This window comes from Streptomyces sp. NBC_01476, from assembly GCF_036227265.1.
Lineage (GTDB): Bacteria > Actinomycetota > Actinomycetes > Streptomycetales > Streptomycetaceae > Actinacidiphila.
The window spans coordinates 3,674,792-3,732,462 of record NZ_CP109446.1 but is presented as its reverse complement, the minus strand read 5'-3'; the positions used below and the strand labels follow the sequence as shown (position 1 = coordinate 3,732,462).

The 57,671-nt window shown below is 68.7% G+C and carries 33 protein-coding genes (2 of these 33 running past the window's edge); 15 read left to right on the top strand and 18 right to left on the bottom strand.

Annotated features, from left to right (window positions below; all coding sequences use genetic code 11):
- A protein-coding gene (locus tag OG552_RS16265) for a hypothetical protein (protein ID WP_329133555.1) crosses the window boundary here: on the bottom strand, positions 1-121 show its beginning. 200 nt of this gene lie to the left of the window's left edge; only the first 121 of its 321 coding nucleotides appear in the window; its start codon is at positions 119-121; its stop codon lies off the left edge, out of view.
- A gap of 810 nt (positions 122-931) precedes the next feature.
- Here OG552_RS16265 and OG552_RS16260 point away from each other — a divergent pair.
- Entirely contained in the window at positions 932-2,944 is a 2,013-nt protein-coding gene (locus tag OG552_RS16260; protein WP_329133553.1) for an ABC transporter ATP-binding protein, read from the top strand.
- 391 nt (positions 2,945-3,335) lie between these two features.
- Here the strand turns inward: OG552_RS16260 and OG552_RS16255 are convergent, their stop codons facing one another.
- Complete coding sequence (locus tag OG552_RS16255) at positions 3,336-4,709, bottom strand: hypothetical protein (RefSeq protein ID WP_329133551.1); 1,374 nt, start codon at positions 4,707-4,709, stop codon at positions 3,336-3,338.
- Between the two features lie 1,198 nt (positions 4,710-5,907).
- Between OG552_RS16255 and OG552_RS16250 the strand changes: the two genes are divergently transcribed.
- The 4 genes from OG552_RS16250 to OG552_RS16235 all read left to right on the top strand — a co-directional run bounded on the left by OG552_RS16250 (position 5,908) and on the right by OG552_RS16235 (position 9,806).
- On the top strand, positions 5,908-6,957 hold the full coding sequence (locus OG552_RS16250; RefSeq protein WP_329133549.1) for a hypothetical protein: 1,050 nt from the start codon (positions 5,908-5,910) through the stop codon (positions 6,955-6,957).
- Between the two features lie 252 nt (positions 6,958-7,209).
- On the top strand, positions 7,210-7,692 hold the full coding sequence (locus OG552_RS16245; protein ID WP_329133547.1) for a hypothetical protein: 483 nt from the start codon (positions 7,210-7,212) through the stop codon (positions 7,690-7,692).
- A 30-nt stretch (positions 7,693-7,722) separates the two neighbouring features.
- Positions 7,723-8,088, top strand: coding sequence for a hypothetical protein (locus tag OG552_RS16240; RefSeq protein WP_329133545.1), 366 nt, complete (start codon positions 7,723-7,725; stop codon positions 8,086-8,088).
- Between the two features lie 188 nt (positions 8,089-8,276).
- Entirely contained in the window at positions 8,277-9,806 is a 1,530-nt protein-coding gene (locus tag OG552_RS16235) for an ISL3 family transposase (RefSeq protein ID WP_329133543.1), read from the top strand.
- Positions 9,807-9,812: 6 nt separating this feature from the next.
- Here OG552_RS16235 and OG552_RS16230 read toward each other — a convergent pair whose 3' ends face one another.
- Complete coding sequence (locus tag OG552_RS16230) at positions 9,813-10,424, bottom strand: hypothetical protein (RefSeq protein ID WP_329133541.1); 612 nt, start codon at positions 10,422-10,424, stop codon at positions 9,813-9,815.
- A gap of 194 nt (positions 10,425-10,618) precedes the next feature.
- Between OG552_RS16230 and OG552_RS16225 the strand changes: the two genes are divergently transcribed.
- Entirely contained in the window at positions 10,619-13,894 is a 3,276-nt protein-coding gene (locus tag OG552_RS16225) for a type ISP restriction/modification enzyme (RefSeq protein ID WP_329133539.1), read from the top strand.
- 13 nt (positions 13,895-13,907) lie between these two features.
- Here OG552_RS16225 and OG552_RS16220 read toward each other — a convergent pair whose 3' ends face one another.
- Positions 13,908-14,135, bottom strand: coding sequence for a hypothetical protein (locus OG552_RS16220; RefSeq protein WP_329133537.1), 228 nt, complete (start codon positions 14,133-14,135; stop codon positions 13,908-13,910).
- Positions 14,136-14,934: 799 nt separating this feature from the next.
- On the opposite strand from OG552_RS16220, the gene OG552_RS16215 reads away from it, so the two are divergent.
- Entirely contained in the window at positions 14,935-16,587 is a 1,653-nt protein-coding gene (locus OG552_RS16215; protein WP_329133535.1) for an HsdM family class I SAM-dependent methyltransferase, read from the top strand.
- 55 nt (positions 16,588-16,642) lie between these two features.
- Here the strand turns inward: OG552_RS16215 and OG552_RS16210 are convergent, their stop codons facing one another.
- The 3 genes from OG552_RS16210 to OG552_RS16200 are packed head-to-tail and all read right to left on the bottom strand — an operon-like array spanning position 16,643 to position 21,885.
- Entirely contained in the window at positions 16,643-18,778 is a 2,136-nt protein-coding gene (locus tag OG552_RS16210) for a UvrD-helicase domain-containing protein (protein ID WP_329133533.1), read from the bottom strand.
- A gap of 36 nt (positions 18,779-18,814) precedes the next feature.
- Positions 18,815-20,053 (bottom strand): McrC family protein, encoded by a 1,239-nt coding sequence (locus tag OG552_RS16205; protein ID WP_329140856.1) that lies wholly within the window; start codon positions 20,051-20,053, stop codon positions 18,815-18,817.
- 5 nt (positions 20,054-20,058) lie between these two features.
- Entirely contained in the window at positions 20,059-21,885 is a 1,827-nt protein-coding gene (locus tag OG552_RS16200) for an AAA family ATPase (RefSeq protein WP_329133531.1), read from the bottom strand.
- A gap of 210 nt (positions 21,886-22,095) precedes the next feature.
- Here OG552_RS16200 and OG552_RS16195 point away from each other — a divergent pair, with 210 nt between their 5' ends.
- The 4 genes from OG552_RS16195 to OG552_RS16180 all read left to right on the top strand — a co-directional run bounded on the left by OG552_RS16195 (position 22,096) and on the right by OG552_RS16180 (position 29,846).
- Positions 22,096-23,637: a sigma-70 family RNA polymerase sigma factor gene (locus OG552_RS16195; protein ID WP_329133528.1), complete on the top strand. Its 1,542-nt coding sequence runs from the start codon at positions 22,096-22,098 to the stop codon at positions 23,635-23,637.
- Positions 23,638-23,701: 64 nt separating this feature from the next.
- The gene (locus tag OG552_RS16190; protein WP_329133526.1) at positions 23,702-26,857 is read left to right on the top strand and encodes a helicase-related protein; all 3,156 of its coding nucleotides are present in this window, start codon (positions 23,702-23,704) and stop codon (positions 26,855-26,857) included.
- Positions 26,854-28,728 carry a DUF1998 domain-containing protein gene (locus OG552_RS16185; protein ID WP_329133524.1) on the top strand — a complete coding sequence of 625 codons (1,875 nt, stop codon included), beginning with the start codon at positions 26,854-26,856 and terminating at the stop codon, positions 28,726-28,728. Before OG552_RS16190 ends, OG552_RS16185 begins: the two co-directional genes overlap by 4 nt.
- 5 nt (positions 28,729-28,733) lie before the next feature.
- Entirely contained in the window at positions 28,734-29,846 is a 1,113-nt protein-coding gene (locus tag OG552_RS16180) for a hypothetical protein (protein ID WP_329133522.1), read from the top strand.
- 64 nt (positions 29,847-29,910) lie between these two features.
- Here the strand turns inward: OG552_RS16180 and OG552_RS16175 are convergent, their stop codons facing one another.
- From OG552_RS16175 to OG552_RS16160, 4 genes are all read right to left on the bottom strand, one after another.
- Positions 29,911-32,415, bottom strand: coding sequence for an Hsp70 family protein (locus tag OG552_RS16175; protein ID WP_329133520.1), 2,505 nt, complete (start codon positions 32,413-32,415; stop codon positions 29,911-29,913).
- Between the two features lie 161 nt (positions 32,416-32,576).
- Positions 32,577-33,221 carry a nucleotide exchange factor GrpE gene (gene grpE / locus OG552_RS16170; RefSeq protein WP_329133519.1) on the bottom strand — a complete coding sequence of 215 codons (645 nt, stop codon included), beginning with the start codon at positions 33,219-33,221 and terminating at the stop codon, positions 32,577-32,579.
- Complete coding sequence (locus OG552_RS16165; RefSeq protein ID WP_329133517.1) at positions 33,218-33,493, bottom strand: hypothetical protein; 276 nt, start codon at positions 33,491-33,493, stop codon at positions 33,218-33,220. The genes grpE and OG552_RS16165 overlap by 4 nt, the downstream gene beginning before the upstream one ends.
- Positions 33,490-35,313, bottom strand: a complete 1,824-nt coding sequence (locus tag OG552_RS16160) for a hypothetical protein (RefSeq protein ID WP_329133515.1) — start codon at positions 35,311-35,313, stop codon at positions 33,490-33,492. The genes OG552_RS16165 and OG552_RS16160 overlap by 4 nt, the downstream gene beginning before the upstream one ends.
- A 533-nt stretch (positions 35,314-35,846) precedes the next feature.
- On the opposite strand from OG552_RS16160, the gene OG552_RS16155 reads away from it, so the two are divergent.
- Entirely contained in the window at positions 35,847-36,152 is a 306-nt protein-coding gene (locus tag OG552_RS16155; RefSeq protein WP_329133512.1) for an NIPSNAP family protein, read from the top strand.
- On the opposite strand, the gene OG552_RS16150 is transcribed toward OG552_RS16155, so the two are convergent.
- Complete coding sequence (locus OG552_RS16150; protein ID WP_329133510.1) at positions 36,142-39,699, bottom strand: nSTAND1 domain-containing NTPase; 3,558 nt, start codon at positions 39,697-39,699, stop codon at positions 36,142-36,144. The genes OG552_RS16155 and OG552_RS16150 overlap by 11 nt on opposite strands.
- A gap of 165 nt (positions 39,700-39,864) precedes the next feature.
- On the opposite strand from OG552_RS16150, the gene OG552_RS16145 reads away from it, so the two are divergent.
- Entirely contained in the window at positions 39,865-39,990 is a 126-nt protein-coding gene (locus OG552_RS16145) for a hypothetical protein (protein ID WP_329133508.1), read from the top strand.
- A gap of 77 nt (positions 39,991-40,067) precedes the next feature.
- Here OG552_RS16145 and OG552_RS16140 read toward each other — a convergent pair whose 3' ends face one another.
- Positions 40,068-40,496, bottom strand: coding sequence for an ATP-binding protein (locus OG552_RS16140; protein WP_329133506.1), 429 nt, complete (start codon positions 40,494-40,496; stop codon positions 40,068-40,070).
- Between the two features lie 113 nt (positions 40,497-40,609).
- On the opposite strand from OG552_RS16140, the gene OG552_RS16135 reads away from it, so the two are divergent.
- Complete coding sequence (locus OG552_RS16135; RefSeq protein ID WP_329133505.1) at positions 40,610-41,446, top strand: helix-turn-helix domain-containing protein; 837 nt, start codon at positions 40,610-40,612, stop codon at positions 41,444-41,446.
- Entirely contained in the window at positions 41,443-41,640 is a 198-nt protein-coding gene (locus OG552_RS16130) for a DUF397 domain-containing protein (RefSeq protein ID WP_329133504.1), read from the top strand. Before OG552_RS16135 ends, OG552_RS16130 begins: the two co-directional genes overlap by 4 nt.
- Positions 41,641-41,969: 329 nt before the next feature.
- Here the strand turns inward: OG552_RS16130 and OG552_RS16125 are convergent, their stop codons facing one another.
- The 5 genes from OG552_RS16125 to OG552_RS16105 form a co-directional block, all read right to left on the bottom strand.
- A complete protein-coding gene (locus OG552_RS16125; RefSeq protein ID WP_329133503.1) occupies positions 41,970-42,941 on the bottom strand; it encodes an EcsC family protein in 972 nt (323 codons plus the stop codon).
- A gap of 191 nt (positions 42,942-43,132) precedes the next feature.
- Entirely contained in the window at positions 43,133-47,260 is a 4,128-nt protein-coding gene (locus OG552_RS16120; RefSeq protein WP_329133501.1) for an Eco57I restriction-modification methylase domain-containing protein, read from the bottom strand.
- On the bottom strand, positions 47,260-50,217 hold the full coding sequence (locus OG552_RS16115; RefSeq protein WP_329133499.1) for a DEAD/DEAH box helicase: 2,958 nt from the start codon (positions 50,215-50,217) through the stop codon (positions 47,260-47,262). The genes OG552_RS16120 and OG552_RS16115 overlap by 1 nt, the downstream gene beginning before the upstream one ends.
- Before the next feature lie 40 nt (positions 50,218-50,257).
- Positions 50,258-56,608, bottom strand: a complete 6,351-nt coding sequence (locus tag OG552_RS16110; RefSeq protein ID WP_329133497.1) for a protein kinase domain-containing protein — start codon at positions 56,606-56,608, stop codon at positions 50,258-50,260.
- A 796-nt stretch (positions 56,609-57,404) separates the two neighbouring features.
- On the bottom strand, positions 57,405-57,671 hold the 3' portion of the coding sequence (locus tag OG552_RS16105) for a hypothetical protein (protein ID WP_329133494.1). 93 nt of this gene lie beyond the right edge of the window; the window shows 267 of its 360 coding nt (coding positions 94-360); its start codon lies off the right edge, out of view; it ends in the stop codon at positions 57,405-57,407.

Below are 57,671 nucleotides of genomic sequence, written 5' to 3'. Positions count from 1 at the left end.
CCAGCTCCTCAAGCGAGTAGCCGTTGGCCGGGTTGGCGTGGCCGGTGAACTCGTCGTAGATCCCCTGCAGTTCGCGAGAGCAGTCGCGAATGCGCTTGGTGTCCGCCGTCAGATCGCTCAAGATCCCCCCTGCGTCCGGTGAGCACCCGGACATCCAGAGTAACAACGCCCGTCCCGCCAAGCCCTGGCGCCCCTGTGGACCACTCTCCTTGCCCCCAGGCATACGCCCGCCTGTGACGATCACGATTTCCTTGTGGTCCGAGTGCTTGGCTTTCGGGCGACATGGCCACCGCGGTCGTACTCCCCGGCTGCCGCCACGGCATCCAGCACGAACTCCGGCCGCCCGCAGCCGTGATGGGCAGCGCGTACCAGGCCACCGACGCGCCGCTTGTCTGTCGGCCCCGCGCGATGCGGCCCTGACCCCCGTCGGGGGAGCGCTGGCGCCGCCAGGCTCTTCGGGAAGGACCCGGTCGGCCGCTACGCCCCACCGCCGGGCGGATCGAGTGCGATGCCGCGGCCAGGCGGGTCACCGACCTCGAAGGGGACTGAGGGGTTCTTCGACGTAGGACATCGCTCCAAGGCGCCGCAAACGCGCCCTTCTCCCGACGGGGAGAGGTACGGCAGTCTCGGGCTCCACGGCTGGTCACCGGCGCTCTGTGAAGGCGGGGAAGCAGCCCGATTCGTTACTCCTGGTGCTCCTTTGTGCTGGAGGGGTACGCCGGATGGACAGCGCAGAAGCGAAGGAACCGGCAACCGGGGGCTCCGGGTCCACCGTTCGATCGTCGGCGGGCCGGTGCCGACGAGCGGCGAGGAGGGAAGACAAGCGCCACGCCGTAGGCCGCCCTCACCAGGGGACCACATCGAGCACCGGTTCCCCCGGCTCATGACCGCCACGTCTCATGACCGCCACGTCACCGAAGGCAGAGGCCCCATGACCGAACACGCAGCCGCACCCGAGGCGCAAGGCACCACCCCCGCGGGCGCAATGGGCAAAGACAAGCAACCCGTAACCGAGGAACTCCGCTGGGAAATCCCGGGCGACCGCCGACCGGACGCCGGCCACGCCATCACCTTACGTACGATGGCCCGCCGCCTGCCCCAGCTGATCAGCCGGGCGATGGGCATGGCCTGGCAGGTCGACCGCAACTCCGTCATCGCCCTGCTGCTCTGCCAGGTCGTGTCGGGAGTCCTGGAGGCGCTGGGGCTGCTGGCGGTGACCGGCACGATCACCGCGATCATCGCGTCCGGCCACATCACCGAACGCCTCCACCAAGCCGCGCCGTCGCTGTTGCTCCTCGCGTCGGCGGCCGGCGTGCGGGCGGTGCTCGGCATCGCGATCGGCGGACTTTCCACGCGCCTGGCCCCGCGGATCTCCCGCGAGGCGGAGCTGCGGCTGCTCGACGCGGCGACCCACGCGGAGCTGACCGCCTACGACCACCCGGGCTTCAACGACCGCTGGGACGCCGCGGACCGGGGTGTCGAGGTCTCCCAGGACATGCTCAACCAGTCGCAGAACATCCTGGCGGCAGCCGCCTCTCTCATCGCCGCGGCGGCCGTACTCACCGCCGTCCACCCGGTGCTCCTGCCGCTACTGGTGCTCGCGGCGCTGCCGCAGGCGATCGCGGGAGTGCGCGGCGCGCGGCTGACGTATCTGGCGTCGCTGGAGACCATGAAGGACCGGAGGCTGCTCGGCAACCTGCGCTGGTATCTGGTCGACAAGCAGAACGCCGACCAGATCCGCTCCGGAACCATGGCCGGTTTCCTGCTGGGCAAGTACCGGGCCGCGGGAGCCCGGGTCGACGCCACTACGGACCGTGCGACGTGGGCCTCGGCGAAGATGTCGCTGCTGGGGAGCCTGGCCGGCGGCCTGGCCGCGGGGGCGGTCTGGGGGGCGCTGCTCTTCCTGATCAGTACCGGCCGCATCTCGGTCGCCTCGGCCGGAACCGCGACGTTCGCGCTGCGTTCGGTCGCGATGGGGCTGCACGGCATCATCGGCTACGGGGCGATCATCTTCCGCACGGGGATGTATCTCGACGACTGGTCCGACTTCCTCGACGAGGCCGGCGGCCACCGTATCGACCGGGGCGACGTCATCCCCACCGGCCCTGCGGTCGTGCGCGCCGACCGCCTCACCTACCGCTATCCCCACGCCGACCAACCGGCGCTGGAGGGCGTCACCTTGGAGGTACGGCGGGGCGAAGTCCTCGCCCTGGTAGGGGAGAACGGCTCGGGCAAGACCACCCTCAGCAAGCTCCTGTCCGCCCTCTACCTCCCCACCGGCGGCAGCATCACCTGGGACGGTACCGACATCCGTACGCTGGACGCACAGGCTGCCTGGTCCCGCGTCGCCGTCGTACCGCAGGAGTACGCGAAGTGGCCGCTGACCGCCCGCGAGAACATCACCCTGGGCCAGCCCCGTAAACGAGGCACCGACGCCGACGACGGTGCTGCCGCCGACGCCGACGACGCGGTCCGTGCGGCGGCCTACTCCTCCGGCGCCGACGAGGTGATCACCGCGCTGCGCTCCGGTCTGGACACCCTGCTGGCCCGTGAATGGTGGGGCGGCCAGGAACTCTCCGGCGGCCAGTGGCAGCGCGTCGCCCTGGCCCGCGCCTTCCACCGCGACGCCGGCCTGCTCGTCCTGGACGAACCCACGGCGGCCCTCGACCCCCGCGCCGAACACCGCATCTTCACCGGCCTGCGCGAACTCGCCGCCGACCGGGCCGTCGTGCTCGTCACCCACCGCCTGACCAACGTCACCGTCGCCGACAAGATCGCCGTCCTCGACAAGGGCCGCCTCGTCCAGTACGGCACCTTCACCCAACTCCGCGACGAACCCGGCCTCTTCCACGATCTGTGGGTCCTGCAGAACGACCGCGAACCCACCACGATCCCCACGCAGTCCACCCGTCCCCCGCACCACCAGGACGCCGTCCTCTTCTGAACGTAGGCTCCCTTCACGCAGCTCTGGAGAGCGGGAGCACGGTGAACACCACGAGGCACGAGGCCGATGCACACGCCACCGTGCTGCCGCCGGAGCTTGCCCACCTTCGCCGAGCGGAACGTCGGCCGGATCCGCAGTGCCGAGGACTGCTCCCGGCCGCGCGCCAACTTCCAGGTCTGGCGGACCACCGCAGGCAACCGGGAGCGAACTTGGTACCTCAAGCAGGACCCAGGGGCGAAGTTCCACGCCCGCGAGGTCCACGCTTACGTCCACCGGACAACCGCCCTCGGGCAGGGGCGGTTACCGGGACGGCACGCCGCCAACCCCGTCAAGGCCGGAGGGCCGGTTCCCGTAGCGGGAACCGGCCCTCCGGGTGCGGGGACGGGCAGGGTCAGTTGACGGTGAGCGCCGCCGTGTCGTTCGACGTGTTCGTGTCGAACGCCGGCTGCCCGGCTGGCCCCCAGTCCATGGAGACAGAGCCCTGGGCGCCCGGGATCACCTGGTCGACGCGCACGGTGACGGAGAAGTCCGTGACGGAGCCGGCCGTCGAGACGATGCTCTGACCCGAGCAGTGGTACCCACCGCCCTGCTGACGACAGTTGGCGGAGGAGCCGACGGGCGACGTGCCCGGCGGCAGCTGGACGCCGACGGTGCCGACGATGTCGCCGCTGCGATAGAAGATGGTCGCGGGACCATTGTTGGTCATGGCGAAGTCCAGCGTCACGGTGTCGCCCTCGGCTGCGGTTGCGCTTGCGCCGGTCACCGAGAAGTCCGCCGTGTTGGCGGCCTGCAGGCTGGTGATGCGGTAGTCGCCGTGCGTGCCGCGCTCGGACAGCGACACGACGCCGGACGGCGCGTCGTTGGCGGTTCCGGGCGTGATGACCTTCAGCGTCAGCTGGCCGCCGGCCCCCTGCGTCCACTGGTGCCCCGCGGCCAACTGCTGGATGCCCGGGTCACCGGCCGGCGCGATCATCGAGTCCAAGTAGGTGTAGTACGCGGTCGTCTCGACGTTCAGCCGGACCGCCGGCGCCAGCGCGGCCTTCTCCCCCGGCAGCACCTGACCGGGGATGGTGCACAGCGCCACCTCCGCCACCATGGGGCCGCCGTCGGTGCTGTACTCGCAGTTGGCGAAGTGCTTGGCGAACCCGATCCCGGGTGACGCCCACAGCAGCACCTGCGTGCTGTCCGCGGCGCGGTCGCCGATGTTCTTGAAGCGCACCGGCTCGTTGACGGTCGACCCGACCGCCAGGTCGGTCAGGTTCGTCGGCTGGGCGTGGTCGTAGGCCGGCCCGCCGATCTCCACCGTGCCCTGACCGCCGACGATCGCCGCGTTGTCCGCGGTGCCGCTGATCGTGTAGCCGCCGGACGACCCGACCGGCGCGCCGGCCTTCGCCTTGACGGTCATCTGGGTCTCGGCGCCGATCGTGCCGACCCCGGTCAGGTCGTCGTAGTAGAACAACTCCCCGCAGCTGGCCACGTGCTGGACCACCATGCAGTTGCCCGAGAACGTCACGTTGGCGATCTCGGAGAGCTGCGTCACGTCGATCGTCAGCGTGGCGCTGGTGCTCAGGCTCTTCGCCGTGGTCGTGAACGAGAGGTTGGGCATCGCCGTCTTCGACACCCCGGCCAGGGTGGCCGGGGAGACCGCGACCGGCGCGATCTGCTGGAGGGCGATGACCGGCTGGTCGGCCGCCTGCGCCGGGACGACGGCGACCCCGGTGAGCGTGAGGCCCATCGCCGCGCCGACGACTGCGGTCAGCGCCATGGCACGGCGATTCGGACTGTGTTTCATGCGGTTCCCCCCACAGAGAGTTCACAGAGTGTGCGCGGGCCAGACTAGGGACCGGCAGCTGGAGGGGACCATTCCGGTATCCCACCCGGACGGGGCGAAATGCGGCTGATCCGGCACGAACGCCCTGGGGCTTTGCGGATATTTGACGAGCGCACAAGGGTGCCCTGACCGGAGGTCTTCGCCCCGGGCTGCCCGGTCGATGCGGAGGAGGTCGAGGCACTCGGCGCCGACGGCGTCCGGTGCGCTCTGGCGTACCTCCAGCCTGGACCGGATATAGCGAGCCAGCTTCCAGAGCACGCGCCCGAAACTGTGCGGCAGGGACCTCTCCGGATGGAAGACCGGTCGATCCTGCCGAAGCCGGGCCATGACCTCGGGGAGTGATATTTTCGCCGGCAACGAGAGGCCCGGACGTCATCACGGCCCCCGGACCCTGTTCCGCTGACCTCTCCTGCACGTGGCGTCCCCCGGATCGGCAATCCGTGGAGGCGACCGTAACGCCGTTGTGGGGCCCGCAGACGTTCCGCCGAGCCAGGTGCCTCCCCGCCCGTGACCCGGATTCCGGGCTTGGCTCTCCAACGGCTCCCAAGCCGCCCCCGGGAACGGATCAGGGCCCCGATTCCCGTAGGAATCAGGGTTCTGACCTGCTGCTATACCGTCGGGGTGGCGGGATGTGAACCCACGGCCCCTTCGTCCCGAATGCGGTCGGGGCGAGTTCGCTAGCGGGGTGGTTGGCGTTGTTACTGGTCAGGTGGTTGGGCTGGGTGGGGGCGGGGCGGTGTCACGGGGGCTCGGGGAGCGATTCGGCTCCCAGATGGCTCCCAGCCGGGAGTTGGGGGTCTGCCGCGTCCTCGGCCATCAGGACGTTCTCCTCCCGCCAGCCGGTCCCGTCCAGCCACCAGATCAGCCCCTGCGCGAGGGAAGATGAGTCCGGGATCGGCAGGACGCTGCGGGGCCAGTACTCAGAGGTGGTCTTGCGGAGCGGTCCGGGCAGGAACTGCGCGCGCCGTCCTGCAGCGGTCGTGCCGCACGCGGAAGCGGACTCGTTCGTGCCTACCCCGTTCCGCTTTGCCGCAAGATCTCGCAAGTGTGCGACGGGGCGAAGCGGTGTTCGTAGGATGGGCGAAGTGTGAGCTCGTGATCGTGGGCTGACACGGAGCGTGCTGGGGGAGACATGGCGACACGGGCGATGCTGCGGGGTTACCTTCTGGAGGAAGCGCTTGCATGGCTGCTCCGTGAAAGCGGATATCGCCTGCTCGTGAGGGAAGACCAGGACCCCTACGAGCTCGTAGCCGACGGCATTACGCTGCGGGTCAAAGGCCGTGGAGCCGTGCACCAGGTCGATGTCCTCGGTGAGTTCCCTTTTACGCCGGCCTTCTCCCTGCCGGTTCGGCTTTTCCTTGAGGCCAAGTTCTACCGGACGCCATGCCGCCTGGACGTCGTACGCAACGCGCACGGTGTCGTCCATGATGTCAACGAGAACTTCGTGACGCTGCCTGGGCGCCGCCCCAGGCGGCGCTTCAAGTACTCCTACGCCCTTTTCTCCGCCAACGGCTTCACGGAGGAAGCGCAGGAGTACGCACTCGCGCACCAGATCTCTCTGGTAGACCTCTCGGGACAGTCCTTCGAGTGGCTTCGCACCTCCATCGCTGACGCCGCAAGCGATTTGTACGACGAACAGATCCCCTCCGGTGTGAGGCGGTTCCCCGTGACCTGGATGCGCGGCGAGTTGAGACTTGCCCTCGGCACGGGTGAGGTCACTCCCGTAAGCGCGTCGACGGCCGTGGGTGAGCAATTCCGCGCTGCTGCCGGTCCGATACTGGACGGCTTTGTGGCCATGCTGAACGAGCACAGCGAACGTGAACTCCTGCTTGGCTTTCCCGCTGCTCCTTTCATCCTCCCGCTGGCTGCGGCAGACAGGGACAGATTCCTGGCGTACGCGGACACCCATCCGGATCATCCTGTTCGGATCAGGCGCGTGGGGCACGCAGAGGCGGCCGAGTGGATGCTGACACCGAGGGAAGCCCAGAATGCGTATCGGCTTACGTTCAAACTGCCCGATCATGTGGAGACTTGGATCGGCGACATCGCGGGAAAGGAACGACAGCGGATTCAGATGGTCAAGGAGCAGTTTCTCGCCGCGATCACGGTCTACCGAGTGACCGAGCACGGTCTCCGGTCGTACCTGCTGCGCTACGAACCGAGCGATCTGCTGAACCGATGACCAAGAACGATCTCGTTTCTGTGGCTTCGGTCGAACTCGATACCGGAGGACCAGGCGGCGCGTGTCGACCGCTCGTCGCGGCGCACGCCGACGTTTGTCGCTTGACTCAGTTGACGAAGGGTCAAGATCTTGTGCGGGTGCCTCGTTTGGGTGATTTGCGGTAGTTCGGGATATGCCGGCGCGGGGTGGTCTCTACCGTCGGCGAGGTGAGCCAGCTGTGGGTGCGGGCACCGGGTAAGCCGGGGTGGTGTGGTGCCGTCGTTGTTGGGCGCGTTGGATGCCAAAGAGAGTGAATGCCGGGCCAGGGTTGCGGAGTTGCGCAAGCGGATCGCAGATATTTCCGAAGCGGTGTCCCAGGCGGAAGCCGAACTGTCCCGGCTGCAGATCACGCGGGAGACGGTGAAGCAGGTGCTGGCCGACGGTCCGGTGGCTACGCGTGATGCCTCGGTGTCGGTGGGGTCCGGGCCGGTCGATGCTGCCGTGGCGCTGCTGGCCGCCGAGGCCGCGGGTGATGTGACGGTGATCTCGCCGGACTATCAGCGGATCATCGCGTTGTTCGCGACGTCGGGGTCGGCGTGGCGGTGCAAGGACGTGTGCGTGGAGCTGGGGCTTCAGACCGGGGCCTGTCACGTGGAGGGCATGCGCTCAAAGCTCAAGCGCCTGGTGGAGCGGGGGATCCTGGCCGAGACCGCGCCAGGGCTGTTCAGGGTGGACGGACGGGAATCGGGCTGGTGAGCGCCGCCCTGGAGAACCGGTCCTATGGCGGTGGCTAGGACTGCGTTCGCCGCCTCCCGCGGCCTGTTCGAGCAGGTCGCCACGGATCTGACGTCGCCGGACGCCGCCGCCTTGACGCATTCAGTGGAAGACCTGCTCGCAGCGCGGATGCGCGAGGTGACCCGGCAGCTGTTCCAGGACCATCTGGATCTGCGCGCGGTGCGCGAGCGGCGGGCCGGACAGGTGGCCGACGCGGCCGGTGTCGAGCGCACCCGGATCGAGCGGGGCCGGACCCGGATCCTGGCCACGGTGTTCGGGAAGGTCACCGCGACCCGGATCGCCTACCGGGCCGCTTGCTCCGGGGATCTGCACATCGCCAGAACCCTCATTGGATCTGCACCCGTCGCTTTTCCGTGAGAAACCGATCAGCGGAGGAGTGTGAACGATCACGTAATTCGGCTCTGTCGCTGATCTTGTGATCGGGCTGTTATTGGTGGTGCGTGCGATCGTGTCCCTGGTGTACTTCGCGGAGTTTCGAGGCGCTTCTGCCCCATCTGTCCGGCGTCGTGGTCGAGTTGGTCGAGCGATCGGCGAACGAGATCACGATGCATGCTCGTGTCCGTGCGGCAGATGCGCCGTGCTCGCGCTGTCAGAGCCCGTCAGTTCGGGTGCACGGCCGATACCTGCGACGCTTGTCCGACGCGGCGGTCAGCGGCACCCGGGTGGTCATCGAGCTGCTGGTACGACGATTCCGCTGTCTCAACGGCATCTGTCCGACGGTGACGTTCGCCGAGCAGGTCACCGGGTTGACCAGCCCACACGCCCGTTACACCCCGCTGATGCGCGGGACACTGACCTCGATCGCGCTCGCGTTGGCGGGGCGGGCGGGCAGCCGGCTCGCGGCAGCGATGGGGGTCCCGGCGGCGAAGGACACCCTGTTACGCCTGCTCAGGGCCTTCCCCGAGGAGCCCGTCGGGCGGGTCAGCGTGCTGGGTGTCGACGATTTCGCATTGCGGAAGGGCGACTCGTACGCCACCATCCTGGTCGATCTGGAGCGACGCCGCCCCATCGACGTACTGCCGGGACGCGAGGCAGAACCGCTGGCCGCCTGGCTGCTCGGCCACCCCGAGGTGGAGGTGATCTGCCGGGACCGGGCCGGTGCGTATGCCGACGGTGCCCGCACGGGTGCCCCGCAGGCGGTGCAGGTAGCCGACGCGTGGCACCTGTGGAAGAACCTCGGCGAGGCGGTGGAGAAGACGGTCGGCGCTCATTTCGCCTGCGTGCGGGCCGTGTTCGAGAGGACATCGGCCCCTGAACCCGCCGACGTGCCCACCGATGACCAAGGCCCGGCGCCCACACCGGTCGGGAACCTGGATGTCTGCGGGCGCGAGCGACGCCTGGTGGTCCGGACCCGGGAGCGGTTCACGCTGGTCCAGGACCTGCTGCGTGAGGGTGCCTCGCTCGAGTCGATCTGCCACCAACTCCAGCTGGACCGTTCCACGGTGCGCCGTTTCGCCCGCGCGACCGGCATCGAGGAACTCCTGGTCAAGGCGGTCAACCGGTCCACGGTCCTGGACGAGTACCGGCCCTATCTCCACCAGCGGTGGAACGAGGGCTGCCACGACACCGCCCAACTGCACCGCGGCATCACCACCCGCGGCTTCACCGGGAGCATCCAGACCGTCCGCCGCTACCTGCGAACCTTCACGCCGTCCGCTCCCGCGCCGGCACCCAGACCAGCACCACGGCCCCGCCGTATCGTGCGATGGATCATGACCAACCCGGGCAATCTCACCGACGAGGACAGTCTCGTCCTCAAGGAGATACGCGCTGGCTGCCCTGAACTCGACGCGCTCACCGACCACGTCCGCGATTTCGCCGAGATGATGCGCGACCGGCGCGGCGACCAGTTGGCCGACTGGATGGAGCGGGTCGAGCAGGACCCCCTGCCAGCACTGCACTCCCTGGTCAACGGCCTACACCGAGACCAGGACGCCGTCACCGCCGGACTCTCCAGTCCCTGGAGCTCCGGCCAGGTCGAGGGACAGAACACGCGAGTGAAGCTCATCAAACGGGCCGGATACGGTCGCGCCAACTTCGACCTCCTGCGCAAACGAATCCTGCATCGGACCTGACCCCGATCACAAGATCAGCGACAGAGCCGAATTTCGTGATCGCTCACAGTCGAAAACAGTCACGAGGACCTCCACTCCCACACCAAATGACGACTGCCCAGTCACTGGCCTCGCCTCGTCCAACCGGGCCACGGGGCTGTCAATGCCTGAGGCAAAGGGCAGCGTGTCGTACAGCGCTTCGAACTCGGCGAGCAGAGCCCTCTCCTCGCTACGCGGGTCGATTGTCTGCTTCCATGCGACCAGCAACGCAGCGGAGTCGTGCAGCTGCCAGATGTACCGCCCGCCGTGGTGGCTGGTTCCGCCGGAACCGTGGCGGGCGTACTGCATGAGCCGACCGCGAAGGCCGTGGTCGGCAGCAGCGCCCGAATCCGCCTTGCCGACGTAGAGGACCTCGGCGTTTGCGACCCACTTCGCCGTGAGCCGCGTCACGCTCACGGCTGGATCGCGCCCCTTGCGCCAACCGGCCGTGCTGCTCGCCAGGAATGTCGGCGCGGAGTCGGAAGCCCTGACCACTACATAGATTCCGCTGGCGGAAGGGACCAGCCGGCCCGAGAGAACGGAGAAGGGCACGAAACCGCAGAAACCGCGCATCTCAAGGACCCGCCGCGTCAGTGGCATGGCCCGACTATGGCGTCGCTGCTGGACCCCCGCTATGCCGACAGAGCGGACGATCCACCGTCACATCACACCCGGATGACACCGTATTGACGTTCCGTCTTCCCCCAATGACCGTACGTAGATAGCATCGGCGCCCTGACTCGATCCTTGGGGGGAAGATGTCAGGGGGGTTAGACGGTTGGTTGCTCGTTGCCGTGGCGGAGTTCGGACGTGCCTGCAAGGTCAAACTGTCGGGTGGTGGGAGTCCGGAAGCCTCCATCCGCGCACCCCTTGAGGCGCTTCTCCAAACAGTCGGTGAGCACCACGAGCAGCACGAGGTCTCGTGGCACGACGAGTTCCCTGTCCCCGATCTCGGCGTCCGGCCCGACTACGCCGTCCGCGCGAGCGGTGAGCTGGCCGGCTACATCGAGCTCAAGAAGCCGGGACTCTCGGTCGATCCCGACACCTTCGGCAAGAGCAACCGTGCGCAGTGGGAGAAGCTGCGGAACCTGCCCAACCTGCTGTACTCCAACGGCACCGAGTGGCGGTTGTTCCGCGACGGCCGGCAGTTCGGCGAGACGGTCTACCTCGCAGGGTCGCTCCGTACCGCGGGCGAGAAGCTGGCGCCCGCGGACCCGGGGGCGTTGGACGCTCTGCTCAAGCAATTCCTGGTGTGGAAACCTCCGCCTATCAAGCGCGTTGCCCGGCTCGTACAGCACGTGGCTCCGTTGTGTCGGCTGCTGCGTGCTGCTGTTCTCGAACAACTGGTAGCCGAGTCACGCTCGTCCAGCCGTGATGACGATGTCCGTGCCCGACCGTTCACCGGCTTGAAGAACGACTGGCGGCGGATGCTCTTCCCGTCTGCCGACGACGTGACCTTCGCCGACGGCTACGCCCAGGCGGTCACCTTCGCGCTGCTGCTGGCCCGTTCCGAGGACGTCCTCGATGACGGGATCGGCCTCCACGACATCGGTCGTCGCCTGGACGCCGACCACGCGCTCATGGGGAAGGCTCTCCAACTCCTCACCGACAACGTCAACGAGCGGTTCACCGTCACGTTGGAACTGCTGCGCCGCACCATCGCCCAGGTGGACTGGCCGGCCATCCGCACAGGCAACCGTGACGCGTACCTCCACCTCTACGAACACTTCCTCACGGTCTACGACCCCGTGTTGCGCCAGAGAAGCGGCTCCTACTACACTCCGCACGAGGTCGTGCAGGAGATGGTGCGTCTCACCGAGGACGTGCTGCGGACCCGGCTCGGCCAGTCCGACGGCTTTGGATGCGACGGGGTTCGGATCGTCGATCCCGCCATGGGAACCGGGACCTTTCTCCATACGATCATCGAACGAGTCGCCGAGCAGGCCGCCGCCTGCTCCGGACCCGCGATGTCCGCGGACGCCATATCGCGCCTGGCCACACGGCTGTACGGATTCGAGATGCAGATGGGACCGTTCGCCGTCGCTGAGTTACGGACCTCCGACCTGCTGAAGCGCTACGAAACCGCGCTGCCCGACGGGGGACTCAACCTCTTCGTCACCGACACGCTGGACAACCCGTTCGTCGAGGATGACTACCTGGCGTCCACTTACGACGCCTTGTCCGAGTCCCGACGGCGGGCGAACAACGTCAAGGCGAACGTCCCCGTGACCGTCGTGATCGCCAACCCACCATACGACGACAAGGCCGAAGACCGCGGCGGCTGGGTGGAGAAGCGCAGCGACCGCCGTGAGGTGCCTTTGCTCGACGCCTTCCGCTACCCGGGTAACGGGCGTTACGAGCATGTTCTGAAGAACATGTACGTGTACTTCTGGCGCTGGGCGACCTGGAAGGTCTTCGACGCGCACGACGACGAACGCCACGGAGTGGTCTGCTTCATCACGCCCTCGGGCTGGGCCACGGGCCCTGGCGGCCGCGGTATGCGGGAGTACTTGCGCCGCACTTGCGACGAGGGCTGGATCATCAACCTGTCGCCGGAGGGACACCGCTCCGACGTCGCCACTCGCCCCTTCCCCGGCGTTGCGCAGCCCCTGGCGATATCAATATTCGTCCGTAAGGCGGGGGTTGTGCGGGGCGAGGACCACCGGGCGAGGGTGCACTACCGCGTTCTGGCCGGCCGCCGGGCAGACAAGTTCATGCAACTGCACGAGGTGCGTATCGATGACGGCGGCTGGCGCGACGCGCACTCCCGGAGCCCGCGGCCGTTCACGCCGCACGCGCAGTCTGGCTGGGAAGACTTTCTGGCGCTAGATGATCTTTTCCCGTGGGGGACGCTGGGGATCACCTCGAACCGCTCTTGGGTAAGCAGTCCCTCGGACGAGGATCTGCGTCGCCGATGGACCACTCTCATCCGCGAGGTCGATCAGGACGAAAAGGCAATGCTGTTCAAAGAAACGCGCGATCGCAGGCTTGCCAGCAAGAAGGATCCGCTTCCCGGACATGACCCTCGGATACAGCCAATCGGTCGAGAGACGAGTGTCCGCCCAGACCTCATACGCACGGCCCTCCGCAGCTTCGACCGGCAGTGGCTGATCGCCGACAACCGCGTGCTCGACTACCCGCGGCCTGACCTGTGGGCGTCCTTGAAGGCAGGGCAGATTTTCCTCAACCAGCAGTCGTCCCATGAGATCGACTCCGGCCCGGCGGTCGTGGCCACGAACCTCATCCCAGACACACACCACTTCAACGGTCGCGGGGGTCGGATCCTGCCGCTCCTGCACCCCGATGGGTCGCCCAACCTGGCGCCACGCCTTCTTCCCTATCTGGCGAGCTTATTGGGTCAGGACCGGATGACGGCCACCGATCTCGCCGCCTATGTCGTGGCCGTGGCAGGGCACGAAGCCTTCACGGAGAGGTTCGCCGAGGAACTGCTGACGCCAGGCGTGCGTGTACCCCTGACTCGAGACGGAGTGCTGTGGTCCCGTGCCGTCGGACTCGGCCGTGAAATTCTCTGGGCCTCGACCTACGGCGAATGCTGCGCTGACCCGACCCTCGGGCGGCACCCTGGCCATGTGCAGTTCGCTTCGGGCGACGAGCGGCAGGTGCGCTATCTCACGCCGATCGGTACCCGGATCCCTGACCGGCTGCACTACGACGCTCCCACGCGGACGCTCTACATCGGGAAAGGATCGTTCGCACCCGTTCCCGATGCCGTATGGGCCTACGACGTCGGGGGCATGAAGATCGTCGGCAAGTGGTTCGGCTACCGGAAGGCCGCGCCGACCAGCAAACGGACGAGCCCCCTGGATGACATTCACGCCCAGCGCTGGCCACACGAGTGGACGGTGGAACTCATCGACCTGATCTCCGTGCTCCGTCGACTCACCGATCTTGCGCCCGTCCAGAGCGAGCTGTTGGAGGAGATCCTGGCCGGCCCCATGCTCACGGAGGTGGAGCTGACGACAGCCGGAGTGCTGCCTGTTCCGGCCTCTGCCCGAAAGGCCCGGCATGCTGCGGTCGATGTCCTCTTCAACGGGTCGGAGGTGACGTGAGCCCTTCCGAATATCACGGGGCTTCGTCCATGCCGGCCAGCGCCTCCGGCAACGAGCAGGAGCCGTCCGCCAGCCGCCGAACCGCACGTGCAAACCGGGGAGCTGCCGTCTCCCGTATCTCGGCCAGTCGGGCGACCTCGCCCAGTCTCTCCTGCGAGGACTCGTACAGAGCCCGGAAATAAACCGCGGCGCCCAAATCGGTGAGCACGAGTGAACCGTCTGTCAGCTCGATCAGCTTCATCCACCGGAGGGTCGGCAGGTCCTCCCGGGCCTGATCCGCATCGAGATCGTCCGGGGCCAACGCCCGGGCGAAGGTGTGTCGGTCGCTGCAGTCGGGGAGAGACCCCGACGCCAGTCGCGCGAGGAGTCGCCACTGTGCATCCGTGAGATCCACGTGGGGCAGGGGTGCCGCAGAGTGCATGAGGTCATGCCTAGCACGCCGCAAGGACAGTAGCGCCGCCGCCGGTCCGCTGAGAAGCGGGTGTCAGCGGGTGCAGTCGGCCAGAAAGGCGGTCCCGACAGCCGTTGCCCGTTCCAGTCGGCAGCACCTTCGCCGGCGCACCGGTCAGCCCCGTACGGTCCGTGCGCACGCGCAGCAGCACCGCCCCGGCATGCCCGATCAGCCCTTTGCCATCGGCCCGCACGGACAGCCGGCGATCCCACCCTGTACGCTCGCTCACCAGAAAGGTGCCCTGACTTCTGTAGCAGATACGATCTAGACATTCGCATCCTTGCAGGTCAGCGGCACCTTTCTGCTACCGGGCGTCAGATAGCCAAATGCCGCTGAATGCCCAGGGTCAGCTGCGAGTCACGGCTTTCCTGTCTGGCTCTCTGCCCGTGGCTAGCCCCGTACGTGGTGCCATTCCGTCCTCCGTGCGCCGCGGGCTGGAGCGGCGAACTGGACCCACCTACCGATCCGTCGGCAGGCCGACTGGCTACGATTCGGGCTGCCCTGGGAGCACGTGACATGGCAGAGCGTGTGTATTCTGTCAACGTATCCCATTCTCGAATGATGGTTGCAGTCCGTGTACGCTGGGAGCATGACGGACAAGGTTGCTTCCCCGGCCGGCCCTCTTGTCACCGGTTCCGAGATCGCTCGGCTGGCCGGAGTCACTCGGGCTGCTGTCTCCAATTGGCGCCGGCGCTACGACGACTTCCCCGCGCCGGCGGGAGGTGCTGCGAACAGTCCGCTTTACGCGCTCGCCGAGGTCCAAGGGTGGCTGGACAAGCAGCGCAAAGGCCAGGAAGTATCACCCGAGGTCGAGTTGTGGCAGGCCATGCGGGCTGCTTACGGGGAACAGATGATCGTGGGCCTGGCAGAGGTGGCCGGCGTGCTGGCCGGGGAGCATCGGCCGGGACTGCCGGATGACGTTGCCAGCCGATTGCAGGGGCTCACGCAGACCGAGGCACCCGTCGACCTTGTGAACGGCCTGACCGAACGGTTCATGGACTCCGCTCGGCGCGCGGGATCGGACCAGGTTACCTCCGAGCGCGTGGTGCGTGCTGTGTGTCACTTCGCTCCCGAACTGTCGGCCGATGCCACGGTTTTCGATCCCGCCTGCGGAATCGGGGTGCTGCTCCTTTCCGTCGCCTCCGAGGTGGGGAGTTGCCGCGGCCAGGACATGGATGCTGACAGCGTCCGCTTCGCGCAGCACCGCGCCGGAATCATGGGGCGATCAGGTGTGCGCGTTGCGGCAGGTGATTCCCTGCGCGCGGACAAATGGCCGGATCTGAAGGCGGATCTAGTCGTCTGCGACCCCCCCGTCGGCGTGACCGAGTGGGGACGAGAGGAGCTGTTGCTCGACTCTCGCTGGGAACTCGGTACTCCGTCCAAGGCCGAGGGGGAACTCGCGTGGCTCCAGCACGCCTACGCGCACACCGAGCCCGGCGGTCAAGTCCTCATGGTCATGCCGGCTTCAGTTGCTTACCGCAAGGCAGGCCGACGCATTCGAGCGGAACTCGTGCGGCGGGGCGTCGTCCGCCAAGTGGTCGCTCTGCCACCAGGGACGGCGACATCTCATGCGCTGCCCGTCCACCTTTGGTGTCTCCGGCGTCCCGGGAACAACGGAGGTACGGATACCAACCACACCGTGCGCATGGTTGACCTGACCGGCAACAGCCCGGATGGGAGCCTGGAACCCCGTCCCGATCAGGTCGCGGACGTGCCGTTGATCGAGCTCCTCGACGACATCGTCGACCTGACGCCTGGCAGCCATCTTCGGGCCCGGCACCGCGACTATCCCGGTGAATACGCTGCCCTGCGCAAGGAGCTGGGGGACGAACTCCGCCGCCTTGCTGCCATTCTGCCCGAGCTTGCGCCGGCCAGCGGAGCGGGCTCACTGGACGGCGCCACTACCAGCGTTGCGGATCTCGCTCGTGCCGGATTTGTCGCGTACGAGGGCTCGGAACCTGTCTCGGCCAGTGAGCAACTCGACACGGACTTTTTGCAAGGATTTCTGCGGAGCTCGGCCAATGCTCGCCGGTCCACAAGTGCCAGTGGGACCTACCGTTTTGACGGTAAGGGTGCACGGATCCCCCGTATGGGCATTGACGAGCAGCGTAGGTACGGCTCGGTCTTCCGGGCCCTGTCTGCGTTCGAGGAAGGAACGCGCAAGGTAGACGAGCTGAGCCGGCGACTCGCCGACGTCGCCCGTGACGGCCTCGCCTCGGGCGGCCTGGCGCCCGAGGAATGAGGATTGTGCGGGACGCCCCGGTGGGCGCCCGCACAGGTCCGCACCCGGCGGTTGTTCAGGCAAGGCGTGGCAGGAACGGGCTCGGGGTTCCGCTCCACGTCACACTCAGCGCTTCGCGAGCGCGAGTGCATGCGACGAAGAGCAGGCAGCGTTCCCGGAGCAGGTCGGCGTCATGCTGCACCGGTTCCGCCTCGCGTGGGGTGATCCCACGGGCGAACGGGACTGTGCCCTCGTCGACACTGAGGACGGACACAGCACGGAACTCCAGCCCCTTCATCGCGTGCATCGTTGCCAGACGTACCCCCTCGGTACTCTGCGTGACCTGCCCCTTGACCCTTAGCACCGGGATACCGGCGGCCTTCAGTTTCTCCTCGGCCGCGTCCAGGGAAAGGTTGAAGCGTGCGCACACGCCGATCTCGCGCGGTGCGAGGCCTTCGGCGAGCAACGCTCGGATTCGGTCCACCAGGGACTCGATCTCCTCCCGCCGGGTCGCGTATCCCTGCGCCTGTGGACGGCGCCCGTGCAGGAGGGAGCGGTACCCCGCCAGCGAGTCCGTTCCCTCGCCGTCGAGTGTGTCGACGGTGACGGGCGCGAGGAGTCGCGCCGACCAGGCGAGGATTTCTTCGGTCGAGCGGTAGTTGACGCGCAGCCGGAAGCTGCGGCCGGCCGTGGTGATGCCCAGCGAGCCGAGGGAGACCCGTGAGTCGTAGATCCGCTGGTGTGGATCGCCGGTGACGAACAGGTCGTCCGGGCCGCGGGACACGGCGGCCCGCAGCACACGCCACTGCGCGGGGTGCAGGTCCTGGGCCTCGTCGACAACAACATGGGTGTACGGAGCCTGCTCATTGATGAGGAGTTCCGCCGCATGGGCGCAGATCCGGAGGTGTGTTGTCTCCCCGCGGTCGCGCAGGAACTGTTCGAACCGCTCCACGCCGTTCCACACCTCTTGGCGGCGTGTGGGACCGAGACCGGTTCCACGGCCTCGGCGGCTTGCGCCGAGGTAGGTATCGAGACTGCGGAGGTTCTGGCCAAGAACGATGTGCCGGTACTCCTGGGCCAGGAACCGGGCGGTGAAGGGCAGATCGAGCTGCTTGACGGCCTTTTCCCACAACTGCAGCTGTTCCCGGTCCCCGACAGGTCTGGGCGTAGCCGCCGACTTGGCGCGCACGATGCCGTTCGCATAGGCGTCAACCGTCGTCACATCGACTCGGGCCAGAAGCTTCTCGTCCTGTTCGAGGAGTAGGTGAAGCAGGTCACGCAGCCCTGCGGCCAGCGCGTTCGTGTACGTGGTGAGCAGGATGCGGCCGTCCTCGGAACGGCCGAGCAGGTGCTTGACCCGATGCAGGGCAGCCACTGTCTTGCCTGTCCCGGGCCCGCCGGTGACCTGGACAGGACCCCCGTACGAGGTGCGGTAGGCGACGCGCCGTTGGGAGGGGTGGAGGAAAACCCGCCAAGCATCGAACGGCTTCTCCAGGATCTCCTCCAGCTCCTGCGGCCCGGTGACCAGGCGGATGCGTGCCGGAGTGTTGGCGATCACCGTGGCCAGATCCTCGACCGGTTCGGCGGGCGCATCGGCAGGCCGACGGACGGCCACCACGTCCCGGTAGACCTCTTCCGGGCTGAACCCCTCGGCCAGGTACTGCAGCACCTCCAGCTGATCCTCTGGCAGGAGCAGGGAGAACGCCTCCAGTTGGGCCTTGTCCACCAGCGAGCGCGCGGCCCGCAGCACTTGCACATCGACGCCGAGTTCGCGCAGCGTGCCGTCGGAGATGCTCGCGAACAGCAGCCGCGGAGCCGTGCGTGCGGCCGTCTCGTACAACGGCGTCAGCTCGTCCAGGGCGACGGCGTTGCGTACCTCCAGGGCGCGGGTCGCGGAGTTCGCGCTGTACAGACGCTTCGCCGCCCACGTATAGGCGTCGTCGTGCGGCAGGACATTGACCAGGAGGAACATGTCGCTGCCGTCGTCGGGGGCGAGGACGATGCCCCGCCAGAAGCCGGTGATCCGAATGGTGCGCATGCGCGGGTCACGGGCGTTCTCCACGGACTCCAGGTGCAGGCCCTTGTCCGCGTTGAGTTCGGCGACGCTCATGGCCTGGAATTTCGCCATGGCCTTGCGCACTCCGGCTCGGATGGGCTTGTCCAGGGTGTCGTAGCCGTCCCAGAAACTCTGGGCGAAGGCGAGCCGGGGCATAAGGTCCCTCCCTTTCTGCCTGACGGTGTTTCATCATCACGGATGTGGGGTGGCTGCGGCCAGCTGTCCGGCGATCTCCCGGAGTGCCGACAGGAGCTGTCGGGGTTCGCGGGAGAGATCGAGGCTGTGCTGGTACAGCCGCACTCCCCGTCCGTCCGGCCCTGCCGTCGTTCCGCGCACCTCGTGGAAGCGCTCGGGCTGTCGCCCGGCCGCGTACACCAGGTGCGCCTCGTGCAGACCGAGCACGGTGGCGTACGCGAGCGCCTGGTACAGATCGGCGTTGAGGAGTCCATCGGCCTTCTCGACCTTGTACTTGGCGTCGACGACGGCAAGCGGAGTGCGGCCATCGCCGGTGCGGACGACGAGATCGGGGCGCACCCGTACGAGACCCGCGGTGTCGAGGTGGTGGAGGTCCTGGAGGTTCGCGGTCAGGCCGTGCTCCCGAAGGGCCTCACGCAGGGCGACCGTGACGAAGTCCTCGAACAGCTTGTTCATGTCGAGCAGGAAGCCGTCGATGGTGAGTGGTTCGGACCCGGTTGGCCGGTGTTCTGGTGAAGTGCCGTGCAGGACGGCCTCGGCGAGCCGCAGTGCGGGCTGATAGCGGGAGTTCAGGCGCGACGGCCGCCAACGCGGCAGCTCCTGCCCTCGTACCAGTGGCAGCGCGTCTGCGAGACGTACGCGCTGGTGGGCGAGGCGCCGTCGGACGGGGCCGGGAACCCCCGGCAGCCGCAGCAACCGTTCGGCGGCGGCACGCAGGATGCGGTTCTCGGCGGTGTCGGCGGTGTACGCGTCGTAGGCGATCTCCACGGGCGGTGTTCGGCCGAAGTGCTGCCGGATCTGCTCGGCCTCGCGCAGCCGCCCGCGCACGACCAGCGCGGATTCCTCCACCTCGCGGTAGCCCTGGAGGACCCCCTGCCGGAGCGCGGCATCGATCTGCCGCTCGACGGCGTGCGCGAGTGCGGGGACGACATCGTCGTACGTGCCGATGTCGACGGTGCCCTCCCGGCCGTCGCGCCACGCGCGTGCCGGGGCGAGGCTGAACCCGAGGAGGAAGAACAGCCGGCCGACGGGGGTCTTGGGCGTGATCCGTACCACCGAACCATCGGGGGTGCGCACGGCGCCGACCCGGCTACCCGCCCGCAGTAGCCAGTGCCCGTCTCGACCCGAATCCGGGGTCGCACTTTGCAGGATCCCGGAGGCGGCGAGGGCCCGCCCGGCCTCGGAGCCGAGTGGGACGGAGACTTCGGGCCCGTACTCGCGCAGCGTCACCTCCATCACAGTCACGGGCGCTGCTCGCGCAGCGAGTCGAGGCCATAGCGGGCGGTGACATCGAGCCCCTCGCCGTAGTGGTGCTCCTCGAGCAGCGGCAGAATCTTCGTGCGCCAGGTCCGTTCGAGGCCGCCGTCGCGGTACACGCCTGGCTTCATCAAGTACGAGGGACCGATGGCGAAGTCGGCGTCGTCGATGCGGGCATTGAGGGCATCGAGGAGGTGGGCGGGCTCCGGATCCCTGCCTTCGCGCTTCAGCCAGCGAGCGAGCAGCCCGGCGGTCGGCTCGGTGCGCGGGGACAGCTCGACGAACGCGAACCGGCGCCGCATCGCCGCGTCGACCAGGGCGATCGATCGGTCGGCGGTGTTCATTGTCCCGATCACGAACAGATTCGGCGGCAGCGCGAAGTCGTCTCCTGAGTAGGTGAGGCGGACGGACCTCGTCCGGTACTCCAGGAGGAAGTACAGCTCACCGAAGACCTTCGCCAGATTGGCGCGGTTGATCTCGTCGATGATCAGGAAGTGCGGGAGGTGTCGGTTGCCCTCGAGGGAGGCGAGATCGGCGAGTTCCCGAAGCGGGCCGGCCGTCAGCCGGAAGGCAACCTCTCGCGTCTCGGGATCCTCCACCGGCCGGAACCCTTCGAAGAAGTCCTCATAGGCGTACGAAGGGTGGAACTGCACGATCTTGACCTGTTCCGGGCCGCCGCCGAAGTACTCGGCCAGCTTCATCGCCAGATACGTCTTGCCCGTGCCCGGAGGGCCGTAGAAGACCAACTGCCTTTCATCGAGCAGCAGTTCACGCAGCTCCTCCAGCCAGGAACTGTCGTGGACGAGGAGGTCTGCGGCAAGTGCCCCGGTGGTGTCCGGCAGTGACAGCTCCCGCTGCGTCGGCCCTTCGACGGCGGGGTACTCACCGCTGGCGTCGGCTGCTGCCGGGTCCGTGCGCTCCAAGTGCCCGGTGAGCGCGCCCAGCGCGTCCAGGACGCCGGTCAGGTCGACGACGTCATGCTGAACGGACAGCTTCTGCTGCACCTCCTCCTGCAGCTCTTCATAGGCATGGTTCTTCGGCAGCCAGTCGACGGTCCTTCGCAGATTGGACAGCCCGCCTGGCGACGAGGTCTGGAGGGCCTCCCCGGTGATTCGCCCGATGTGCAGCCGGCCGTCGCCGATGGTGGCCACTGTGTCGCCCATGCGCATCTGCGTCAGGAATGCGTGCAGATCATCGACGAGGCTCTGCTTCTGGTTGTACGAGGCCGCCCCCTCGTATCCCTCCTCTACGTAGCGGCGCAGCGCGCTCTTCGTCGGATCGGACTCCTCCAGAGGCGGCAGGTGCGCGCCCGCGAGCGAGACGAACCCCTCTTTCAGCCACGACTGCCGCACCAGGTTGTGCCCGGAGACATTCGAGCCGCGCACCAGCCACGCTTTGCGCGGGGGGCGCCAGCCGGTGGACAGATAGTCGGCGAGCGGATGGCCCTCGGCGGTCCGCCAGGACTCCGGGCCGGACGCGTCGTAGCCGTACACGAGCGCGGCGGCGGCCGAGGAGGAGTTGCACTCGATGTCCTGGGCCGCCACCCAGCGCCGTGGTGCTTCTTGCCGGTCGGGATCGGCCGGCGCGTCGGCGAGCCCGCCGCTCGCGCGCAGATCCGCGCGGGTCCGACGTGCGTGGTCACTGAGCCCGGGCCACGCCTCGGCGGCCACCGTCGAACCCTCGCGCAGGAGGAACTTGTGCGTGCCGTTGCCGCCGAACTCAGTGAGCAGATGTCCGCGCGCCTCCCCACCGTCTTTGGGAAGCTTGATGCGGAACTCGGGCGTGCCGGGGAGGCGGTCGGGGTGCGGCATGAGTGACCTTCTGTGTGGGCGAGGCCTGCGCGAACGCTCATTACCTTACCCGTTGACACTGTCAAGCGACCAAAGAACACAGTGATCCACTAGGTGAATCTGTTGACGGTGCTAACGGGCTGACCCTAGAGTGTGGCTGCGCCAGGCTGGCTCGCTCGAGCAGAATCGGCGCTTGGTCGCTGGAGTGGGGGCGCTATGGGTGGGGACTCGATGGCCGCGATCGAACGGGGCGCGATCGAGGCGGAGTTGCCGTTCGTCATCGAGAGGCTGAAGCGGTGCGCGTCTCCTGCGGGCGTTGTCAGTCAGCGAGCTTTCGCTCTGGAGGCGGGTCGACTCGGGCTGAGAACCACGGAGCAGCAGCGAAGGCTTCGCAACGGGCTCGCCGCTGTTGGCATCCATGTGAAGCTTTCTCGCCGGGGAGGTACGGGCCATCGCGCCGGGCCTGTCCCGGACCTCGAGGTGCAGGCTGCGACGTCGTTAACGAAGACGCCCGCCCCACCGACTGAAGTCCCCGAGCCCGGGCTCGGTGCAACCGAGGCGGCCAGCCGCTTGGCCCAGGCTCGGCGCATGCTGGCCCGCTACGCCGACATCGACGGCACCGTCAGCAAGCTCGCCCACGACGGCGTGGTACGGCTCCACGGGCTCAACCCTGCCGAAGTGCGTGAGCTGACCGCCGACTTCCCGATCACCCGACCCGGGACGCCCCGCGTGTTCGACGAACCGGTGGAGCGTCGTGGGGGCCGCCCCGTCGGGCCTGCACTCGCGCCGACGTCCAGGACCGCACCCGTGAGGCCGCCAGTCGGCAAGGCCCCGGCTCGGGTTGCTTCTGCCGCCGTGGACGCGCGCCTGGCTGAGGCGGTTCGTGCCGCCCGTGCCGTCCTGGAAGCAGACCGGTGGCGGCGGGACCCAGCCAGAGTAGTGCTCAAGGCGGAGGAGGAGGTCGGCCTCGCCGTTCTTCTCCGCGGCGGTACGGACCTCCTCAGCCGCGATGTTCCGCCGGACGAGATTGCGGCGCTGCTCCGTGACGGCGAGCGGTGGCACGCCTACGAGTGCCTCGTCCTGCACAACCAGCGGCTCGTGTGGAAGATCGCGCAGGGTTACCAAGGGCGCGGACTGGACATTGAGGACAGCGTTCAGCACGGAAGCGTCGGACTGCTGCGCGCGGTCCGCAAGTTCGACGCCACACAAGGTAACAAGCTCTCGACCTACGCGACCTGGTGGATCAAGCAAGCCATCACCCGGGCCATCGCCGACGAGGGCAACCTGATACGACTGCCCGTGCATCTCCACGAAAAGGTCAGCAAGGTCGCCGCAGCCGAGCGCAAGCTTCTGGGCGAAGGCCGTGCCAGGACGGTCGAGAACGTGGCTTATGTCACCGGACTCACCTTCGCCGAGGTGGAAAAGATTCGCAGGATCAGTCGGTCCACCGATTCCCTGGACCGGATCGTCGGCGATGACGCAGCCCTCGGCGAGCTGATCATCGGGCCGAGCCGACTGCCCGGGCCTTCTGCTGTGGTGCTTCGCAAGGAGTTCTTCGAGCAGGTTGGGCAGCTCCTGGACGGCTTCACGGAACGTGAACGCCACGTTCTTGTTCGGCGTGCCGGTCTCGACGGTGACGAGCCGGCCACCCTGGACGCGATCGGCGCGGTCTTCGGGGTCACCCGTGAGCGCATTCGGCAGATCGAGGGGAAGGCCAAACCGGTCTTCCGCGATGGGCTGATCCGACTGGGAATCATCCCTTCGCGTCCCTGATCGCAGGTCCGTACGTCCCATCTGCCAGGTCTCCGCCCCACCCCCGATCCGAAGGAACCCGCACATGGACCCGCGCCAGGAGCTGGCGGACTACCTCTCCCGCCAGCTCGTCGGCCCCGCTGGCGGTGACGACGAAGTGCTCGACGCGCCGCCGGACCGGCAGTACCTGATGGGCACGCTCTACCCGCAACAGGCGGACCTCCAGCGGCAACTCGCCCTCGCTGCCGACGACCCCGACGCGCCTGGCGCCGAGCAGGACGCCCCCGACGTGGACCCGGCTCCCGACCCCGTGCCCGAGACAAACAGCTGGCTTCCCGCTTCCCTCGGCGTCAGCTTCTACACCGATGCCGAACGCGTCGAGGTGACCTGCACCGGTGCCCGCTACGAGACGTCGAGGAGCGAACCAGGACGCGGGCGGCGCTGGCGGCGTGTCCCTCACATGCCCGAGACGCACACGATCGGCCCCGACCGGGAGACCGTGTCCGTCCTCGACGGCCGTGCAGAGATCCGGGTGCGCCGCCGCTCCTACGGCGAGGGCACGCTGGTCACCGTGGCGCTGGTCAACGCCGCCCGCCATGACGGCTCCGACGGTAAGGCGCCGAGCTGGGACGACATGCTGTTCCAGTGCGGACTCACCGTTCGGCCGGCCGGCGGTGCCGTGCTTCCCTATCCCAGTGTCCGGCTCGCCAGCCGTGACCCCGAGGAACGCGAACTTCGCCTTCAGTACCGGCACGTCGTCACCCACGCTGTCGGCCACGGCTGCGCCGTTCGCGAGTACCACGCCGAGGGCGAGGGCGGCGGCGTCCTACTCCTCGCCTGCGAAGCCCTGCCGCGTGCTGAGGTGTCCGCCATCCGGGCCGGCGGCCCGCTCGACGCCCCCGCGCTCACGATCTCCCACCTGGCGGACCCGGCCGTCAGCACCGACCAACTTCGCGAGGAGCTGGCCGAGTTCGCTGCGTCGTACCACGCCTGGTACGTGGGCCAGCGATCCGTTGAGGTGCCGGCCTGGGGGCAGGAGGCGGCAGAGCGGATCCTCGGCCGCATCCACCAGGCAGTCACCCGCATCGAAGCGGGCGTGCGTACCCTGTGCGACCCGAACCGCCCCGAACTCCTCGACGCTTTCCGCATCGCCCAGCGTGCCATGCTGCTCCAGATGCGGCATTCGGCGCCCGACCAGGCCGGACAGCGACGCCGCCGCTCCGAAGCCGTGGCCATCGACCCGCCCGTGGACCCCAAGGCCACCTGGCGTCCCTTCCAGCTCGCCTTCTTCCTTCTCGCCCTTGACGGCGTAGCCGAACCCGGCCACCGGGACCGCGATACCACCGATCTGATCTGGTTCCCCACCGGTGGAGGCAAGACGGAGGCGTATCTGCTCCTGGCCGCCTTCGTGATCGCCCTGCGCCGGATCCGCGGCGAAGGCGGAGGCACCGCCGTACTCAGCCGCTACACCCTCAGCCTGCTCACCACCCAGCAGTTCCAGCGCGCCGCCACCACGATCTGCGCCTTCGAACACCTCCGTCGCAGTGAACCCGGACTTGGTCTCGGCGACGAGCCGATCACCGTCGGCCTGTGGGTTGGAGAGACCACTACCCCCAACAAGTTCGAGGCGGCCAAGGACGCCTTCGAGCAGCAGCGCGAGGCCACCCACCCCGAGGATGTCTTCATCCTCGACCGCTGCCCGTGGTGCGGCACCCGCATCCTGCCGCCGACCCACTCCAGCGTCCGCTCCGACTACGGAGTCCGCGCCGATACAGATGACTTCGCCTTCTTCTGCACACGCGACGAGTGCGCCTTTCACGACCTTCTGCCTGTTGCCGTGGTCGACCAGCACCTCTACCGGCAACCTCCCACCTTCGTCCTCGGCACCGTCGACAAATTCGCCCGGCTCGCCTGGGAGCGCGACTCCGGACACCTCTTCGGGGCCGGCGTCGGCAACCCGCCGCCATCCTTGATCATCCAGGACGAGCTGCATTTGCTCACCGGGCCGCTCGGCACCACGGTCGGTCTCTACGAGGCGGCCATTCTGGAGCTGTGCACCGACTCGGCCGGCCGGCCGCCCAAGATCGTTGCCGCCACGGCCACCATCCGGCGCTCCGCCGAACAGGTCCGTGCATTGCACCACCAGGACGTCCAGCTCTTCCCGCCGTCGGGACTCGACGCCCGCGACAGCTTTTTCGCCGTCCCCGACTCCGGCTCCCAGGGCCGCCTCTACCTGGGCGTCATGGCGCAGGGCCACACCGCGGGCCGCGGCGCCGTGGCCACCACGGCGGCCATGCTCCAGGGCGTCCACCAGCTTCCCGAGGAGCACCGCGACGACTACTGGACGCTCGTCGCCTACCACCACAGCCTGCGCGAACTGGGCCGAACGGTCACCGCGGCCGGTGACGAAATCCCCGCCCAGCTCCGCGGACTCGACGAGGGCGCCGGTGTCCGTGCGCTCGACGACGGCGATGTGCAGGAACTCACCAGCAACCTGCCGCGAGCCGAACAGCCCATCCTTCTCGACCGTCTCGAGAAGCCCTGGACGGACCCCAGGTCGGTCTCGTTCCTGCCCTGCACCAACATGCTTTCCGTCGGTGTCGACGTGAAGCGGCTCGCCTACCTGCTCATGCAGGGCCAGCCCAAGACAACCGCCGAATACATCCAGGCCACCAGCCGTGTCGGCCGCCACCACGTGCCGGGACTCGTCGTCACCTACTTCAACGCCACCCGGCCGCGTGACCGGTCCCACTACGAGACTTTCCTGGACTACCACCGCGCCCTCTACCGCTACGTCGAACCCGCCAGCGTCACCCCCTGGTCCCCGCCCGCACGCCGCCGCGCCCTGCATGCCGCTCTTGTCATCCTGGTCCGCCACCGGCTCGGCCTGTCCGCCGAGAACCAGGCCGGACGGATCACCCTTCACAAGGACGAGGCCGAGCGGATCGCGGACGCCCTTGCCGAGCGCGCCGCGATCGCCGAGAGCGGCGCCTCGGGAGCCGACAGCGATGCGGTCCGCGCCGACGTCCGCGCGGAGCTGGGCTACCTCCTCGACGACTGGTACCAGCAGGCCAAGGCGGCCGCTGCCGAGGGCAAGGATCTCCACTACCGCAGCCAGGGCAAGGGCCAGCACAATCTGCTCAAGACCTTCGAGCAGCGCTACGGCCTGTGGGAAACCCTCAACTCCATGCGGAGCGTGGACCGCGAATGCCAGATAACCGTGACGGGAGCGGGAAAGTGAAGCGCAAACTCCGGGTCCGCCAGGCACAGACGGTGCTGCCGTTCGGCGTCGGCGCCATCCTCGATGTCCAGGGGGAGTCCTTCGTCGCCGCGGGCATCGAGTCCTGGCCGCAGCTGAAGACCCCCGTCCTCTCCGAACGACTTGCCGTTCGGCTGGGCGTCAAGGGCCTCTTCGCCGCACCCGCCACCCTCAACGACCGCTACGACCAGCCCGACCGCCCCGGCGTTCCCTATGTGCGCTTCCCCGGCTGGCTGTTCTGCGGCTCCTGCCGGGCCATGGTCCGCTTCCTGCGCGAGAACGAGAAGCCCGGTGAGCCGCCCGTCTGCACGTCCTGCGCGGCCGCACCCCGCCTCACCCCGATGCGGTTCGTCCGCATCTGCCCGGACGGGCATCTCGACGACGTGGACTGGTGGTATTGGGCCCACTCCCACCTCGCACCCGAACTGCGCTCTTCCTGCTCCGAGTCGAAGCATGCCTGGAAGGCGCGCCGTCTCAGCTTCCGAGTGGCCGACCGCGCCTCAGGACTCGAAGCGCTCTCGGTGCGTTGCGGGGCGACCAGGCTGGACGGCAAGCCGTGCGCTGCCGAGCGCGACCTGCTCGACATTCTCGGACCCCAGGGTGGACGCTGCTCGGGTTGCAATCCTTGGCAGCGCCGGAACGAGAACGCCACCTGCGGCCAGCAGGTCCACATCGTGCAGCGCACCGCCGGCAATGTCTACTACCCGGTCGTCTACTCGGCACTCGCCATCCCCCAGTCCGCCGAACCCCCGCGCGCGGAGCAGGACACGGCAGAGGCGGTGCGCGGTCACGACTACTGGCCGATCCTGCTGGGCGCACTCGGTACGCGTAGAGCCGATGCCTTCCGCGGCATGATCAAGGAGGACACCGACGCCCCCGACAGCCTCATCGACCAACTCGTTGCAGAGGCCACGGGTGCACCGGCGATGCTGTCCGGCGGCCGATCGGACTCCGAAAAGATCGACCTGAGCCGCGACGAGTGGTACGCCTTCGATGCCGTCGAACTTCCCGAGCCCACAAAGGAGTTCGCGATACGCCGAAGTGGTCTCGGTCTCGACGGTGAGAGGGAGGAGCCCTGGGCCGCCCTCGACACGCACATCGATGGCGTCGTCCTCGCCGACCGCCTCCGCGAGGTGCGGGCACTGACCGGATTCCGTCGCCACTCGCCGGGCGGCACTCATGTATCCGCCGACACCAGCGGCCGCCTGCGCTGGCTGCCCGCGACGGAGGTCTACGGCGAGGGCATCGTCCTCACCCTCGACGAACAACGCCTGATCGCCTGGGAAGGCGACCCCCGCGTTCAGGCGCACGTCGACGGAGTCCGTACGGACCTCGACGCGTCGTTCCGGGACGAGCAACTCGCCGACACCGTGGGCAGCAAACTCTCACCCCGCTTCCTGCTCCTGCACACTCTCGCCCACCTCCTCATCCGCCAGCTCTCCTTCGACTCCGGCTACACCACGGCAAGCCTCTGCGAGCGCGTTTACGGCCGCCCCGAGTACGGCCAGCGCGGGCTGCTGATCTACACGGCCGCCGGTGATGCGGCAGGCACGCTCGGCGGCCTCGTCCGGCAGGGAGAAGCACCGCACTTCGCCGAAACCCTCATCCGGATGTTGGAAGCTGCGGCCTGGTGCTCCGCCGACCCGCTGTGCGCCGAGCACACCGGACAGGGCTTCGGTAACCTCAACCGGGCTGCTTGCCACGCCTGCACCCTGCTGCCCGAGACGAGCTGCCAGACGGGCAACACCCTGCTCGACCGCGCCCTGATCGTCGGCTCCGCCGGCGTCCCCGGCTACTTCACCGACGTCCTCACCGCGAGCCGCGAATACGCTGCCGCCACCGCTCTGGGATGACACCCATGACCACTGCGAAATCCCCCGTTCTCCACACCGACCTCACCTCGGCTCAGCGTGACTGCCTGGACACCCTCCCGCTCAGGGGTAACCATGTCGTCAGCGGCCCGCCCGGCAGTGGCAAGAGCCTGCTCGCCGCGCATCGCGCCGTCCACCTCGCCCTCACCGGCCGCCCCACATTGCTGCTGTCGCGCTCCAACCTCCTTCGCCAGCTCCTGGGCGACACCCTTCAAGGCATCACCATCCCCGGCGCACCCGTCGAAGCCGCCACTGCCCACAGCTGGATCCTGCGCCGCTTCGGCCGCGACGCACCGCGCACCGAGGACGGCTGGTTCGACTGGACGGCCCTCACCCACCGAGCCGCAGCCACCTTCGGAGAGACCGACGCGTCCACACCTCACCTCGTCATCGACGAGGGTCAAGACCTGCCGCCAGCTTTCTACCGGCTGGCCCGCCTCGCCGCCGCTTCGGTCACGGTGTTCGCTGACGAGTGCCAGCGCCTCACCGAGACGAACTGCACCCTCACCGAGATCACCGACGCCCTCGGCCGGTCCACGGGACGCGTCGAGGTCGCCGGGAACCACCGCAACACCCGTGAGATCTCCTCCCTCGCGGAGCACTTCCGCACTGGTGGTACCCGCCCTGACATGCCCTTTCGCAGCGGCCCCCGGCCCGTCATCCGCTCCTACTCCAGTAACAAGGATCTCGCCGACGACATCGCCACCATGGCAACCGAACAGCCACGGCACCGGGTCGGCGTCATCGTCAACTCCCTTCGCACCGGAGCCGATCTGATGCCGCGCCTCGAACGGGCCGGACTCGCCCACGAGCCCCAGCTCTACAGCTCGGCGGCAGCCTCGGGCCGCTATCGCGACCTCGACCTCACCCGCCCCGGCGTCGTCCTGGTCCACCGCGCCAGCACCAAGGGCCTCGACTTCGACACCGTCGTCATCCCCGACACCGAGACCGACGCCGCCACCGACCCCACCGCGGCATCCCTGCGCATGGCCTACTACGTCATGATCACCCGGGCCCGGCAGCGGCTGGTCCTGGGCTGGCAGGGCAGCCGGCTGCCGCGGCACCTGGAGGGGTTGCAGGGGTGGGTCAGAGTGGCCTGAGGCCGCTCGGAGCGTGCGGTGCAGGACAGAACGGGCGTCACGCCGTGCCGGATCCCGCAGCCTGTTACCGCCTGGACGGCAGTACGCCGCCGGCGGCGGAGGGGGTGCTCATCCCTACGAACTGGCTGCGGCCTCGTTCGGCGAGGCGTCCGAGGCCTACGAGCTGGGTGTCCTGGGCGGCCTGGTCGCCGCGTTGCACTGCGCTTCGCAACGCGTCGCGCGCGGCCAAGACCTCCTTGCGGAGGGTCGCTGGGTAGGAGTCCTGCTCGGCGAGGCGGATGGTGAGGATTGCGGTGCGGACGGTCGGGTCGAGTCCGGTCCACAGTTCCAGGGCCCGCTCCGTGCTCGCCCGCATCGCGTCGGCGTCCATGGCCTTGCGTGCATCCATGACTGCCTCCGCGGATTCCCGCAGTTCCTCCAGGAGCGGCGGGGGGAGAAGTCCACGTCCGCTCTGGGCGGCGATCGTCGCCTGTGCGGAGGCAACCCGGCTCTCTTTGCACAGTTCCAGCGTCTCGCGGGCCGCATCCAGCAGTCCGTCCAGGGAACGGCCCACGGTTTCCCCCACGCTGAGGGCCGCCAGGTCTGCCATGGCTTCACCGAGGGCGTCGCGCTCGGCGGGAGTGACCTCCACGCCCCAGGTATCAAGGAACTCGGCGTAGCGGGCGTGGAGTTCGGCCGCTTTCCGTCCGATGACGGCGGAAACCATGCTGCGCCGGAGTTGGCGGCCGTGCCAGTCGCCCGAGCCGATGCGGTACTTCAGGTCGACAGTCCGGTCGGCGTCCAGCCGGACCTGAAGTGTGAGCGGTACGTCTCCGCGGAGTCCGTCGACCCGCTCGTGGACGACGCCGCCGCAGAACTCGTTGCGCTGCGCCGAGCCCAGGTGCGGCCCCTCCCAGAGGTGAAACCACACCCGACCACGGCCCTCGCCGCGTACCGCAAGGGTGTCCAGCCGGTCCCATTCGGTTGGGTAGGGCGTGCCGGCGGGGAAGAGGACCTCCACGGTGCCGTCGTCGAGTTCAAGCCCGATGTGCTGCGCTGTGACCTGTTGGGGAGGGGCGGTGCCGAAGTCGCCGCTGCAGAAGGAGCAGGTGGTGAGACCGGCGGTATTGATCATTCCGCACTTGGGGCACTTCAAGCCACCCGCGTCCAGCGCCGCGTCGCAGTCGAGGCACACGGTCGCGGAGGCGGGGTTGTCGGTCCGGCCGCATTCGGGGCACTCGGCGCGGGTGGCTGTCAGAGCGGCCGCACGCAGCGCGGACAGGTCGTTGGTACACACCGGGCAGGCCGCGGTGAGTTCGGGGGCGGGAACGTGGCAGACCGGGCAGTTCACGGTGGCCGGGCCGAGCAGCGGGGTGGCACAGCCCGGGCAGACCTCGGCGCCGACGGGAATGTTCTCGACGGTGCAGTTCTCGGCGGGGCAGTCGAGAGTGCTGAGGAGACCGGCCTCCACGGCGGCGCCGTGGGCGACGGCCATCATGGGATCAATCGCGTCCGACACCTTGTCCTCGCCGAAGAGATCCTGGAGGTCGCGCCGGACGGCGGGGATGCGGGTGGAGCCGCCGACCAGGAGGACGCGCTGGATGTCCTCGGGCAGCGCCGGAGCTTCCTTCAGTACCGACCCGATCGTCTCCCGCATCCTGCGCAGGTGTTCTGCCAGGAGCTCTTCGAAGACTGTGCGCCGCACCGCCCCGGACCATGATCCCCCCTTGCGACCGAGCGGAGCGAGGGTCACCTCGGAGACGTCCCGCGCGGACAGTTCGACCTTCGCGCGCTCGGCGGCGGCTCGGATCCGGGAGGCGTCCCCTTCGCCGCTGTGGTCACGTCCGTGGAGCTGCTTGCGAAGATGGTCGTCGAGCAACGCGTCGAAGTCGGTTCCGCCCAGGAGGTTGTCCCCGCCCAGCTTGTCCACCGAGAAGTAGCCTGGTCCGATCGTCAGCAGCGACACGTCGAAGGTGCCTCCGCCCAGATCGAAGACGAGCACGGTGACGTAGTCCTTTGTTTCGTTCCCGCTCGGCCCGACACCGAAGGCGTGCGCGGCGGCGGTCGGCTCCGGCACGATCCGCGCCACATGGAAACCAGCCAGCCGCCCGGCTTCGCGCACCGCGTTGATCTGCGGCTCGGCGAAGTACGCGGGCACCGTGATCACCGCACGCCGGAACGGCGTCCCCGCGGCCCTCTCGGCGTCCTCCTTGAGCCGGCGCAGCAGGATGGCGGAGACCTGCACCGCGGAGAGGTAGTGCTCGCCGAGCCGGATCTCCACCGAGCCGTCGTCACTCTTCCGGACGGGCGGCGCATCGTGGGGCCGCGCCTTCAGCGCCTGCTGCATGAGTTCGTCGTCCCAGCGCCGCCCGATCAGCCGCTTGGCCTCCGTGATCACGGAACCGGGCGCCCCGGCACGCCAGTTCAGGGCTTCGTTCCCGACCAGCAGGGCACTGCGGGAGTCCAACCCGAGAGCCGAGGGGGTGGCCTGATCGCCGTGCCGGTTGGGCAGGACGACGGGGATGCCGTCGTGCAGCCAGGCCGTGACGGAGTTGGTGGTGCCGAGATCGATGCCGAGAATCCGGTGCATGGAAGGTGCTTCCTGATCGTCGTGGAGCGTCGGACGTAGGAGGGGCAGCGCGGCGCGATACGAGGGCTGCGGTGTAAGGCCGGGCCGGGCGGGGAGCGCCCGGGCCCTCGATCCGCCGGGTGTGCTGCGGAAGGGCGTGCCGGCAGGGTGCGGCCGCCGGGTCAGGCGCGGCGGGAGAGACGTTCCCGCCATGCCGAGAGCTTGGGCATCAGGCGCCGCTGGGAGCGGGAGGTCCGTGGCTGCGCCCCCCTGCTGTCGGCCTTGGTCGCCCCGGGCGCCGCCGGATCCGCACCGTTCTCGAGTCCCGGAACCGGCTCCGGCTCAGGCCGGGGCTCTGGTGCGACGCCGGCCACCGCGATGACTACCTGCGCAGGCCGCAGGGTGGATGTGCCCAGGCGGAACCCTGTGAGTCGCTCCCTCAGCACCGTGCCGTCCAGGGCGGAGGGATGAGCTTCCGTCCCGACGACGCGCATCTCCGCCGGGTCGGCGGCCCTGCCCACCACATGCATCTGGCTGACGTCGTGCCGGGCGAACTCGCCACGCAGCATCAGGTGTGCCGCGTCGATCTGCTCACTCAGTGCAATGGCCGCCGAGGCCGCCTCGCGGGCCGATCGCGCCTCGTGCAGGGCGCCGGCCCGGCGACGCGTGTCGGCGAGGAGGTCGTCCAGGGGTAGCAGGGAGCTCAGCAGGGCACGCAGCCGTGCCTCGGCCTCGTCACGTTTGCGGGACAGTGCCTCGACCCGGCGCCGGAGTTTGTCGACTTCGGACGACGGGGCGGCGGGTGCGGCCGGGTCGGTACCCTTCACGAAGGTTCCTCGCTGTCTCGGCGGGGCAGGGGCGGGGTGAGCATTTCGGCGACGAGGGCGGCGACGGCGCTGCGGGAGCCCTGGTCGGCCCGGTGAATGTGCTCCTGCCTGACCGGATCCTGCCGGGCTGCGGCGAGGGCGCGCGCCGCCTGCCTGCGAAGGATCGGGGGCCGGGCGCCCGGCGCGGTGCCGGGGAGGAGTTCCTGGAGCGTGGGGCCGAACCAGGGAATCGAGGGCGCTTCGGCGCCCGATGCGGGTTCGTCGACGGTCAAAAGAGGGCTCCCTGTCCTGAGTCGATGTGGCGGCGGCCCCCGGGTGCGGGGCCGAACAGCAGACCCTGGTGCGGCAGCCCGGCACGGATCCGGTCCGCGCACGCGCGGTCGTGCTGCGCCCCGCCGAAGTCGCCTCCCTCCTCGCGTGCCTCGGCGCGGCGCAGATAGGCGGTTCCCACGGTCTGGTCGAAGCGTGCGCTGACGCCGGTCTGCATCCGGTCTCGCAGGAACAGCTCAATGACGTCCGATGGGGAGGCCGTGGCCTCAAGGTGCTCGGCGAGATCCAGCACCGCTGCTTCGCATTCCTCCCTGACGAGGCTGCGGGCAGGGCCCGCGATGTCAACGGCCGTGCTCAGCAGGTCGACGCGCCGCTCCCTCCCGGCGCGAGTGCCCTCGGCTGCGGGAAGCCGAGCCGCGTTGATCAAGAGGTCGACCAGCACACTGTCGAGGAGTTCCTCTCGATACGGGCTCTCCCCGCCGCTGTACCGGAGCATGCTGCGCACGGCGGACCGCGCCTCTGCGGTACGCCCGCCGGACGCCGCGGCCACCGCCCGCGCTGCGTAATGATCTCTCAGCCAGCTCCGGGCCGGTGCGCAGTCCGGATCGCGCCCCAACAGGTCCCGCACCGCGCCTGTGCGGATCTTGACCCGAGGCTGTGCCCCGTCGAGCGTCCGGCGCAGGTCCGCTCTCAGGTGGCGATCGAGACCGGCCCTGGCGTCCCGTTCACGAGGCGACACGAGCAGGGCCCGCGCGAAACGGTTCCTGCTCTGCAGCGGGTCGCTGTCGAAGACCTGTTGGCCCTGCCGCACCAGCTCGGCGGTCAGCTCGGCGGCCAGCGAACCATCCTCGGGCAGCAGCGCGTGGGCCAGCTCCAGGCCCTGGATACGTGCGATGGGGGAGGAACCGCGGCCAGTGAGCTTCCGCCCGACGTTCTTCCCTGCGAGGAGCACAGCAGCCCGCTCCTTGGTGTCGGGGGTGCGCCCGAGCCGTGCCGCAGTGCTGAAGTCCGTGAGCGCCTCGCTCCACTCTCGGCCCCGCACCCGGTTCTCGCCTCTCTCTGCGAGGGCCCGGGCAAGGGGGTCGGCGCACGCGCGGTGGTCGGGAGAGTCCGCGCTCCAGGTGGCGGTGTCGGGGTGGCGGGTGGTGTAGGCGTCGAGGAGGGCGAGGCGGCCGCCGTAGTGCGCGAGATGCCGGGCAGCACGCCCGAGCGGGATCAGGCCGTCGGGCCCGGCGTCCGAAGGGACAACCACAGGGTCGACACGCTCGGCCTCCCAGGCCGTCTCCCAGGCGCTGAGGGCATCCCGCCCGCCCCGGACGTCCAAGGCACGCAGCAGGTTGGCGATGCGCCCGAGCAGTTGGCGCCGGGAATCCTCCCAGAGCTCGTCGGGCGCCGGAGTTCCGCGCCGCCCGGTGATCAGCACGCGGAAGCCGCCCGGGTCCTCCTCGTTCAGGAGATACGCCCACAGCACGATCACGAGCGCAGCAGTGCCGGCATCGGCGTGCCGCCCATCCCCTCCCAGCCTGCGGAGGGCACTCACCGCAAGGGCGTGTACGACCCCCGTTGCCGCCGCGTCCAGGTCACTGCTGTCGGGACACTGCCGGACGGCCTCCGGCCAGTTTCCGACCCGCGCGGCCAGCGCGCCGCACAGCACGGCGTAGCGTGCTGCTTCGCCATCGGCGTCGGGTGTACCGAACTCGTTCCGGAGCCGTTGCAGAAGCGGCCTCACGACATCGAACTCAGCCCGCAGCACGGCATGTTCGGCAGAGTTCAGCAGACGATCCGCCGTGACGGTTCGGCCGGGTTCGCCGGTGTCCTTCACCCGTACGGTCTCCTGCCCCCTTGAGCCCCTCACGTAGCAACAACCACCGTAGATAGATGTGTTGGCGACGTCAACGCACTATCCGACTGAGGGGCTGGTCTTCGTGCGGCGTGGCTCCAGGCCGATGGGCGTTATGAGCGGCGGTGCGACGGAACTCGCCTCGCTCAAGTCCAGCCACAGCGGCGGCCAGGACGAGGGCTACGGGGAGATCGCGGCAGGGCGGATCCTGCGGGGTTCGGTTCACACCTGGAGCCGGGGGCTGGGGAACTCCCGGCCCGAGGTTCGCTCAACGCTCAGCCCGGAGCGAATTCGCGCCAGACGACCTTGCCGGGCATCCGCTCGCCAAACGTCCGACTTGTCCGCGAGAGCGTCGACGGGGAAGAGGAAGAGGCCGCGGCCGCCTTCCCGCTTCTCCGGCCAGGTCGGCGGGAACTCCTGCACGTAGGAGCGTTGCCGGTACGGGGACAAGGAGTTGGCCGGTGTGTGATGGTGGGTCGTGTCGTAGGCCCGGACCGGTGAGGAGAAACCCGAGCATGCCCAGAACCACCCAACTGCGCACGTACACCGTTCGTGAAGGGATGCTCGATGAGTGGGTGGAGCGGTGGCGCTCGCAGATCGTGCCGCTGCGCCTGGAGTTGGGGTTCGAGATCGGCGGGGCCTGGGTGGACCGGGAGCGGAACCAGTTCGTCTGGCTGATCTCCTACGAAGGTCCGGAGACGTTCGCCGAGCGGAACGCCCGGTACTGGGCGTCGACTGCTCGCGAGAAGATGGACCTGGACCCTGATGACTACTTGGTGCGTACGGAGGACCGCGTGGTCGAAGAAGTGGTCACGGATTGAGCGGCAGCATGTGGTGCCGGCGTTCCTCCTCGGTCAGGACCCGGAAGACACGGTTGCGCGCGGCAGCCTGAAGGCGGGCGAAGTCCGGATCGGCCGACCAGATCCGGGCGGTGCCGTCGTACGAGGCGGTGAGCAGCCGGCGCCCGTCCGCAGACCATGCCACGGACGTCACCTTGTCCTGGTGGACTCCGGCGACAACGACCTCCTCGCGGGTATCGGCCGACCAGACCCGGACCGTGCGGTCGTCGGAGCCTGTGGCGATCCTGGTCCCGTCCGGGGACCAGGCGACGGCACGTACGCGCCCCTCGTGCCCCCGCAGAGTGCCGATGCGGTGTCCGGTGGTGACGTCCCACAGCGCCGCCGTCCAGTCGCCGGAGGCCGTGGCGACCATTCCCTCGTCGGGTGACCACGCGACGTCGTCGACGTAGCTCTCGTGGCCCCGTAACACGGTGACCTGCCGACCGTCCGCCACGTCCCAGAGCCGACAGGTCCGGTCGTCGGAGGCGGTGGCCAGGAACCGCCCGCTGGGCGACCAGGCGGCGGCGCCGACCCAGTCCTGATGCCCCACCATCGCCGTGAGTTCCGTCCCCGAGTCCGCTGCCCACACACGCAACACGGCGTCGTGGCCGCCGGTGGCGACGCGGCTGCCATCAGGTGACCAAGTCACGGCCTCGACGACGGCGCCGTGATGGTCGAGCACCTTGAACCGGCCGTTCTCGACGATCCGGGCAGTCCGGTCGCCGGAACCGGTGGCGAGCCGACCGTCCACAGGCGACCACGCCACGGACCACACGCGGTCCCGGTGCTCGACCGCCTGGTCGGCCGGGAGGCCGCTGGAGGTCTCCCACAGCCGCACCGTCCCGTCGTCGGACGCCGTACCGACACGCTGTTCGTCGGACGACCAGGCTGCTTGATTGACCGGCTGCCGGTGCCCGGCCAGGAGCACGTCTTCCGCCCCCCTGGGCCGGACGTCCCAGATCCGGGCGGTGCCGTCGGCGGAGCCTGTGGCGATCCCGGCACCGTCCGGGGACCATGCCACATCCCACACCGTATCGGTGTGGCCGCGTAGCACGGCGATCGGCTTGGCGTCCTGCGTGTCGAAGATCCGGGCCGTGCGGTCCGAGGAGGCCGAGGCGAGCATCCGGCCGTCGGGCGACCAAGTGAGGTTCCAGACATAGTCGGTGTGGCCGCGGATGAGCAGCCGCAGTTGCCCGGTCTCCGGATCGGAGATCCGGATGGTGTGGTCGCCCGAGGATGTGGCGAGGCCGCGACCGTCGGGTGACCAGGCCAGTCCCTCGACGAAGTCGTTGTGGCCGCGAACGGTGGCGGTGGCCGTGCCGGTACCGGGGTCCCAGACGATCGCCGTCCGGTCGTGGGATGCCGTGGCCAGCCGGGAGCCGTCGGGGGACCAGCCGACACCCCAGACATCGTCCTGGTGGCCGCGCAGCTCGTGTACCAGGTCGCCCGTTTCGGCGTCCCAGATCCGCACGACTTGGTCCCTCGATGTTCCCGCGACCAGCCGCCCGTCGGGTGACCAGGCCACCTGGCGTCCGATGTCGGTCGCACCGGTGAGCATCCGGACCACCTCACCCGTCGCCACGTCCCAGACACGGAGCACCAGGTCCCGGGAGGCGGTGACGACGCGGCCGGAGTCGGGTGACCAGGCCACGCCCTCGACCATGCATCCGCCTGTGGAGAACGCGGCGAGAGCCCGGCCGGAGGCGGCGTCGAAAATCCGGGCCGTGCCGTCCCTTGAGGCGGTCGCCACACGGCTGCCGTCGGGTGACCAGGCCACCTTGCGTACCGTGTCCGTGTGCCCGGTCAGGTTGGTCCGCAGGTGGCTGAAGGCCAGCGCGGCCATCAACGCCCGCTGAGCGGCGGGTGTCTCGGAGCACTCCCCGAGTGCGGCCAGCGACAGCAGGATCGACAGCTCCGGGTACTGTTCGGCGTTGCCGAGGACATGCCGGCCGATACCGTCCGAGACTCTCCGCAGGAAGGCCAGGTCCCGGCTGCGGGAGGTGCTCACGAGTGCTCGGACGGCCTCTGAGGCCTGCCCCGATTCCTCCAGGCCGGCCAGCCACCGTCGGGCGAGAACGAGCCGTTCACCGGTGACGAGGTAGTCGGCGCTGCGTCCAGACCGCTGCCAGTCGGCCGCCCACCGCTCCAGTTCGGCGCGCTCCCGCAGTTGCTCGGCCCGGGTTTCGACTTCCTGGCGCAGCGGTGGCCACTGGCGGAAGAGCGCTTCGTGGGCGACCTGGGCAGAGGCCGTGCCCGTCGCGGGATCGTCGCCGGACGCACCCGACACCAGCAGTCGGGCGTCGACGAAGGCATCGACGACGCGGCGTTCCGCTGCGGTCAGTTCGGCGATCGGCACGCGGCGACGGGCGGCCTCCTGTCCGTCGATCGTGACGAACTTGACCAGGACGCGCAGCACCGTCTCGATACGGTCGGTGCCCTGCAGCCCGGCCACCGCGTTGTCGGCCTGTCGGGCCAGTGCCCCCGCTACTCCGCCGAGACTTCGGTACAGCTCCTCGGTGACTGTCTCCCCGGGGCCGGCGGCGAAGTACAACTCCTGGAGCAGATAGGCGAGCAATGGCAGAGCATCGCTGGTACCGACGTCCTCGACGATCACCTCGACCACTCCGGGTGCGAAGGCCATGCCCACCAGCGCACCGGGCGATTCGACCACCAGGGCCAGTTGTGGCCGTGCGATCGCGCCGATGGCCACCGGATTCTGGAAGAGGTCGGCCTGCCCGGTGTCCAGCAGTTCGCGCAGGAAGTCGATGCGGACCGTGGAAAGCACCGACAGCCTGGGGTCCCGGGCGAGGGCCTCACGGACTGCCTCCAGGAACAGCGTCCGCTCATGTTCGCCGGCAAGGGAGACGATCTCCTCGAGCTGGTCCACCACGAGAAGCATCCGGCGGAACCTGCTGTTGCGGCGGATGTTCTCCAGCTCCCTTGCGAGGGCTCTGGGCTCTTGCCGCATCCGGCGCAGGACCGCTGCGGCGGGCTCACGCCCGCCTCCGGCTTCCGCCAGCGAGGCGGCCAGGGCTCCCATGGGGCTGGAGCCGGGTGTAAAAGGGGGAAGCAGGGTCCAGCGCCGGTCCCGCAGGCGCGGCATCACGCCTGCCCGTACCAGGGACGACTTGCCACTGCCGGAGGCCCCGACCAGCGCCACGAACCGGTCCGTGGGCCGGTTCGGCGGCTCGTGCAACCGGCGAATCAGCTCGGCACTCTGCGCGTCCCGGCCGCAGAAGACGGCGGCCTCGGTCTCGGTGAACGCGTCCAGCCCCGGATAGGGAACGCGACTGCGGTCCCACTCGGGCCGGGGCGGCGCCGGATTCTCCAGCCGGTAGGCGGCAATCTGTCCTACGACGAGTGCGACGATCAACAGACCGATAGCGGGCACCGAGACCCGCTGGAGGATGTGGAGGGCCAGTGGTGCACTCTGAACGTTGGTCGCGTAGTTGGTGACGATGCCGAGCAGACTCGCCACCAGCACAAGCAGGATCTGGAGCGACAGCTCCAAAGGTCGGCGCCGCCTCATGGGTTTTCCCCCGCCCGGCTGTTGCTCCTTCGGCCCCTCCTGCAACCACCTTGCATGTCCGGCTCCCCCAGCCCATGGCTTCCCGGCGCATCGACCGGTCACCGGACGACTACCCATCGCCATCATCCGGGGGAGCCGACACGGGCACAAGATCGGCTTTGCGTGATGGCCGGAAACCGCGCGTACGACGTCTTCGCCATCGGGGTCCTGGTTGCCTTCACGGTGTTGGTGACGAGTTCACTGGCGATCAGCTCGGCGCTGTCGGCGAGCCCGTCGAGAGCCCAAGGCTGAGTCGAGTCCGGACTGTTCGCAAAGTGGGCGCTGGGCGCTGGGGGCCAAGGGCTGCCGGGCCGAGGTTCGCTCAGCGCTCAGCGCGGGGCGAATTCGCACCAGACGACCTTGCCGGGCATCCGCTCGCCGACGTCCCACTTGTCCGCGAGCGCATCGACCAGGAAGAGACCGCGACCCGACTCCATCTCGTCCGGGTCCGCGGCCTGTTCGCCGTCCGCCTGGGTGGGCATTCGCGGTCGGCCGTCGCCGCTGTCGTGGACCTCGACGCGCAGCACGCCGCCCACGTCGCGGCTCAGCTGGAGCAGGAAGCCGCGCCCGGGCGGCACACCGTGCAGCAGCGCGTTGGTCGTCAGCTCGCTGACGGACAGCAGCACGTCGTCGGCCCGGCTCGTGTACCCCCACGCGACCAGCGCCTCGCGCGCGAACTCCCGTGCGGCGGGCACCGAACGTCGCTCCCGGCGGTAGAACCGCTCCCGGAGAGCTTCCTGTTGTGGCTCTTTGTTCATGAACCCCAGCGTCGCGCAGGGTAATCGGGATATACCAGTCCCGTTACTCGTACATCGTCGATGTACGGGTAAGGAGCGATACGGCACGGGTTGAAGTGGGGTAATCCAGAGCCATGGCACCACGGAGGCGGCGACTGCCGAGGAAGAAGAGCCCGACACCTTTCGAGTCGCTGGGCGCGCAATTAGCCCGGGCCCGCGTCGCGAAGGGATACACGCAGGCCCAGTTGGCGGAGGCGGCCATTGTCAGCCTGGCCAAGCTGGAGTCCATAGAGCAGGGCCGTCGCCCGCTGACGCCGGACCTGGCCAGGCAGTTCGACATGCTGCTGGGCGCGAACGGCTTGCTGGAGGTCGGCGTTGAGCACCTACCCGATGCCGACAGCGTGATCCCGGCCTGGGCCTTGGCCTTTGTTGACCTGGAGCGCGACGCCATCGCCATCTCGTCGTTCGAGAACCAGGTGTTGCCCGGCCTGCTGCAGACCGAGGAATACATGCGCGCGGTTTTCGACAGCCGTGTGCCGATCCTCGACCCCGACGAAATCGCTCTGCAGATCGCCGTCCGGTTGGAGCGGCAGGAGATACTGCAGCGCAGGGTGCCGCCCGTCGTCAGCTTTGTCCTGTCGGAGGCCACCGTCCGTGACCGACTCGGCGGCGATGAGGTTCACTTAGGCCAGCTTCGCCACCTACGCGCCTGCGCGGATGTGCCGGGCACCACCATCCAGATCCTGCCACTCGGCCTGACCGCTCACGCGGCGCTCGACGGACCGTACGTACTCCTCGAAACCCCGGAACACGAACACCTCGCCTACGCTGAAACGCAGCGTGGCAGCCACCTCGTGCACGACCCGGACGAGGTCAGCATTCTGGCGGCGAAATATGCCATGCTGCGCACGCAGGCCCTCAACACCGTCGAGACGAAGGGCCTGTTGGACCAGCTGCTAGGAGAGCAATGACCGAGTCCTTGAAGTGGTTCAAGTCCAGCTACAGCGGCAGCGAGGGTGGCAACTGCGTCGAGGTCGCCGCGTACCCCGGTGCCGTCCACGTGCGGGATTCGAAGGACCCTGAGGGTCCCGCCTTCACGTTCGACCCCGCCGCATGGTCCGCGTTCACGGCGTTCGCCGCCGCACAGGACGTACCGAACGCCTAGCCCCGCCGCCCGGGTCGTCTTCCTCTGCGCCCGCGGTTGGGGAGCCCAGGGTGTGCCGTCCGTCGCCGGGGTCCGAAGCGGCGTGCGGTACACCCGCGCGCCGGCGCTGACCTATGCCTCCTCGGCGGAGCGGAATTGGACTTGACGTCACCTCAGACACCCAGGCCGACGTCAACGTCGCCGAGCTCCACAAGGAGCTCGAAATCCGCTGGCAGGCCCTCTGCCGGCACGTCTAACCGGGACAGCGAAGCACGACCCTGACGGGGCGCGGGTGCTTGCCCGCCAGCGGGGACCCGCAGAGGCTGCATCGTGGACCCAACGGCCACCACTTATGTGGTGTCGGTCTGGAGGTCATCGTCCTGGTCGGTCGCCAGTGCGACCGGCAGCCGCAGCCCGTACTTGTCGCACAGGAATCGGGTCTGGCAGTACCGCTGGGCGTCGGCGGCCACCCTGCCGAGGATCGCGGAATTCATGCCGGCACCGATGAGGACACCCACGAACGGCACGACCTTGGCGACGTTTTGGACTGGCACCCTGGAGCCGGCCGGGCCCAGCTGCTGCATCAACTTCTCAAGGGCGGCCAGGAGGCGGTGATCCTGGCGGAGCTTTGCCGACCACTTTATGCGTCCCTTGACCGCCTCCGCCGCCCGTGCGGCCTCATGCAACGGCTTGGCTTTGGCTGCCTGTGCCATGAAGGATCGGCGTACGAGGCGTTGGATGAAGATCTGCTCATCGGGGTCTTTGGCGTCGTAGCCGTAGGAATACGCGATGCGCGCTGCGATCGACGTGCTCAGGACCTGGATGACGAGGATGTCTGCTGTCATCGCGACGGGGATACCGGCGACGGGGACCATAGCCAGCAGGCCCATGGCGCCACCTTCGATCGCACCGGCAGTCCGCCACCGAAGGGTGTTGCGGGTCAGCAGCCGGTCGCAGACCTTGAGATCCTGCTGCCGTAGTTCCGTGAAACTGTTGAGATCGAAACCTCGCTTGCGGGAGAGCTTCTCGACGTTCTTCGGGTCGTTGAGCTCCATGGCCCAGTCGTTGACCAGCTCGAGCAACGCTATCGCGGCCGCGAGCGCCGGTCGCATGGCCTTGTCGGCGACCGCGTCGCCTGCGCGACGTATCGGTTCCGTGACTGCCTCTGGCACAGCGTCCGTAACCCGTCTCACGGCGTTTCCCGCGACCTCACCGGTGCGACCGAGCGCGGCGCTCGCCCAGTTCGGGAGACCACGGGGGTTGTTGCGGTGCTCCCAGTGCTCGTTGAGCTTGTCCCATACCTGCCCTTCGTACGCGCTCATCGGGGTTTCACCGTCGACGAGTGGGTCGGCGTGAGCGCTCAATGAGGTTCTCCATCTCGATGGTGATCGCTGCGGTCACGATGTCTGACCAGCCGACAAGTGGCTGAAGTCGCAGTGCGGGGGCCGATGTCCGAAGCCGACTGCGCGGGTATCTCCGGGTGGCCGGTAGTTGCGGCCACCCGGAGGAGGGGTCAGCTGTGGCGGGGCCCGTGGCCGGGGGGCGGGGTGAGGGTGGAGCGGTAGGTCCCGCCCTCGCCTTCGCTGAGCGGGCTCTCCAGCGTCAGCCCCGCAGCGGCCATGCGGTCGTACTCGGCGAGGATTAGGTCCTTGGTGCGGTAGGTGCCATGGGCCTTGATGTCGTTGTCGCGGGTGACGTTGAAGGTGTCAAGGATGTATGCGGCGTCGGTGCGGTCGATTCCGTAGATGTGGAAAAAGAGTGCGTCCAACTCGGCACGGATGACGGAGCGACGGTGCTCATCCCAGCGGAAAGGGGATCCTGCGTCACCGAGGTCGCGGGCAAAGGCGGCCATGTCATTTGCGGTGTAGGTGAGTTCGAGAAGGCGGGGGAGAATTGTGTTGTTATGAGGCGTGAGTTGGTCGGGGAAGGGGATGGGGAGCTGCTCAACATATCCGTACGTTAGGTGGGTGCCGCCGATCTTCTGGCGGACGGCGAAGTCGCAGGCCATAGATGACCAGACGGCAGCGAGAAGCGGGGCGTGATTCGGCGTGGCGAGGAGTACGAGAGGAAAGGGGTGGCCGAAGCCGTGAGCGGGCGCGGCGGCAGTGATCAACGTTCGCTCATTGCTCTTGTTCGTGATGTCCCGCCACCCCATCAGCCATTCCCGGTCCCATCCCTTGGCGGACAAGCGGCTGCGCACGCCCGACACCGTGAACTCTGCGCCTTTCTTGTCGAACTCCTCAGTGGCGACGTCCTGTTCAGGGACCCAGTAGCGGGGGAGCGGAGCAGCATCGGGTGCCTGGTGTCGGTCGAGGGTGAAGCGGGGAAGGGTGCCCTTATTGAGCTGCTTCTCCGTTGCGCCCTCGTAGGTCGAGAAGTGGTGGTCGTAGTGGTGGAGCATCTTCGCCTCATAGAGTGGCAGCAGACGCTCTTCGCCGCGCACCAGCAGGTTGCCGTCGAGGTGCCAGCCGTCTTTGAGGAGGTCGTCGAAGGTTTCGCCACGCTGGGCGTTGGGGCGGAAGAGTTGGGAGTCGTTCGACATGTCGAACATGCGCATAAACGAGATGCCCCAAGGGTTGCCGTCGGTGGTCTTTGTCTCGTCGACGAGGACGGGGATACGGCGGTAGATACTGAGGGTGATCTCCGCATCGCGGCGACTGCTAAACACTGGACAGGTACCGGTGTTGGGATTGAGAAGGAGAATCTCCGCCGACGTCAACTGGTAACGACGCTCGGGAATTTGTTCGGTCCGACGAACCTTGAAGACGATCTGGGCGTGATCGTCAATATCGCCCTGTCCGCGCAGCATGAAGAGGCAGAAGCGCAGTTGGTTATGTACTTCGGGAAATACTTTGTCCTCGTTCTCGAAGTCGTACAGTGCGGCCAGTTGCCCCTTCGTGACCAGATCCTTGAAAAAGAACTGCGTCGTCGCGTCTGTCGCGATGCCGGTCGGGACGATCACGCCCGTCCGTCCCCGGGGGCCTGTCAGCGTGCGGCCGGTCTCGGTGAAGACCGCGTAGGTGTTGATGTCGCCGCGGCCAGTGAGGGGGAAGCGGTTGCCGGCCCGCAAGAAATGGCTCTCCCCTTCAGCCCGACGTTTGGAGTCCTCGAACTCGGTGACGAGGTGCGAGCGGTCGCGGTCCTGGTGGAGGGCTGCGATCAGGGCCTTGCGGGCCGCCGCGTTCTTGGCCCCGGCGATCTCCGGGGCTCGCTGCGCGAAGAACTCCTGCTCCTGAAGCTTGACCCTTTCCCACGGCGGGTTTCCCACCACCGCGTCGAACCCGTCGGCCCAGCCCGTGCCCGGCTGGACGCCGACACCCGCACCCGATTTCGGGACCGAGAAGACCTCTGGGAACTCCAGATGCCAGTGGAAGAAGTGGTATTGGTCGCGTAGGCGCAGGATTTCGGCGTGGGTGGTGTCCGGGACAGCGGACTGGTTGCGGCTGCGCAGGGCGCGAAAGACCTGGTCCGTCGGGGCCTCGGGGGCACCGTCGTGCTTGGGCCAGACGAACGCTGCGCACCAGGAGTCGGCGGCGTGCATGTCCTGGACGTAGGCCGTGGACTCCGTGTAGGCAAGGTACGCGGACTCCTGAGCCCGCACGTGCTCCAGGAGGTCAGCAGAGGCGGCGGTGATACGTGCGAATTCGGCGGCGTATCGTTCGTTGCCAGGCAAAGTGTCCGTGTCGAAGGTGAGTTCGTCGTGGCCGCTCCGCTGGGCCTTGTTGCGCTTGACGAGCCCGGCCGCGTACTTCCTGTCGTCGCCCTCAATGGGCTTGAACGCGTCGTCCGGGATGCCCTCGGCCAGCAGCTTCGGCGTCGCGCCGATCAGACCGTTGCCGTGCCTGACGTGCGCGTCCAAGAACCCCAGTGCCTTGCCCGGCTCCAGGGCCTCCAGCCACAGCGAGACCTTCGCCAGGTCCACCGCCATTGGGTTGAGGTCCACGCCGTAGATGCATCGGGCGACGACTTCGTGCAGGGCATGGCGCACGGCGTCAACCGTCGGCTCCGGGTTGCGCTCGCGGACTGACGCCACGCGCTTAGCGATGCGGCGGGCTGAGGCAACGAGGAAGTGGCCCGAGCCGCAGGCCGGGTCACAGACCGTCAGGGAGAGCAGTTCGGAGACGATGTCGTCGGCCGGATCGGGACGGCCGGCCTCGGCGGCGCGCTTTTCGGCGCGCGACACGGCGTCGTCTATCACCGGGTCGAGCGTCGTATCCAGCAGGCACTCGATGAGCGAGGACGGGGTGTAATAACTGCCCGTCGTCTTGCGACTGTTGCCTGCGACCTCGATGAGTTCGAAGCTACGGTCCGTCGCGGAGTGCTTGGGCTCCAGCTCCAGCAGGGACTCGTAGACCGAGCCCAGCTCCTCGGCGTCCAGGTGGCGGTAGTCGACGGAGCGCCAGCGGCGGGCGCCCGGGTCGCGCACCTGGGCGAGGTGGCGGACGGCGGTCAGCAGGGCCTCGTTGGACAGCTTCAGGCCGTCGAGCGGCGTGTCGGCGTCCGTGGGGGAGAACAGGCCGCCGAGGCCGGGCAGGCCCAGTTCGGGGCGACCACCCTCGGCTCCTAGGGCGCCGAGAACGATGCGCAAAGCCTCGTACTGGTCACCGTGGGCCGTGCCCTGACGTCGGCGGGCTCGCTCACGCAGCCGCGCAGAGGAGAAGTACCGCTCGTATGCCTCCCGCTGCCGCTCGCCGGCCCCTGGGTCAAGCAGTGCCTCGCGGTCCTCCGCGACGAAGACGAACAACAGCCGGTAGACAAGGCGGAGCAGGGCGTCCCGGAGGGCCTTCGGGTCAATGTCCTCGCGCAGCCGGGAGTTGTCCGGGTGACGCAGGAAACCGGTGCCGAGCGTGGTCAGGGCGTTCTGCACGCCCAAGCGCAGCTGGTCCAGGGCGCGGGCGCCCGAAGTGACAGCCTCGGCACGCCACTTCTCCAGCCAGCACCCCGAAGGCGCCGCGCCCTCCGGCACGGTGAACCGGGACGCGTGCAGCACGGAGTACAGCAGTACGAACTCGCTGAACAGCTCACCGTCGAAGATGGCTTCCAGGTCGAAGTCGACGTAGGCCGCCGTGGCGAAGGACGAGGAGTCGCGCAGCAGTCGCAGGTGGCGGCCGTTGGTGAGCATCGCCCACAGGTGGGCCTCGGTGCGGTTGAGGCAGTCCTGGAGCATGGATTGCGCGGGGAGCTGACCGGGGGCTGGGCGCTTGTCGAGTTCCTGGTTCCAGTGCAGGAGATGCACGAGGGCCGGGCCGTGGCGGTGGGAGACCGGGAAGCGATTGTCCGCGTCGGAGTCGGCGGGGATGCCGTCCGGGCCGACCTCGGTGAGCGCGCCGAAGTCCAGCTTGCGGAAGAGCTGGGCGAGCCAGTCGGTGCCGGCCCTGCCGGTGGGGTCGGCGGCGGGCGCCCCGGTCGTGGGGTCGGAGGGCAGGGCGGCGCGCAGCTCGCGCCAGAGCGGCTTCAGGTACTCCCAGGCGCGCTCGGCCTCGTCCCGTACGGGCACCGACGCGGGCAGGCCGTAGTCGGCGGGCTTGGTGCCCGGCAGGTTCCGAGCCTCGGCGATGCGCAGCAGCATGTCGGAGGGGAGCAGCCCGCCGACCGTGGTGACGGCGGTGAAGGCCAGAGCGGTGCGGGTGGCGGCGGACATCAGGCTTCGGCTCCGGACACGGTAGAGGCGGCAGGGGCGACGGGCTGTTCCGGCAGGTAGACATACACGCCGAGGACGTCGGCCGGTTCCTGCGGTACGACCTTCAGGCCGCGGACGATCTCCTCGTTGGCCTTGCGGACCCGGCGGTGCGAGGCGTCGAGTTCCGCGGCCAGGCCGGCGCCGTACTCGGTGAGGTGCGCGGACAGGTCCGGCAGGCCGTCCAGAGTGCGGGAGATGTGATTGCGGGCCGACTGCTCATGGGTGTTGGCGGTGGCGCCGGCCGCGAGGAGGGCGGTGGCCGCGTCGTCGTCCAGCCAGCGGGCGCGCGACGGCATGCCCTCGTAGGCGAGCAGGCGGGCGTCCTCGGCCACCACCTGCCGTTCTCCGGTGCGGGACGGGAGGGTGAGGTGGAAGCGGTAGCGGACCAGCAGGAGCGTGGTGCGCGTGGTGACCGCGCCCGTGGTCACCACACCGCAGCGGCGGGCGGGGCGGGGGCCGGGTGTGTTCGCGTCGAGTGCCGAATCCAGGACGTAGGAGGCGATGGCTCCGATCGCCGGGTCGGTGCGGACGAGGGCGGCCTCGCCGCGGGCGATCGCCGGCGTGGTGCGGAACGGGATCTCGCGGTCCTCCTCGACGAGCCGGCCGCCGAGGGTTGCGGCGAGCGCGTCCCGCAAGCCTGCCGGGGCGCCGCCCGCCTGGGCGGTGAAGTCGCCGCTCCCGTCGCGCGGGTCACGGACCAGGGCGTCCAGGTCGCGCAGCGCCTCCAGGACGAAGCTGCGGACCTCCTGGGCACCGCCGAGCGCGGCCCGCACGGCGGTGACCTCGCGAGCCACCTCCTCCGGGTGGATGGCGCGCTGGGCGTACTTGGAGCGGGAGGTCTTCTCGCGTTCGGCGGCCGAGTTCCACTCGCGCTCGATGCGGTCGAAGGACTCCTGGCGGCCGCCGATGTCGAACAGACTCTCCTGGCTGCCTTGCCGTCCGTGCAGCAGCAGCCACTCCACGACGGCGTCGGTGACGCCGGAGGCGGTCTCGTCGGGGACGGAGACGGAGATGCCCAGGTCCTTCTTGATCTGGCGGTGCTTCTCGAACAGCACCTCGAGGACCTTGCCGTCGATGCCGTTGTCCTCGCCGAACATGGTGATGACACGGACCTGGTCGCGCTTTTGGCCGTAGCGGTCGACGCGGCCCTCTCGCTGGTCGTGGCGGGTCGGGTTCCAGGCCAGGTCGTAGTGGACTACGGCGTCGAAGTGGTGCTGGAGGTTGACGCCCTCGGAGAGGCAGTCAGTGGCGATCAGCACGTGGCGAACGGCTGGGTCGCCGGCCTCCTCGGCGGACTCGGCGGCGAGCTGTTCGATGCGCTCCAGGCGCTGCTGCGGGGAGACGGTGCCTGTCACGGCGGCGATCCTGGTCTTCTTGCCGAGTTTGCCGTCGAGCTGCTCGGCGAGGTACTCGGCGGTGGGGATGTAGCGGCAGAAGACGATCGGGTTGTAGCCGTCGGCGATGAGGTTCTTCAGGTGCCGGGTGAGCGCCTTCAGCTTCGCGTCCTGGGCCGGACCGACGAGCTTTTCGGCCCGCTCGGCGAGTTCGAGCAGCCGGGCGCCCGCCTCCTCCGTCTCGGCTGCCCCCGGCGCGACGTCCATGCCTTCCAGCCGGTCGCTGTCCGCGGAGTCAGCAGCCACCGGGGCGCCGAGCACGTCCGCCTCGTGCGCAGTGCGGGCGGCGGCAGACTCGGAGCGAGTTTTCAGGGTCTGCGCAGCGGCTGCCGGCGAGGAGACCATCGAACGCAGCAACGCGATCACGGACCACCAGGCGATACGGGCCTCCCGCTTGCCCTGCTCGCCAGCCGCTTGGACGCGGTCCCTGGCATAGGCGATGGCGTCGTCGAGCAGCGCCCGGTAATCGGGGGTCAGCTTGTACGGTTCGTCCTTCGTCCAGCGGTCGGACGGGAAGGCGGTCCGCTCGGCCAGGGAGTCGTCGGCGAGGCCGTCCTCCCTGGTGAGGTACTCACGGACGTCGGCGCGCTTGCGGGCCACGAAATGCTCGGCCAGCTTCGCCCGTCCCGCCGGGGCTTCCAGGTCCAACGTCGCCAGTTCGGGCCGCACCAGGCCGAGCAGGTTGCGGAAGGCGGACTCCTTGCCGGAATGCGGGGTCGCGGTCAGCAGCAGTAGATGACGGTCGGCGCCGGCGGAGACCTTCCGCAGGAGCTCGTAGCGGAGCTGGTTCGAGGAGGACGTGCTGCCCTGCGCGGTGTCGTCGGCGGCCACACACGTGTGGGCCTCGTCGACGATCACCAGATCGGGGCAGCGCCGCAGGAAGTCCTCGCGGTGGCGGGTCGACTTGATGAAATCCGTCGAGATGATCGTGAACGGGTGCCTGTCGAACAGGGACTGGCCCAGCTCCAGACCGCGCTCCAGGCGCGACACCGTGGAGGCCAGGACCAGTTCGGCGTCGATGCCGAACTTCTCCCGCAGCTCGGTCTGCCACTGCTCGGCCAGCGCCGGGGAACACAACACGGCCAGTCGGGTCGCCTCGCCCTGTGCGAGCAGCTCTTTGGCGATCAGACCCGCCTCGATCGTCTTGCCGATACCGACGTCGTCCGAGATCAGCAGCCGCACAGTGCGCTGCCGCAGCGCCATGAGCAGCGGGACCAGCTGATAGGCGCGTGGTTCCACGGCGATCGACGCCAGCGAGCGGAACGGGCCCGCACCCGACCGGAACCCGATGCGCAGAGCGGTACGCAGCAGGCCGGCGGCGCGCTGGTCGCCCAGGTCGTCCGCGCTCGGCACGGCGAACTCGGCGGGAAGGACGTCCTCGAACGCGGGGAAGACGGCTGCGATGTCGTCCTCGCTCCCGCCCAGGGGGCGCAGCACCAGCATGTCGGGGGCGCTCTCCGGCAGCACCACCCATTCGCGGCCGCGGGCGGCCACGAGCGAGCCGGCGGTGTACGTGAGGCTCATGAAATGTCCCAGTTCCTGTGGTCGGGAGCCGCTGAGGCGATCAACGGAGGTGGAAGTAGGCGGCGTTGGTGTCCGCGATGGCGTCCCAGTCCGCGTCCGTCGGGAACCGCAGGACATCCCAGCCCGCGTCCTCCAGGCGATAGCCGGCTTCGAGGTCGCGGGTGGAGTCGGGTGCGTGGCCGGGGATGTCGACGAACACGGCGAGGTTGGCACCGTCCAGGTGGAAGACGAGGTCGGGGCACGCCGCCGCCGCTGGGACGAAGGGTTTGACCTCATCCGGCAACCGGTGGCCCTTCGCCTTGAGCCAGCCGAGCAGGTCTCCCTCCGCGGTGAGGTCCGCCAGATTCGCCTCCAGCGGTGTCAGCGAGGAGGCTGGGTCGCCGTTGGACGCGCTGTTCCCGTTGCTGACCGCCGGGGCGAGTCTGCGGAACCGTTCACTGCGGGACTCGCCGCGGTCCTCCCGCTCGGTACGGGCGCCGGCCAGCCGCGCCAGCAGCGGGCGGGCCGCGTGGCGGCTCAGCTGGCGGTGGTGCGTCTGGTTCGCGTAGGTCAGCAGGCAGGCATAGCAGCCGCGGGCGCACTTCTCGTTGTCCGTCGGCCCGCCCTTGTCCTCCCCGTTCTCCGGGTCGAAGTGGCAGATCTCCAGGGCTGTCCGGGCTGCCTTGGCGAAGGCGTCCTTGTCATGTTGGATCCGGCGCAAGACACCGGCGCCGCCTTCAGCGGCCTCCGTGAACAGCATGCGGCGGTGCGGGCCGCCGTCCGGAGGCAGCAGCTCCGCGGTCAGTTCGGAGTCCTCCAGCTCGAACGCGGCCTCGATGCCACGCTCCAGCGCGTACAGGAACGACAAGGCGATGGGCTCGGGTTGTGCCTCGTCCAGGGTGACCACGAGGATGTTGCGGCGATCTTCGACATAGGGCAGGACCCGCTTTTTGCGGTGCTTCTCGTTGCCGTCCTCGTCGACCACCGGCATGCCGGTGCCCTCGATGGCGTCCGCGGCGGCCCGGTCGTTGAGCCAGCGCCCGTCGCTCAGGTCGAGCCAGTAGCCGTCCGTCTCCCCCTGCTTGTCGCGGACACGGCCGAGATTGGTGATACGGATTGTCGCCGAGTCACCGTAGTCCAGGTCGAGGACGAGGCCGCCGTCGGCGTCGGTCACATGGGAGGTGAGGCGTCCCTTGCGGGCACCGTGGTCCTGGAACGCATACGAGGTCTCCAAACGGAAGCCGGCCCGGCGGCGTTCCTCCTCGTCGGAGGAGATCCGCTCGCGCGGGGTGGTGTACACGGTGTGCAGGTGCAACAGGCCGGTGCGCTTGCCCGTCAGCGGCTCGCCGCACATTGCGCAGATGTCGGAGCCGACCTTGACGTCGTAGTGGTAGCCGCAGCCGTCACAGCGCCGGGCCTCTGCCGTCGCCAAGTCGCCTGACGCGTCCGGCGGCAGCTGGACCCGGGTGACCTGGTAGCGGGCGCCCTCGTGATAGATGAGTGCGCCGGGGCCGAACTCGCGGATCGCGAGGAACCGGGGACGCTGCAGGTAGTCGCCGTCGGCGTTGCGGCGGTTGCCGGAGCGCGGGATGTACGCAGCCAGTGGAAGTCGCGGGAAGCTGTAGCCGGGCAGGAACCCCTCGGACGCCAAGTAGCGGTACGGGTTGAAGTCGCTCATCATCGACTTGTTGTCGCTGGAGCGGTTCAGCAGCAGGTTCGTCTGCGTCTCGGCTTCGCGCCGGCGGGAGCGCGCCCGGCCCTGCTCACCCGGAGAGAGGGTGTGGTCGACGACGCGCTTGTTCTGTTCGTACTGGTCGATGACGGCCGCCCGGAACAGCTGACGCCACCGGTCGAAGGAGGCGTCGAACTCCTTCGGGCCCCGCTCGATCCGGTCTTCGATCCATTCGTCGTACCACCAGGTGGTGGCCTCGAAGTCCGCGATCAGCGGCGCGAGGATGGTGCGGGAGGCGGCGACAGCGCGGCGGCGGGCATCCTCGTCCAGGGACAGATCGCGGACGTGCGGAAGCAGCGGCAGCTGCATGTGGGGGTCGGGCCGGTCGCCGGTCTCCGGGTCGTAGGCGACGTCCACGATGTCCGGGATCGCGGAGCCCAGCTTCATGCCGGTCTCGGCCAGCCAGATGCCCTGCAGGTGGGAGCGGACCAGGTCCTCGTTGGCGAGGTCCAGGCGCGGCGGGGCCACCTGCCCTGACACCATGTCCTGGGAGCGGCGGAAGTAGTACTGGTCGTGGCTGTTGCCCGTCGCGCAGTACGTGGCCACCAGCGCGGGCTGGCCGGAACGGCCTGCCCGGCCGGAGCGCTGCGCGTAGTTCGCCGGTGTCGGCGGCACATTGCGCATCAGTACGGCGTTGAGCGAGGAGATGTCCACGCCGAGCTCCATCGTCGGCGAGCAGTACAGCAGGGGCAGATCGGCGCTGCGGAACTCCTTCTCGCGCTCCAGCCGGTCCTCCGGAGTGACCTGCGCGGTGTGCTCCCTCGCGAACAGGCCGGCCAGCTCGGCCGCCGCGGTCTTGTACAGGTCGCGGAAGAACGGATTGACGCGCGGGCCTTCACCGCTGCTGTAAGTGCGCGCCAGCGGATCGACAGCGCCCCGTTCGCCGCTCCCGGCCCGCCAGATCAGCGCGGCGGCCGAGACCCGGTAACCGGTGCGCTTCTCCGCCGCTCGGCGGCGGAAGGCCGGCCCGGAACGCTCGGGGGCCACCTCCACCTCGTTGACCAGTTGCGCGTCCCGCAGCACCTTCAGCAGATCCTCGATGACGCACTGAACGTCGTCCAGCGGCAGATCGCGCAGTTCGGGCATGTTCCGCCGCAGGTACTTGCCGAACTTGCCACGGGCCGACAGGAACTGCGCGGAACGCTCCATGCCCGGCCGTGAGCCGTACGGGTAGGCGGTGCCGACGGCCGGCCGGTCGCTCTCGCCCAGTACCCACGGCCCGGTGAGGCGCTCCTCGCTCGCCCGCTGCAGGGTGTCGAAGTCGTCCCGGAAGTACTGCACGTCGATGGCGAGAGCACGCCGCATGTAGTCGAGCAGCGCCCGGGCGATCTCCTCTCGCAGCGCAGGGTCGGCGCCGCGCAGTACTTCGTGGGCGGACTGCCAGCGATCGGGCTTCTCAGCGATCCAGTGCAGGTCCTCGTAGTCGATGCGCAGCAGCCCCGTCTGCTCCAGGTTCGGCATCGTGATGCGCCAGCCGCGCTCCAGGTCGCGGTAGAGGCGGAAGCCGACGATGTCTCGGAACGCCTTGACGGCACGCCGTTCCATGGAGGGCGCCAGGTCCGTGCCGGCCGCGTACGCGCGCGGCGAGAGCCCCATCACCTCGGTGACGGCCTCGGCAAGGTCATCGTGATGCAGCCCTTCGTCACCCGCCCGCACCGCGGCCTGGTACAGGGATCCCCGCAACTGCGTCACCTGCGCGAAGTCGTTGAAGTGTCCGGCCTGCAGTGAGGCGTCCTGCCGGTTGTCGACGAAGGTGAGCAGCTTGCGCGCCTCCTTGCCGAGGCTCTCTGCAGGCACCGCCCGCAGGGACTTCAGGATCGATGCGGAGATCAGCGAAGTGGCCGAGGAACGGCCTTCCTGGTCCAGGGCAGCCAGTTTGGCGAAGTCCCGGCCCCGGGTCTGCTCGTAGGAGACCTGGCAGTGCACGCAGAAAAGGAACGGTGCCGGGACGAAAGCCGCCGCCAGTCCCTCGGCGGACTCGTTTCCGTACGCGTCCACGACGACGCGCTTGGGCACTCGGGGCCGGTACGACTTCTTGACGACCGTTACGCCCTGCGCGTCCGGTTCCAGCCATGACTCCGGCAGCCGTCGGTCGTCCACGGCCTTCTGCGCATCAGCCGGCCACTCGTAATCCTCCCCGGGCATGCCCAGGTACAGGTACCCCTCCCCGTCGCGGCCGCCGGAAGCGGCGGTGTTCCTGCGCGGCTCGTACTGGAAGGCGCCGCCCTCCTCGGTGCGCCAGACCGTCAGGTACTCCTGGCCGCACTCGCGGCAGAATGCCAGCGGGAACAGCGGCTTGCCATCGCTGTCCGGCTGCTCCAGCTGGTACGTGCGGGTCAGCGGCCGGGTGAGCGGATCCTCGAGCGTCGTGTAGACGGTGTCGCCCTTGGAGAGGAACTGATGCAGCCGGAACGCGAACAGCGGCCGTTCCGTCACCGGATGCTTGGCCTGCGCGCCCGCCTCCAGGGTCGTCCGGATCGCCTCGCGCACGCGCTCCTCGGCCACCCCGTACTGCGCGGAGAGCTCAAGTGCCGCTGCTTCGAGGGTACTTGGGGAACAGCGGCGCAACCGCCCAGTGCTCTCTTCGCGCTCCAAACCGAACCGGGACTCCACCCAGCGGGCCAGCGGGTCCTTCGTGAGGGCTTCGTACGAGCGGGGCGCCGCCGGTACTCGCAGCCGCTCGGCGGGCATGGTCGCAGGTGCCTCTTCGGTCGCCCGAATCAGGGTCTCGCCGATGACCCGCTCCGGCAGCACCGTCGTGCCGAACAGCCGCCCGGCGACTTTTGCCACCTCGCGCCGCTGCTGCTTCCAGGACTCCTCGGTGGACATGGTCGCCGACGTACCGATGCATTGCAGAGTTGCCGAGGCCCGGCAGGCCTCCCTGACCCGTCGGATCAGGAACGCCACATCCGCGCCCTGCCGACCGCGGTAGGTGTGCAGCTCGTCGAAGACAAGGAACTGCAGCCCCTCGGCCATGCGGATCAGGCTGGACCGGTCGTCCGGCCGGGTCAGCATCAGTTCAAGCATCACGTAGTTGGTCAGCAAGATGTCCGGAGGGTTCTTACGCAGCTCCCGACGCTGTTCATCGGACTCCTGGCCGGTGTAGCGGGCGAAGGTGACCGGCTCGCGGCCCCCTCCGAAACCGTGGCGCAGGTACTTTTCCAGCTCCATCAGCTGGGAGTTGGCCAGCGCGTTCATCGGGTAGACGACGATGGCACGCACCCGGCCCGGGGTTCCGGGTCCAGCCGCCTGACGCTCCTTCAGTACCCGGTTCACGATCGGAACGATGTACGCCAGCGACTTGCCGGAACCGGTGCCCGTAGTGAGGACATAGGAGTCGCCCGCCTGCGCGGCTTCGATCGCCTCCCGCTGGTGAAGGTGGAAGGTCAGTGGGCGGCCGTCCGGCCGGCGAGAGGTCGCCTTCTTGCCGGCCTGGAAGATCTCCGCGCACTTGGGGTGCAGTACTCCGTCGCGCACGAGGTCGGTGACCTGGCCACCGTCGGCGAAGAACGGGTTCAGCGACAGCCACGGGTCGGGCCACTGCGACTTGGCTGCGAGGTCGTCCTCGACGAAGCCGGTGATCCGGGCGTCCCGGATCACCGTCGCACTCTTGGTGAAGCTCATGTATTCGCTGATCAGGTCGGCATGGATACCGAAGACATCCATGGCCTCCGGTAGGCGCGGCTCCCTGCGCGGCACCGGCGTCGACGCGGCGGGAGCGCGCTCGGGAAGCAGGGCGCGCAGCCGCGCCACCGGGTCCATCACCTGCCAGTGCGGAGCGAGCAGGGAGGCCGTGCGGTCCGGCGCGAGCGCGAGCGGGACCAGCACCTCCCGGACCAGGGCGGCGTTCTCGGGCCGCAGCTCGGCGTCCTTCTCCAGAAGGCGGTCCACCAGCCGGACCAGCTCGGAGGGCAGATCCGGGCGTACGAGGGTCAGCCGCGGCGGCTGCTCGTGCTGGTGCTGCTCGGACAGCTCATAGGGGGTCTTGGCGGAGAACGGCGGCCGCCCGATCAGCAGTTCGTACAGGATGCAGCCGAGCGCGTAGAGGTCGGCCAGGGCCGAGACCCGCTCGGCACGAAACTGCTCGGGCGCCATGTACCGGGCCGTGCCGACGCTGACGCCTGTACTGGTCAGGCGCGTCTGGTCGGGGTCGTCGACGATCGAACCCATGCCGAAATCGAGGATCTTGAGCGTGCCGTCGCGGGTCAGCATGACATTGGCCGGCTTCAAGTCGCGGTGGACGACTCCGGCGGTGTGCGCGGCAGTGAGGCCGGCGGCGATCTGCGCCCCGATCGCGGCGACCCAGGAGATCGGGAGCTGGGGTTCCTCGTCGATGAGATCCGCCAGCGGATGGCCGTCCAGCAGCTCCATGGCCAGGTAAGGCAGTCCGCTGCCGCCCGGCGTCCGGTCCACCCCGCCGTCGATCAGCAGGGTGAGGTTCGGATGTCCCTGGGAGAGCATCCGCATGATGCGCACTTCGCGACGGAAGCGGTCCACCTCCTTCCCGGGTCCCGAGGCGTCGACCGCGACACCGGTACGGCCGCGCAGCACGGTCTTGACCGCGACCTCGCGGTGCGGGGAGTCCGGGGCTGCCTGGAGGTCCTCGGCCCGGTGCACCTCGCCCATGTTCCCGCGTCCCACGATCCCTGTGATCCGGAACCGTCCGTCGACCGTCTCCATGCCCACCGCCCCTCCCCGTGTGCCTCGTCGCGTGCAAGGTGTCCACGCCCCCAGGGAGTGTACACCTTCCTCGCTCAAAAGAGGGTGGCATGTATGTGTTGACGATGTCAACGCATATCGAGCTCGCGAGTGATCAACCCAACAGCCGCACATTCATGCGCACATGCGCCTCGTGGGTACGTTGCCGCCGAGCGTCGATGTTCCTTGACGGGACCGACAGTGCTGCCGCCGAAACTAGGACGCTTCACAGCGTCGCCCTTGCGCACCCGCCCGTGCTCGATCCGGCCCTTCGGCATGACCGCCCTGCCCTGGTTCAGGGGAAGACATCTTCCACCGGCATGGGGGAGAGGCTCCTGCGTCAGGCTTGTCATTGCTTGGCTGGGGACTTGAAGACTCGGCGTCAGCTTGCGGCGCCGATTGGGCAGGGCGGGCCTCGTTCGCCGTCGACGCCCTGGATCAAGTGGTCGCGGGGCTGTCTGAACTCGCGGAACTGTGGTGCGAAGCCGCGGACGGTCCGAAATGGCGTCAAGTCATGACCCTCCTTCGCGGTGTTCTCGACCCTCCGATCCCGTCACGGGAGGAAGCCTTCTTCGAGATGCAAATGGTGACTCAAAGTGATGCAATGCGGGACTTGATTCACGAACCGCGCTGGTGAACAGAATCACGTGGCGGTCGCGGTCGATGCCTCCTACAGCCGCGCCGCGCCGAATCCGCTGGAACGCCCAGCCCCCTGTGGTCACGTCGGCTCCGGACTCGGGCGTCCGTGCTGAGTGGTCGACCGGATCTTCGCTGGCAGTCATGTGGGCTGTGGGTCGGTGAACACAGCGAGGTAGCGGAACTCTCCCCGGGGGCCGGTTTGCTGCGAGTACGGCTGCCAGTTGAGGGTGTAGGTGCCGTGAAGGGTGCGGGTGTTCGGTTGGTAGTCGCCGCAGGCCCAGAGGAGTTGGCTCGTGAGGGTGCGGTCCTCGTGGATGCGGAATTCGCGGTCTCGGGTGGGTTTGCCGGGGGGCTTCGGCGGGGTCCACAGGGATCTGTCGTTGGTGATGATGAGGGCGAGACCGTT

What these genes read in the sequence shown, in the direction of transcription:
- OG552_RS16260 (WP_329133553.1), top strand. Translation starts at nt 932, where the DNA reads ATGACCGAACACGCAGCCGCACCCGAGGCGCAAGGCACCACCCCCGCG.
- OG552_RS16255 (WP_329133551.1), bottom strand. Translation starts at nt 4,709, where the DNA reads ATGGCGCTGACCGCAGTCGTCGGCGCGGCGATGGGCCTCACGCTCACC.
- OG552_RS16250 (WP_329133549.1), top strand. Translation starts at nt 5,908, where the DNA reads ATGGCGACACGGGCGATGCTGCGGGGTTACCTTCTGGAGGAAGCGCTT.
- OG552_RS16235 (WP_329133543.1), top strand. Translation starts at nt 8,277, where the DNA reads ATGCATGCTCGTGTCCGTGCGGCAGATGCGCCGTGCTCGCGCTGTCAG.
- OG552_RS16230 (WP_329133541.1), bottom strand. Translation starts at nt 10,424, where the DNA reads ATGCCACTGACGCGGCGGGTCCTTGAGATGCGCGGTTTCTGCGGTTTC.
- OG552_RS16220 (WP_329133537.1), bottom strand. Translation starts at nt 14,135, where the DNA reads ATGAAGCTGATCGAGCTGACAGACGGTTCACTCGTGCTCACCGATTTG.
- OG552_RS16215 (WP_329133535.1), top strand. Translation starts at nt 14,935, where the DNA reads ATGACGGACAAGGTTGCTTCCCCGGCCGGCCCTCTTGTCACCGGTTCC.
- OG552_RS16210 (WP_329133533.1), bottom strand. Translation starts at nt 18,778, where the DNA reads ATGCCCCGGCTCGCCTTCGCCCAGAGTTTCTGGGACGGCTACGACACC.
- OG552_RS16205 (WP_329140856.1), bottom strand. Translation starts at nt 20,053, where the DNA reads ATGGAGGTGACGCTGCGCGAGTACGGGCCCGAAGTCTCCGTCCCACTC.
- OG552_RS16200 (WP_329133531.1), bottom strand. Translation starts at nt 21,885, where the DNA reads ATGCCGCACCCCGACCGCCTCCCCGGCACGCCCGAGTTCCGCATCAAG.
- OG552_RS16195 (WP_329133528.1), top strand. Translation starts at nt 22,096, where the DNA reads ATGGCCGCGATCGAACGGGGCGCGATCGAGGCGGAGTTGCCGTTCGTC.
- OG552_RS16190 (WP_329133526.1), top strand. Translation starts at nt 23,702, where the DNA reads ATGGACCCGCGCCAGGAGCTGGCGGACTACCTCTCCCGCCAGCTCGTC.
- OG552_RS16180 (WP_329133522.1), top strand. Translation starts at nt 28,734, where the DNA reads ATGACCACTGCGAAATCCCCCGTTCTCCACACCGACCTCACCTCGGCT.
- OG552_RS16175 (WP_329133520.1), bottom strand. Translation starts at nt 32,415, where the DNA reads ATGCACCGGATTCTCGGCATCGATCTCGGCACCACCAACTCCGTCACG.
- OG552_RS16155 (WP_329133512.1), top strand. Translation starts at nt 35,847, where the DNA reads ATGCCCAGAACCACCCAACTGCGCACGTACACCGTTCGTGAAGGGATG.
- OG552_RS16150 (WP_329133510.1), bottom strand. Translation starts at nt 39,699, where the DNA reads ATGAGGCGGCGCCGACCTTTGGAGCTGTCGCTCCAGATCCTGCTTGTG.
- OG552_RS16145 (WP_329133508.1), top strand. Translation starts at nt 39,865, where the DNA reads ATGGCCGGAAACCGCGCGTACGACGTCTTCGCCATCGGGGTCCTGGTT.
- OG552_RS16140 (WP_329133506.1), bottom strand. Translation starts at nt 40,496, where the DNA reads ATGAACAAAGAGCCACAACAGGAAGCTCTCCGGGAGCGGTTCTACCGC.
- OG552_RS16135 (WP_329133505.1), top strand. Translation starts at nt 40,610, where the DNA reads ATGGCACCACGGAGGCGGCGACTGCCGAGGAAGAAGAGCCCGACACCT.
- OG552_RS16130 (WP_329133504.1), top strand. Translation starts at nt 41,443, where the DNA reads ATGACCGAGTCCTTGAAGTGGTTCAAGTCCAGCTACAGCGGCAGCGAG.
- OG552_RS16125 (WP_329133503.1), bottom strand. Translation starts at nt 42,941, where the DNA reads ATGAGCGCGTACGAAGGGCAGGTATGGGACAAGCTCAACGAGCACTGG.
- OG552_RS16120 (WP_329133501.1), bottom strand. Translation starts at nt 47,260, where the DNA reads ATGTCCGCCGCCACCCGCACCGCTCTGGCCTTCACCGCCGTCACCACG.
- OG552_RS16115 (WP_329133499.1), bottom strand. Translation starts at nt 50,217, where the DNA reads ATGAGCCTCACGTACACCGCCGGCTCGCTCGTGGCCGCCCGCGGCCGC.
- OG552_RS16110 (WP_329133497.1), bottom strand. Translation starts at nt 56,608, where the DNA reads ATGGAGACGGTCGACGGACGGTTCCGGATCACAGGGATCGTGGGACGC.